The sequence below is a fragment of the Paragemmobacter straminiformis genome, from assembly GCF_014243445.1.
In the GTDB taxonomy this organism is placed as follows: Bacteria; Pseudomonadota; Alphaproteobacteria; order Rhodobacterales; family Rhodobacteraceae; genus Paragemmobacter; species Paragemmobacter straminiformis.
In genome coordinates, this window is record NZ_JACLQD010000005.1 from 1 (window position 1) to 54,738 (window position 54,738).

General features: G+C 63.7%; 64 protein-coding genes and 1 tRNA gene (1 of these 65 only partly in view). 58 read left to right on the forward strand and 7 right to left on the reverse strand.

Translation table 11 applies throughout. From position 1 onward, the window contains the following. From H7F16_RS15515 to H7F16_RS15535, 5 genes are all read right to left on the reverse strand, one after another. On the reverse strand, positions 1–400 hold a 400-nt coding region (locus tag H7F16_RS15515), incomplete at its 3' end, for an electron transfer flavoprotein subunit beta/FixA family protein (protein WP_185798551.1). A 132-nt stretch (positions 401–532) separates the two neighbouring features. Continuing rightward, the gene (locus H7F16_RS15520) at positions 533–1,111 is read right to left on the reverse strand and encodes a cob(I)yrinic acid a,c-diamide adenosyltransferase (RefSeq protein ID WP_185798552.1); all 579 of its coding nucleotides are present in this window, start codon (positions 1,109–1,111) and stop codon (positions 533–535) included. Continuing rightward, positions 1,111–1,314, reverse strand: a complete 204-nt coding sequence (locus H7F16_RS15525) for a twin transmembrane helix small protein (RefSeq protein ID WP_185798553.1) — start codon at positions 1,312–1,314, stop codon at positions 1,111–1,113. Before H7F16_RS15525 ends, H7F16_RS15520 begins: the two co-directional genes overlap by 1 nt. A 94-nt stretch (positions 1,315–1,408) precedes the next feature. Further along, entirely contained in the window at positions 1,409–2,233 is an 825-nt protein-coding gene (locus H7F16_RS15530) for an SDR family oxidoreductase (RefSeq protein WP_185798554.1), read from the reverse strand. A 124-nt stretch (positions 2,234–2,357) separates the two neighbouring features. Next, positions 2,358–2,912, reverse strand: a complete 555-nt coding sequence (locus tag H7F16_RS15535) for an SH3 domain-containing protein (RefSeq protein WP_185798555.1) — start codon at positions 2,910–2,912, stop codon at positions 2,358–2,360. A 135-nt stretch (positions 2,913–3,047) separates the two neighbouring features. On the opposite strand from H7F16_RS15535, the gene H7F16_RS15540 reads away from it, so the two are divergent. After that, positions 3,048–5,351: a DNA topoisomerase IV subunit A gene (locus H7F16_RS15540; protein ID WP_185798556.1), complete on the forward strand. Its 2,304-nt coding sequence runs from the start codon at positions 3,048–3,050 to the stop codon at positions 5,349–5,351. Between the two features lie 204 nt (positions 5,352–5,555). On the opposite strand, the gene H7F16_RS15545 is transcribed toward H7F16_RS15540, so the two are convergent. Next, positions 5,556–6,914, reverse strand: coding sequence for a cytochrome P450 (locus H7F16_RS15545; RefSeq protein WP_185798557.1), 1,359 nt, complete (start codon positions 6,912–6,914; stop codon positions 5,556–5,558). A gap of 136 nt (positions 6,915–7,050) precedes the next feature. Here H7F16_RS15545 and H7F16_RS15550 point away from each other — a divergent pair, with 136 nt between their 5' ends. After that, positions 7,051–7,710 carry a hypothetical protein gene (locus tag H7F16_RS15550; protein WP_185798558.1) on the forward strand — a complete coding sequence of 220 codons (660 nt, stop codon included), beginning with the start codon at positions 7,051–7,053 and terminating at the stop codon, positions 7,708–7,710. A gap of 112 nt (positions 7,711–7,822) precedes the next feature. Next, positions 7,823–8,998, forward strand: a complete 1,176-nt coding sequence (gene tuf, locus H7F16_RS15555) for an elongation factor Tu (protein WP_185798559.1) — start codon at positions 7,823–7,825, stop codon at positions 8,996–8,998. Positions 8,999–9,058: 60 nt separating this feature from the next. Here tuf (H7F16_RS15555) and H7F16_RS15560 read toward each other — a convergent pair whose 3' ends face one another. Further along, on the reverse strand, positions 9,059–9,280 hold the full coding sequence (locus H7F16_RS15560) for a DUF2798 domain-containing protein (protein ID WP_185798560.1): 222 nt from the start codon (positions 9,278–9,280) through the stop codon (positions 9,059–9,061). A 120-nt stretch (positions 9,281–9,400) separates the two neighbouring features. Between H7F16_RS15560 and H7F16_RS15565 the strand changes: the two genes are divergently transcribed. The 55 genes from H7F16_RS15565 to H7F16_RS15835 form a co-directional block, all read left to right on the forward strand. Then, positions 9,401–9,476: transfer RNA gene (locus tag H7F16_RS15565), tRNA-Trp, on the forward strand. A gap of 149 nt (positions 9,477–9,625) precedes the next feature. Next, complete coding sequence (locus H7F16_RS15570; RefSeq protein WP_185798561.1) at positions 9,626–10,786, forward strand: hypothetical protein; 1,161 nt, start codon at positions 9,626–9,628, stop codon at positions 10,784–10,786. A gap of 87 nt (positions 10,787–10,873) precedes the next feature. Continuing rightward, entirely contained in the window at positions 10,874–11,065 is a 192-nt protein-coding gene (gene secE / locus H7F16_RS15575) for a preprotein translocase subunit SecE (protein ID WP_185798562.1), read from the forward strand. Between the two features lie 163 nt (positions 11,066–11,228). Next, positions 11,229–11,762: a transcription termination/antitermination protein NusG gene (gene nusG, locus H7F16_RS15580; protein ID WP_185798563.1), complete on the forward strand. Its 534-nt coding sequence runs from the start codon at positions 11,229–11,231 to the stop codon at positions 11,760–11,762. Between the two features lie 92 nt (positions 11,763–11,854). Beyond that, entirely contained in the window at positions 11,855–12,307 is a 453-nt protein-coding gene (gene rplK / locus H7F16_RS15585) for a 50S ribosomal protein L11 (RefSeq protein WP_185798564.1), read from the forward strand. A gap of 4 nt (positions 12,308–12,311) precedes the next feature. Next, positions 12,312–13,010 (forward strand): 50S ribosomal protein L1, encoded by a 699-nt coding sequence (rplA, locus tag H7F16_RS15590; protein WP_185798565.1) that lies wholly within the window; start codon positions 12,312–12,314, stop codon positions 13,008–13,010. Positions 13,011–13,430: 420 nt separating this feature from the next. After that, positions 13,431–13,946: a 50S ribosomal protein L10 gene (gene rplJ / locus H7F16_RS15595; RefSeq protein ID WP_185798566.1), complete on the forward strand. Its 516-nt coding sequence runs from the start codon at positions 13,431–13,433 to the stop codon at positions 13,944–13,946. Between the two features lie 72 nt (positions 13,947–14,018). Then, positions 14,019–14,396, forward strand: coding sequence for a 50S ribosomal protein L7/L12 (gene rplL, locus H7F16_RS15600; protein ID WP_185798567.1), 378 nt, complete (start codon positions 14,019–14,021; stop codon positions 14,394–14,396). A 248-nt stretch (positions 14,397–14,644) separates the two neighbouring features. Further along, the gene (rpoB, locus tag H7F16_RS15605; RefSeq protein WP_185798568.1) at positions 14,645–18,778 is read left to right on the forward strand and encodes a DNA-directed RNA polymerase subunit beta; all 4,134 of its coding nucleotides are present in this window, start codon (positions 14,645–14,647) and stop codon (positions 18,776–18,778) included. Positions 18,779–18,878: 100 nt separating this feature from the next. Then, complete coding sequence (gene rpoC, locus H7F16_RS15610; protein WP_185798569.1) at positions 18,879–23,114, forward strand: DNA-directed RNA polymerase subunit beta'; 4,236 nt, start codon at positions 18,879–18,881, stop codon at positions 23,112–23,114. Between the two features lie 107 nt (positions 23,115–23,221). Next, on the forward strand, positions 23,222–24,037 hold the full coding sequence (locus tag H7F16_RS15615) for a glycosyltransferase (RefSeq protein ID WP_185798570.1): 816 nt from the start codon (positions 23,222–23,224) through the stop codon (positions 24,035–24,037). A gap of 24 nt (positions 24,038–24,061) precedes the next feature. Continuing rightward, complete coding sequence (locus H7F16_RS15620) at positions 24,062–24,937, forward strand: DMT family transporter (protein WP_185798571.1); 876 nt, start codon at positions 24,062–24,064, stop codon at positions 24,935–24,937. Positions 24,938–24,949: 12 nt separating this feature from the next. Beyond that, on the forward strand, positions 24,950–25,675 hold the full coding sequence (locus tag H7F16_RS15625) for a glycosyltransferase family 2 protein (protein WP_185798572.1): 726 nt from the start codon (positions 24,950–24,952) through the stop codon (positions 25,673–25,675). Between the two features lie 11 nt (positions 25,676–25,686). Then, on the forward strand, positions 25,687–26,004 hold the full coding sequence (locus tag H7F16_RS15630; protein ID WP_338402018.1) for a lipid-A-disaccharide synthase N-terminal domain-containing protein: 318 nt from the start codon (positions 25,687–25,689) through the stop codon (positions 26,002–26,004). Beyond that, positions 25,985–27,415: an ArnT family glycosyltransferase gene (locus H7F16_RS15635; protein WP_185798573.1), complete on the forward strand. Its 1,431-nt coding sequence runs from the start codon at positions 25,985–25,987 to the stop codon at positions 27,413–27,415. The genes H7F16_RS15630 and H7F16_RS15635 overlap by 20 nt, the downstream gene beginning before the upstream one ends. 1 nt (position 27,416) lies before the next feature. After that, positions 27,417–28,094 (forward strand): phosphatase PAP2 family protein, encoded by a 678-nt coding sequence (locus H7F16_RS15640; protein WP_185798574.1) that lies wholly within the window; start codon positions 27,417–27,419, stop codon positions 28,092–28,094. 287 nt (positions 28,095–28,381) lie between these two features. Next, positions 28,382–28,753: a 30S ribosomal protein S12 gene (rpsL, locus tag H7F16_RS15645; protein WP_108434257.1), complete on the forward strand. Its 372-nt coding sequence runs from the start codon at positions 28,382–28,384 to the stop codon at positions 28,751–28,753. An 11-nt stretch (positions 28,754–28,764) separates the two neighbouring features. Further along, positions 28,765–29,235, forward strand: coding sequence for a 30S ribosomal protein S7 (gene rpsG, locus H7F16_RS15650; protein WP_185798575.1), 471 nt, complete (start codon positions 28,765–28,767; stop codon positions 29,233–29,235). Between the two features lie 9 nt (positions 29,236–29,244). Next, complete coding sequence (fusA, locus tag H7F16_RS15655; protein WP_185798576.1) at positions 29,245–31,368, forward strand: elongation factor G; 2,124 nt, start codon at positions 29,245–29,247, stop codon at positions 31,366–31,368. Positions 31,369–31,450: 82 nt separating this feature from the next. Next, positions 31,451–32,626 carry an elongation factor Tu gene (gene tuf / locus H7F16_RS15660; protein WP_185798559.1) on the forward strand — a complete coding sequence of 392 codons (1,176 nt, stop codon included), beginning with the start codon at positions 31,451–31,453 and terminating at the stop codon, positions 32,624–32,626. Positions 32,627–32,728: 102 nt separating this feature from the next. Further along, positions 32,729–33,037, forward strand: coding sequence for a 30S ribosomal protein S10 (rpsJ, locus tag H7F16_RS15665; RefSeq protein ID WP_023666234.1), 309 nt, complete (start codon positions 32,729–32,731; stop codon positions 33,035–33,037). 12 nt (positions 33,038–33,049) lie between these two features. Further along, positions 33,050–33,775: a 50S ribosomal protein L3 gene (gene rplC, locus H7F16_RS15670; protein WP_185798577.1), complete on the forward strand. Its 726-nt coding sequence runs from the start codon at positions 33,050–33,052 to the stop codon at positions 33,773–33,775. Further along, positions 33,772–34,392: a 50S ribosomal protein L4 gene (gene rplD, locus H7F16_RS15675; protein WP_185798578.1), complete on the forward strand. Its 621-nt coding sequence runs from the start codon at positions 33,772–33,774 to the stop codon at positions 34,390–34,392. Before rplC ends, rplD begins: the two co-directional genes overlap by 4 nt. Further along, positions 34,389–34,685 carry a 50S ribosomal protein L23 gene (locus H7F16_RS15680; RefSeq protein WP_185798579.1) on the forward strand — a complete coding sequence of 99 codons (297 nt, stop codon included), beginning with the start codon at positions 34,389–34,391 and terminating at the stop codon, positions 34,683–34,685. The genes rplD and H7F16_RS15680 overlap by 4 nt, the downstream gene beginning before the upstream one ends. A gap of 168 nt (positions 34,686–34,853) precedes the next feature. Further along, complete coding sequence (rplB, locus tag H7F16_RS15685) at positions 34,854–35,690, forward strand: 50S ribosomal protein L2 (protein ID WP_185798580.1); 837 nt, start codon at positions 34,854–34,856, stop codon at positions 35,688–35,690. Between the two features lie 3 nt (positions 35,691–35,693). Continuing rightward, the gene (gene rpsS / locus H7F16_RS15690) at positions 35,694–35,972 is read left to right on the forward strand and encodes a 30S ribosomal protein S19 (RefSeq protein WP_185798581.1); all 279 of its coding nucleotides are present in this window, start codon (positions 35,694–35,696) and stop codon (positions 35,970–35,972) included. A gap of 3 nt (positions 35,973–35,975) precedes the next feature. After that, positions 35,976–36,356 (forward strand): 50S ribosomal protein L22, encoded by a 381-nt coding sequence (gene rplV / locus H7F16_RS15695; protein ID WP_185798582.1) that lies wholly within the window; start codon positions 35,976–35,978, stop codon positions 36,354–36,356. Further along, complete coding sequence (gene rpsC / locus H7F16_RS15700; RefSeq protein WP_185798583.1) at positions 36,356–37,072, forward strand: 30S ribosomal protein S3; 717 nt, start codon at positions 36,356–36,358, stop codon at positions 37,070–37,072. Before rplV ends, rpsC begins: the two co-directional genes overlap by 1 nt. 12 nt (positions 37,073–37,084) lie before the next feature. Continuing rightward, positions 37,085–37,498, forward strand: a complete 414-nt coding sequence (gene rplP / locus H7F16_RS15705) for a 50S ribosomal protein L16 (RefSeq protein ID WP_185798584.1) — start codon at positions 37,085–37,087, stop codon at positions 37,496–37,498. Positions 37,499–37,835: 337 nt separating this feature from the next. Continuing rightward, entirely contained in the window at positions 37,836–38,036 is a 201-nt protein-coding gene (gene rpmC, locus H7F16_RS15710; RefSeq protein WP_185798585.1) for a 50S ribosomal protein L29, read from the forward strand. Positions 38,037–38,048: 12 nt separating this feature from the next. Then, complete coding sequence (gene rpsQ, locus H7F16_RS15715; RefSeq protein WP_108434269.1) at positions 38,049–38,282, forward strand: 30S ribosomal protein S17; 234 nt, start codon at positions 38,049–38,051, stop codon at positions 38,280–38,282. Between the two features lie 80 nt (positions 38,283–38,362). Next, a complete protein-coding gene (gene rplN, locus H7F16_RS15720) occupies positions 38,363–38,731 on the forward strand; it encodes a 50S ribosomal protein L14 (protein WP_023666245.1) in 369 nt (122 codons plus the stop codon). Continuing rightward, positions 38,731–39,036: a 50S ribosomal protein L24 gene (gene rplX / locus H7F16_RS15725; RefSeq protein WP_185798586.1), complete on the forward strand. Its 306-nt coding sequence runs from the start codon at positions 38,731–38,733 to the stop codon at positions 39,034–39,036. Before rplN ends, rplX begins: the two co-directional genes overlap by 1 nt. Beyond that, positions 39,036–39,596 carry a 50S ribosomal protein L5 gene (gene rplE, locus H7F16_RS15730; protein ID WP_185798587.1) on the forward strand — a complete coding sequence of 187 codons (561 nt, stop codon included), beginning with the start codon at positions 39,036–39,038 and terminating at the stop codon, positions 39,594–39,596. Before rplX ends, rplE begins: the two co-directional genes overlap by 1 nt. 17 nt (positions 39,597–39,613) lie before the next feature. Beyond that, positions 39,614–39,919: a 30S ribosomal protein S14 gene (gene rpsN / locus H7F16_RS15735; RefSeq protein ID WP_185798588.1), complete on the forward strand. Its 306-nt coding sequence runs from the start codon at positions 39,614–39,616 to the stop codon at positions 39,917–39,919. Positions 39,920–39,931: 12 nt separating this feature from the next. Next, a complete protein-coding gene (gene rpsH / locus H7F16_RS15740) occupies positions 39,932–40,330 on the forward strand; it encodes a 30S ribosomal protein S8 (protein ID WP_185798589.1) in 399 nt (132 codons plus the stop codon). Positions 40,331–40,343: 13 nt separating this feature from the next. Next, positions 40,344–40,877 (forward strand): 50S ribosomal protein L6, encoded by a 534-nt coding sequence (rplF, locus tag H7F16_RS15745; RefSeq protein WP_185798590.1) that lies wholly within the window; start codon positions 40,344–40,346, stop codon positions 40,875–40,877. An 11-nt stretch (positions 40,878–40,888) separates the two neighbouring features. Beyond that, positions 40,889–41,248: a 50S ribosomal protein L18 gene (gene rplR / locus H7F16_RS15750; protein ID WP_185798591.1), complete on the forward strand. Its 360-nt coding sequence runs from the start codon at positions 40,889–40,891 to the stop codon at positions 41,246–41,248. Positions 41,249–41,367: 119 nt separating this feature from the next. Continuing rightward, entirely contained in the window at positions 41,368–41,943 is a 576-nt protein-coding gene (gene rpsE / locus H7F16_RS15755) for a 30S ribosomal protein S5 (protein WP_185798592.1), read from the forward strand. 2 nt (positions 41,944–41,945) lie between these two features. Next, on the forward strand, positions 41,946–42,140 hold the full coding sequence (gene rpmD, locus H7F16_RS15760; RefSeq protein ID WP_185798593.1) for a 50S ribosomal protein L30: 195 nt from the start codon (positions 41,946–41,948) through the stop codon (positions 42,138–42,140). A gap of 293 nt (positions 42,141–42,433) precedes the next feature. Then, positions 42,434–42,871, forward strand: a complete 438-nt coding sequence (locus H7F16_RS15765) for a GFA family protein (RefSeq protein WP_185798594.1) — start codon at positions 42,434–42,436, stop codon at positions 42,869–42,871. 192 nt (positions 42,872–43,063) lie between these two features. Continuing rightward, positions 43,064–43,540, forward strand: a complete 477-nt coding sequence (gene rplO / locus H7F16_RS15770) for a 50S ribosomal protein L15 (RefSeq protein WP_185798595.1) — start codon at positions 43,064–43,066, stop codon at positions 43,538–43,540. 106 nt (positions 43,541–43,646) lie between these two features. Then, the gene (secY, locus tag H7F16_RS15775; protein WP_185798596.1) at positions 43,647–45,005 is read left to right on the forward strand and encodes a preprotein translocase subunit SecY; all 1,359 of its coding nucleotides are present in this window, start codon (positions 43,647–43,649) and stop codon (positions 45,003–45,005) included. Positions 45,006–45,014: 9 nt separating this feature from the next. Further along, positions 45,015–45,665, forward strand: a complete 651-nt coding sequence (locus H7F16_RS15780) for an adenylate kinase (RefSeq protein WP_185798597.1) — start codon at positions 45,015–45,017, stop codon at positions 45,663–45,665. A 200-nt stretch (positions 45,666–45,865) separates the two neighbouring features. After that, the gene (gene rpsM, locus H7F16_RS15785) at positions 45,866–46,234 is read left to right on the forward strand and encodes a 30S ribosomal protein S13 (RefSeq protein ID WP_185798598.1); all 369 of its coding nucleotides are present in this window, start codon (positions 45,866–45,868) and stop codon (positions 46,232–46,234) included. A gap of 14 nt (positions 46,235–46,248) precedes the next feature. Continuing rightward, a complete protein-coding gene (gene rpsK, locus H7F16_RS15790; protein WP_185798599.1) occupies positions 46,249–46,647 on the forward strand; it encodes a 30S ribosomal protein S11 in 399 nt (132 codons plus the stop codon). Between the two features lie 115 nt (positions 46,648–46,762). Continuing rightward, positions 46,763–47,779 carry a DNA-directed RNA polymerase subunit alpha gene (locus tag H7F16_RS15795; RefSeq protein ID WP_185798600.1) on the forward strand — a complete coding sequence of 339 codons (1,017 nt, stop codon included), beginning with the start codon at positions 46,763–46,765 and terminating at the stop codon, positions 47,777–47,779. A gap of 134 nt (positions 47,780–47,913) precedes the next feature. Next, a complete protein-coding gene (gene rplQ / locus H7F16_RS15800) occupies positions 47,914–48,333 on the forward strand; it encodes a 50S ribosomal protein L17 (protein WP_185798601.1) in 420 nt (139 codons plus the stop codon). 194 nt (positions 48,334–48,527) lie between these two features. Next, positions 48,528–49,121 (forward strand): helix-turn-helix transcriptional regulator, encoded by a 594-nt coding sequence (locus tag H7F16_RS15805; protein WP_241741486.1) that lies wholly within the window; start codon positions 48,528–48,530, stop codon positions 49,119–49,121. 36 nt (positions 49,122–49,157) lie between these two features. After that, positions 49,158–49,745, forward strand: coding sequence for an acyl-homoserine-lactone synthase (locus H7F16_RS15810; RefSeq protein WP_185798603.1), 588 nt, complete (start codon positions 49,158–49,160; stop codon positions 49,743–49,745). A gap of 132 nt (positions 49,746–49,877) precedes the next feature. Beyond that, positions 49,878–51,257, forward strand: coding sequence for a Do family serine endopeptidase (locus H7F16_RS15815; protein WP_185798604.1), 1,380 nt, complete (start codon positions 49,878–49,880; stop codon positions 51,255–51,257). 38 nt (positions 51,258–51,295) lie between these two features. After that, a complete protein-coding gene (locus H7F16_RS15820; protein ID WP_185798605.1) occupies positions 51,296–52,606 on the forward strand; it encodes a replication-associated recombination protein A in 1,311 nt (436 codons plus the stop codon). Positions 52,607–52,869: 263 nt separating this feature from the next. Beyond that, positions 52,870–53,232, forward strand: a complete 363-nt coding sequence (gene crcB / locus H7F16_RS15825; RefSeq protein WP_185798606.1) for a fluoride efflux transporter CrcB — start codon at positions 52,870–52,872, stop codon at positions 53,230–53,232. Beyond that, positions 53,229–54,275: an RluA family pseudouridine synthase gene (locus H7F16_RS15830; RefSeq protein WP_185798607.1), complete on the forward strand. Its 1,047-nt coding sequence runs from the start codon at positions 53,229–53,231 to the stop codon at positions 54,273–54,275. Before crcB ends, H7F16_RS15830 begins: the two co-directional genes overlap by 4 nt. Beyond that, a protein-coding gene (locus H7F16_RS15835) for an ATP12 family protein (RefSeq protein WP_185798608.1) crosses the window boundary here: on the forward strand, positions 54,272–54,738 show its 5' portion. Its footprint extends 241 nt past the window's final position; only the first 467 of its 708 coding nucleotides appear in the window; the start codon lies at positions 54,272–54,274; the stop codon falls past the right edge of the window. The genes H7F16_RS15830 and H7F16_RS15835 overlap by 4 nt, the downstream gene beginning before the upstream one ends.

Consider the following 54,738-nt stretch of genomic DNA (forward strand, 5'->3'; position numbering starts at 1 on the left):
TCTGCCCCGTGGCGTTCATGTCATTGTCGATGGCCTGCTTGCCGCAAAGCACCAGACCCGGACCCTCTTCCTTGACCACGGCCGCCAGCAGCTTGGCCACGGAAAGGGGTTCGATGTCGGTATGCACGTCCGCCGCCGCCTCGATCAGGATGGCACGGTCGGCACCCATCGCCAGCGCGGTCCGCAAGGTCTCCTGCGACTGCTTCACGCCGATCGAGACCACGACAACCTCGGTCGCGATCCCCTTCTCGCGCAGACGAATCGCCTCTTCCACGGCAATCTCGTCAAAGGGGTTCATCGACATCTTCACATTCGCCAGATCGACCCCCGATCCGTCCGCCTTAACACGGACCTTCACGTTGTAGTCGATCACCCGTTTGACAGGCACCAGAACCTTCATGCGGAAATCTCCCTGTTCGGGCCCGCGCGGGGCCTATTCAAGCTCTCGCGGCCTAAGTAATGAATCGCGCGGGCAGACAACAGACCAAATGCGACAGCAAATCGCGGCGCTACGTCGCGTTCTACCGGCCGTTCACCCCTCGCGGGTCAGTCCGGGCACCCAAAGGACATCATCCTTGCCGTCGTTGTTGGCGATCCGGCCTGCGACGAAGAACCAGTCCGACAGCCGGTTGAGGTATTTGACCGCCTCGGGGTTGACCGATTCCATCGTCGCCGTCTCGACCACCAGCCGCTCGGCGCGGCGGCAGACGGTGCGGCACAGGTGCATCTGCGCGGCCAACCGCGACCCGCCCGGCAGGATGAACGACCGCAGCGGCGTCAGCCGCGTGTTCATCGCGTCGATCTCGCGCTCCAGCCGCAGCACCTGCGCCTCTTGCATCCGCAAGGGCGTATAGGGCAACTGCGCGTCAAGATGCATGTCGGGCGTGCAAAGGTCGGCCCCCAGATCGAACAGATCGTTCGACACCCGCGCCAGCGCAAGTTCGATCTCGCCTTCCGCGAATTGCCGCGCCAGACCGACGGTGGCATTGGTTTCGTCCACCGTCCCGTAGGCCGAAACCCGCAGCGAGTGTTTTGCGACCCGCGCGCCGTTGCCCAGCGCGGTTTCGCCCGCGTCACCCGTCTTGGTGTAGATCTTCGACAGAACGACCATCAGCGACCCCCGTGGAAATAGGCAAAAGCCACGATCACCGCCACCGCCACCGCCTGCGCGATGATCCGGTAGCGCATCAGCTTGTTGGCATTCCTGCGGTTGAACTCGCCCCCTTTGGCGAAGCTGCCGATGCCGAACATCAGGATCGCCAGCACGACAAGCGCCGAAACCGAGGCGAGAATGAACAACGGGTCGCCCGACATGGCAGTGATCCTTTCCGTAATCTCTCTGGGCGTGATCTAGGGGGGATCGGGCAAAAAGCGAAAGGGGAAAACGAGAAATCTTTTCCCCGACGCCCTAGCCGTTCCGCGCGATCACAAGGTCAAGCGCCCATGTCGGCAGAATGCGGCGCAACAGCCCCGCGATATGCGTCGGCGTGGTGACGTAATAGCGCGCCCTTGGCCGCGCGCTTTCCACCGCATGCACCAGCTTTTCGGTCACCGCACTTGGCGCAAGCTCAAAGGCATCCGGCCCGCGCCTGTTGTAAAGCCGGTCGCGCAGCCTTTCGTAATCGGCACGGCGGGCCGACGCCTCCCAGTCGATCCATTTCTCGAAATGCGGGATGGCGTTCTGGCGGAATTTCGTCCCGATGGGGCCCGGCTCGATCAGCGCCACCGCGATCCCGGTTCCGGCCAGTTCCATCCGCAGCACATCGGTCAGCCCCTCGAGGCCGAATTTCGTCGCCACATAGGCCCCGCGCCAGGCTGCCCCCACGATGCCCAGAACCGACGAGCATTGCACGATCCGCCCATGCCCCTGCGCCCGCATCACCGGAATGACGCGCCGCGTCAGGTCGTGCCAGCCGAACAGGTTCACCTCGAAAATCTCGCGCAAGGCGCCGCGCGGCAAATCCTCGACGGCACCGGGCACGGCATAGGCCCCGTTGTTGAACAGCGCGTCAAGCGTGCCGCCCGTGCGGTCCAGCACTTCGGCCAATGCGGTCTCGATGCTGGCCTCGTCGGCATAGTCCAGCCGGAAACTCTCGAACCCCTCGCCGCGCAGCCTGTCGCAATCGGCCTCTTGCCGGCAGGTGGCAAAGACGCGCCAGCCCCGCGCCCGCATCCCCAAGGCCGCATCCAGCCCGATGCCCGAGGAACAGCCCGTAATCAGGATCGACCGCATAGCAAACTCTCCCCGCGAAACGCGACAGGCTTTCTTAGGCGCTGGGGCGGCGCTTGGCAAATCCCGGCCCCGTCATTTGGCCCCGTCATTTGGCCCCGTCATTTGGCCCCGTCATCCGGCCCCGTCATCCGGCCGTGGCCAGTCGCGTTTCCGCAGGGGGTGCATCGGTCAAAAGCGACTTGTGGACAAAGCCCGCAACGGTGCCATCGGCGGCGCGCAGGCGCACCCAGCCGTTCGGCTCGGACCACAGCACCCAGACTTCGCCCCCGCGACCGATCTTGCCGGCAAGGGCGCTGCGCTTGTTCGGGCCAGAGCGGACATTGGCGGTATTGGCCGTAACCCAGCGCCGCGCGAGGTTGGCAGGTTCGGCGGGCGCCATCGCGGTCTTGTGGCGGTCAAGCGTCGCCAGCACCAGCGCCGCCAGCCTTTCGTTCGCCGTGACGCGCGCGGGCAAATTTTTTGCGGCAGGCACCGCCCCGCCATGCCCCGCGGCTTCGGTCACCTGCGGGCCGATCCGCACGGGGCGCTTCGGCGCGGGCAAGACGCGGATGCCGCTTTCGCGTCCTTGCGCGGCCATGACCACGGGCGCGACCGCCGAAGTTTTCCGCGCGGGGCCATCGCCCCAGATCACCATGCCGCAATACAGCGCCAGACACAGCGACACCAACAACTTGAACACGACTCTTACCCCGAAACCGGCTACCGCGCGTTGAATAGCACGGCCCCGTGCCATCGCGTCAACGATTCCCGCCCTTGCGGCAGGCGTCCCCATTTCCGGCTGGACCGGACCGCTGCGGCGAATTACACAACATCCATGTCAGAATTGCCCGAAGACCCCAATACTCAGTCCGTTACCCTGTCCGAACCGCTGTCCCGCGCCATCGGCGAGCGGTATCTGACCTATGCGCTGTCCACCATCATGCACCGCGCGCTTCCCGATGCGCGCGACGGGCTGAAACCGGTTCACCGCCGCATCCTCTATGCGATGCGCGAATTGCGGCTGTCCGCGACGGGGGGCTTTCGCAAATCGGCCAAGATTTCCGGCGACGTCATGGGCAACTACCACCCGCATGGCGACGCCGCGATCTATGACGCGATGGCCCGTCTGGCGCAGGACTTCAACGTCCGCTACCCGCTGGTCGACGGGCAGGGCAACTTCGGCAACATCGACGGCGACAATCCGGCCGCCTCGCGCTACACCGAAGCCCGCCTGACCGCGATCGCCGAAACCCTGATGGAGGGTCTGGCCGAGAACGCGGTCGACTTCCGCCCCAATTACGACGGCACGCTGGAAGAACCCGTGGTCATGCCCGCGTCCTTCCCGAACCTGCTGGCCAACGGCTCGTCGGGCATCGCGGTCGGCATGGCCACGAACATCCCGCCGCACAACCTCGACGAACTGGTGTCGGCCTGTCAGGCGATGCTGAAAGACCCCGATCTGTCCGACAGCGCCATCGTCGCCCTCGTTCCCGGCCCCGATTTCCCGACCGGCGGCGTGCTGGTCGAACCGCGCGAGAATATCCTCGAAGCCTATCGCACGGGGCGCGGATCCTTCCGCCTGCGTGCGAAATGGGAGGTCGAGGATCTCGGTCGCGGCATGTGGCAGATCGTCGTCACCGAAATTCCCTATCAGGTCGCGAAATCCAAGCTGATCGAAAAACTGGCCGAGGTGATCCAGACCAAGAAGGTTCCGATCCTCGCCGATGTCCGTGACGAATCCGCCGACGATGTCCGCATCATCCTCGAACCGCGCACCCGCACGGTCGAACCCGAGATGCTGATGCAGATGCTGTTCCGCAACACCGATCTCGAGACCCGTTTCGCGCTCAACATGAACGTGCTGATCGACGGCAAGGTGCCCAAGGTCTGCTCGCTCAAAGAGGTGCTGCGCGCCTTCCTCGACCACCGCCGCGACGTGCTGAAACGCCGCTCCGAACACCGCGTCGAAAAGATCGACCACCGGCTCGAGGTGCTCGAAGGGCTTATCATCGCCTATCTGAACCTTGACCGCGTGATCGACATCATCCGCTACGACGAAGATCCCAAGGCCGCGCTCATGGCCGAAGACTGGGGCAAGCCGCACAAGCGGGCCATGTCGGAAAAAGACTATGTCCCCCCCGCCGCAGCCGAGGGCGAGCTGACCGAACTGCAGGCCGAGTCGATCCTGAACATGCGCCTGCGGTCCTTGCGGCGTCTCGAAGAGATCGAGCTGAACCGCGAACGCGACACGCTGATGAAGGAACGCGCCGATCTGGCCGACCTTCTGGAAAGCGACCGCCGCCAGTGGAAGCGCATCGGCGAGGAACTCGAGGACATCCGCAAGAAATTCGGCAAGGACGCCCCCGGCGGCGCCCGCCGGACCCTCTTTGCCGACATGGGCGATGTCGAGGAAGTCCCCTTCGAGGCGATGATCGACCGCGAGCCGATCACCGTCATATGTTCGAAAATGGGCTGGATCCGCGCCATGAAAGGCCATGTCGCGCTGGATTCCGATGTGAAATTCAAGGACGGCGACGAAGGCCGCTTCCTGTTCCACGCCGAAACCACCGACAAGATCCTGCTTATCGGCTCGAACGGGCGCTTTTACACGCTCCTCGGCGCGAACCTTCCCGGCGGGCGCGGCATGGGCGAACCTGTGCGCCTGATGGTCGACCTGCCCAACGAATGCGAAATCACCGATCTGATGATCTTCCGCTCCGGCGAGAAGCTGCTGGTGGCCTCGACGGCGGGCGACGGTTTCATCGTCCCCTCTGAAGAGGTTCTGGCCCAGACCCGCGCGGGCAAGGCGGTTCTGACCCTGCGCGATGGCGTCAAGACCGCGCTGTGCCGCCGCGTCACGGGCGATACCGTCGCCGTGGTGGGCGACAACCGCAAGGTTCTGATCTTCCCCTTGGCGGAACTGCCCGAAATGGCCAAGGGCAAGGGTGTCCGGCTCCAGAAATACAAGGACGGTGGCCTGTCGGACGCCATCACCTTCACGCTGGCCGATGGCCTGTCATGGAAAGACCCCGCAGGCCGCACCCGCACCGAAACCGTCCTGACCGACTGGCAAGGCCCCCGCGCCGGTTCGGGCAAGATGGCCCCGCGCGGCTTCCCGCGCGACAACCGCTTTACCTGACGGGCGACCCCCAACAACGAAACGCCCCGAAACGAAACGCCCGGAACCAAGGGCATGGCTCCGGGACGCGCACTCGTACGACACATACTCTTTACGGCCGCCGTTGGGCGGTATCGATATTCCTATACAAAAGTGCAACAAGCACAACCTATCCGAAAGTTCCCGCGCGCCAAGTCAAGTGCACGTGGCAAGGATGTGACACAGTCACACGGGCGTCGCCTGCAACCAGACCCCGCCTTCGGGCCGTAGCGTCAGGATCATGACGGGCTTCGGATCGCGACCGCGCACGGGGTCGAAACGGAACCGCGCCAGCAGCGTCGCAAGGATGATTACCGCCTCTTGCAGCGCGAAATTCGCCCCGATGCAGATGCGCGGCCCGTCGCCGAAGGGCAGATAGGCGAAGCGCTCGCCCTTGTAGCCGCCGGCAAAACGGTCGGGGTCGAAGCGGTCGGGGTCGGGCCACAGCTTGTGGTGGCGATGCAGCGCATAGATGGGCAAGATCACCGTATCCCCGCGCCGCACCTCGCGCCCGCACAGCTCGTCTGCCGCCCGCGCCGTGCGCGACAGGAAGGCGGCGGGCGGATACATCCGCAACGCCTCGTCCACCACTTGCCGGATATAGGGCAGGGCGGCCACATCCGCCGCCACCGCCGCCCGATCTCCCAGCACGCCCCGCGCCTCGGCCCGCGCCCGCTCTTGCACGGTTTGGTCAAAGGCGCACAGGTAAAGCGACCATGCCAACGTCAGCGCGGTCGTCTCGTGCCCCGCGACGATAAAGGTCAGCAGGTTGTCGCGCAGCTCGGCCGTCGTCATCCGGCGGCCGCTCTTGGGGTCCGCGCCCTCCATCATCAGGTCCAGCAGGTCCGGAATCTCCGGCCCGCCCTCGGCCTTGCGCCGCTCGATTGCGCCATCGGCCACCCGCTTCATCTCGCGCACACCGCTCTGCGACAGCATCCGCGACGGGCGCGGCAGCCATGTCGGCGCGCCGATCACATCCAGAAACGACACTTTCGCCGTCTGCGAAATGTAGCTCTCGATGGATTTGTGGATCGCGTCACGGTCAAACCCGCCCCCGCCCGAAAAGGTCACATCCGAAATCACCTCGAAGGTCGCGGTCACCATCTCGTCGAACACATCGACCGCGCGGCCCACCGTGCCGCCGATCCGCGCCACCGCCCGCGTCGCCGCCGCCGTCATCACGGGGGCCAGCGCCGCCACGTTGCGATGGCTGAACACGGGCGCCGCCGTCCGCCGCTGCCACAGCCATTCCTGCCCCTCGGCCACGAACATCGACTTGCCGATGCCGGGCTCCAGAATCAGCTTGGTCACATCCGACTTCGGATACTCCTCGACCTTGTCGCGCAGGATCCGCTTCAGCGCCTCGGGGTCCATCACCATATGCCACCGTTTGCCCGTCACCCCCGAGATGATCGGCGCATGGGTGGCGATTTCGGGGATCAGCTCCAGCACGTTCCGCCGCCCTGCCCGCAGGGTTCCGAACACGCCCAAAGGCTCGGTCGCCAAGGGCACGCGCACAGGCAGAATGTCGGGCGAGTCGAGCATGTGAACCTCATTTCCGTTCCCTGTAAGATAGGCGCTGCCCCCCTTTCGGAAAGGCCACGATTGCGCGACGGGGCGGCTGCGGCTATCCAGACCAGCGGGCTCTTGCTCGGCCCCCCACACAGGAACCGGAAAATCCATGCGCGCACTCCGTCTGACGGCCCTCTGCCTTGGCCTTGCCCTGACCGCGGCCTGCCAGAAGAACGACCTCAAGGATCCTCCGGCCCCCTTGGGCAACTTCGCCCTCGGGCTGAACATCGTCGTGGCCGACAACGTGCAGAAAGTGCCGATCTCGCGCAACGCGACCCCCGACGAATGGGAGACCGCGATGAAACAGGCCGTCTCCGACCGTTTCGGGCGCTACTCGGGCAGCAAACTCTACAACATCGGCATTTCCGTCGACGGCTACGCGCTTGCGCCTCCGGGCATTCCCGTCGTCGCCGCGCCGAAATCGGTGCTGGTCATCACGGCCAACATCTGGGACGACGCCGCCCAGACCAAACTGAACGTCGAGGGCAAGCAGATCACCGTTTTCGAAAGCCTCTCGGGCGAGACCGTGATCGGCACGGGCCTGACGCGCAACAAGAAGCAGCAGATGGAAGCCCTGTCCTACAACGCCGTGAAGAAGGTCGAGGAATGGTTGCTCGACAATCCCGAATGGTTCGGCCTTCCGCCCGGCTATCGTCCCTCGGGGCCGCGCACCGCGCCCAAGTTCGACATGGACGCCCCGCCGCTGCCCGCAGCCGACCCCTCGGCCCGCCCGCCGGTGCGGCCGGTCGTTCCCGCTCCGGCGGGCTGAACCGCGCCCCCGCGTCATTGCGCCTTTCGGCTTGATTTTCCCCTTGCGGCGGCATAAGTCGCCGCCCGTGTAGCACAGGGCCACATCGGCCCCCCAAATTCGAGGCCCGACCATGGCAAAGGCAAAGTTTGAACGGACCAAACCGCACGTCAACATCGGCACGATCGGCCACGTTGACCACGGCAAGACGACGCTGACGGCGGCGATCACCAAGTACTTCGGCGAATTCCGCGCTTACGACCAGATCGACGGCGCCCCGGAAGAGCGCGCGCGCGGGATCACGATCTCGACGGCGCACGTTGAATACGAGACCGAGAACCGTCACTACGCGCACGTCGACTGCCCCGGCCACGCCGACTATGTGAAGAACATGATCACGGGCGCCGCCCAGATGGACGGCGCGATCCTCGTCTGCGCCGCGTCCGACGGCCCGATGCCGCAAACGCGCGAGCACATCCTGCTCGGCCGCCAGGTGGGTATCCCCTACATGGTCTGCTACATGAACAAGGTCGACCTTGTTGATGACGCGGAACTGATCGAACTCGTGGAAATGGAACTGCGCGAGCTGTTCTCGTCCTACGAATACCCGGGCGACGATATCCCGATCATCAAGGGCTCGGCCCACCAGGCGATGATCGGCGAGCGCAAGGACATCGGTGAAGACTCGATCCGCGCGCTTCTGGCGGCGGTCGACTCCTACATCCCGACGCCGGCGCGTGCGATCGACCAGCCCTTCCTGATGCCGATCGAAGACGTGTTCTCGATCTCGGGCCGTGGCACGGTTGTGACGGGCCGCATCGAGCGTGGCGTGATCAACGTCGGCGACGAAGTCGAAATCGTCGGCATCCGCGACACGAAGAAATCGACCTGCACGGGCGTCGAGATGTTCCGCAAGCTGCTTGACCGCGGTGAAGCCGGCGACAACGTCGGCGTGCTGCTGCGCGGCATCGACCGCGAAGGCGTCGAGCGCGGCCAGGTGCTGTGCAAGCCGAAGTCGGTGAACCCGCACACGAAGTTCGAAGCCGAAGCCTACATCCTGACCAAGGAAGAAGGCGGCCGCCACACCCCGTTCTTCGCCAACTACCGTCCGCAGTTCTACTTCCGCACGACCGACGTGACCGGGACCGTGCAACTGCCGGAAGGCACCGAGATGGTGATGCCGGGCGACAACCTGAAGTTCAACGTCGAACTGATCGCCCCGATCGCGATGGAAGAGAAGCTCCGCTTCGCCATCCGTGAAGGCGGCCGCACCGTCGGCGCAGGCGTCGTCTCGAAAATCATCGAGTGACCGTCTGATCCGGTCGGACCGAACGGAACGCGCAGGGGGCAACCCCTGCGCGTTTTGCTTTCAGGCCGTCAGCCGCCCGACGATGCGCCGCGCGATCGGCGCTACGACCAGCACGGTCGGAAAGGCCAGCGCCCATGACACCGCCCAGTTTCCCGCCCAAAGCGCGGGAAAATCGGGGCCAAGCCCGAGGGCGCGAAAGGTCGACAATCCCGACACGATGCAGGACATCAGCCCCGACAGGATGAAGCCGAACAGGATTTGCGAATAGCGGGCGGGGATCATGGGGCAGGGGCCTTCCGAAGGAAAATGCAGCCCCCGCAATAGACCGCCATTTTCCCCGCGCCAAGCGCCCATTCGCCCCTTGATTTCCCCCCGCCCATGCCGTAACTCGCCCTCAGGCCTAGGAGTTTAGCTCAGTTGGTAGAGCATCGGTCTCCAAAACCGAGGGTCGTGGGTTCGAGTCCCCCAACTCCTGCCATCTTTCCCCCCGCCGTGTGATTTCGGGGGTGAAAGCGGGCCTTGCCGTCAAAAAGCCATAATTGACCCCGCCACTTGACCCCATGCGCCGCGTTTCGGGCGCAGCGGTCTTTTATCCGACGTCTGTCTTGTGTCTGTGCGAGTGATCCCATGTCCCTTTTCCGCCTTGCCCTGGGCCGGTTTTTCGCAGCCCTTCTGGCCCTTGCCCTTCTTTCCCTGTCGCTCGGCGCTCTGTCTCTGGCCCGCCAGCACCACGCCGCCCGCAGCGCGGCACTTGACGCGCCGCCCCCGGACCTCATCCCCTTGGGCGCGCTTCCCCCCGATACTCCGCCCTTGGCCGAAGTGAACCTGCGCGCCGCCATCGCCGCCGCCGTCGATGTGGCCCTTCCCGTCGGCAACGGCAGGCTTTACCTTCTTGCCGATCCCGCGCGGCCGACCGCCGCGCCGCAGGCCGCCCTTCTGGTGCCCCCCTCCGACCTCGCCGCCGCCGAAAGCCTGATCGCGCAAGCCACCCTCGGCACCGCGCAGGGCGGCGGTCCGGTCATCGCGCTGAACGGCACGCTTTCCACCCCGATCTGGATCCGGCAGGCCGAAGCCGCTGCCGCCGATGCGCATCGCCCCCTTGCCGCCGATATGCCCTTCATCCGCCCCTTCTACGACGGGCGCGCCGCAGGTCTTGCGCCCTCGCCGTTGGACTATGCGGTTCCGGCGGTCTGCTTTTCGCTGTTTCTCGCCTTCATGGCCGTGCAGGTCGCGCAGGCCCTGCGCCTGAACCACGCGCGCCATGTCCTGCGCGGCCTGTCGCAGCTTGACGCGCAGGTCGAGAAGATGGCCGTCGCCTCGGCCGATACCGCGCCCGAGGGGATGCACTGGGCCACCCTCGCCGCCCGCCGGTCGGAATTGCGCCAGCGCCGCCAGCGGCTCGAAGCGCAGCTGCATCGCGGCAGAACCGACAGCCGTGGCCCGTGGCTCTGGGTCGGGCTGATCGTGGCCGGTGGCGCCGCAGGTCTCGTGCCGCAGCGGCTCTTGTCGGAACGCGTGGCCTCCCATCTGCTCGGGGCCGACCTGACCGGCCTTCTGGCCCGCACGGGTCATGCGGCACAGGGCCTTGGCCTCGACAGCCTCGCGGCACTTCCGGGCGACCTTCTGGCCCAGGGCGTGCTTTTGCTGCTCGGCCCGCAATCCATCGGTCTTGCCGGAACGCTGCGCATGCTGCCCGTCACGGTCTGGATCGCGCTCCTCGCCATTCTCGTGCTGGTGCTGCAACGCCGCGCCGAAAACCGCCGCGCCGAACGGGGCCACCTGCGCTGACCCGCGCCCCCGCCCAGCGTGCTTGAATTCCCGCGCCGCAGCAGATATCTGGGGCGCTGATCTATCCCTCCCACCGGACCGGACCCAATGGCAAGCAAGACCACCCCCTTCCAGTTCCTCCAGCAGGTCCGCACCGAAGTCGGCAAGGTCGTCTGGCCCTCGCGCCGCGAAGTCGTGCTGACCACGATCATGGTCTTCATCATGGCCGCGCTGACCGCGACCTTCTTCAGCCTCGTCGACATGGCCATCCGTTTCGGCTTGCGGTTGATCCTCGGCTAAGGGCGAAACCGCCGTTTCTCCTTGAAATCGGGGGGCCGGGCCTGTATTCGCCCCCTGTTCGTGGAACATCCGGCGCGCAGCGATTCGTGTTGCGCGCTGTTTTTTGTTCCGGAAACACCAAGAATTGCAGGGGGCACTTGCCCCGAAACGTAAGGGACGAAGCATGGCCAAGCGCTGGTATTCGGTAAGCGTTCTCTCGAACTTCGAGAAGAAGGTTGCCGAGCAGATCAAGCAAGCCGTGGCGGACGCCGGTCTTCAGGAAGAGATCGACGAAGTGCTCGTGCCCACCGAAGAGGTGCTCGAAGTCCGTCGCGGCAAGAAGGTGACGTCCGAACGCCGCTTCATGCCGGGCTACGTTCTGGTGCGGATGGAAATGACCAACCGCGGCTACCACCTCATCTCCTCGATCAACCGCGTCACGGGCTTCCTTGGCCCGCAGGGCAAGCCGATGCCCATGCGCGACGCCGAGGTGAACTCGATCCTGAACCGCGTGGAAGAGGGCGAGGTTGCACCCCGCAACCTGATCCGCTTCGAGATCGGCGAGAAAGTCAAAGTGACCGATGGCCCGTTCGAGGGCTTCGACGGCATGGTGGAAGAGGTCGACGAAGACCACAGCCGCCTGAAAGTCTCGGTCTCGATCTTCGGCCGCGCAACGCCGGTCGAACTGGAATTCACGCAGGTCACCAAAGGGGCCTGAGTGCATCGCGTGGGAGGCGAGCGCCCTGTTACGGGGTGACGGACCGGACCACTAAACCGCACCATCCGGTGCTGTGAAAAAGGAGATGGCCTATGGCCAAGAAGATTATCGGCAGCCTCAAGCTGCAAGTCAAAGCGGGTCAAGCCAACCCGTCCCCGCCGGTCGGTCCGGCACTGGGCCAGCGCGGCCTGAACATCATGGCGTTCGTCAAGGAATTCAACGCCAAGACCGCCGACATCGCGCCGGGCACGCCCACGCCCGTCATCATCACCTACTATCAGGACAAGTCGTTCAGCCTCGAATTCAAGACGGCTCCGGCTTCCTTCCTGCTCAAGGCCGCCGCGGGCCTGCCCCCCGTGGGCAAGCGCAACCGCGCCAAGGGCTCGTCCAAGCCCGGCCGCGAAGTTGCGGGTTCGGTGACGGTCGCGCAGGTGCGCAAGATCGCTGAAACGAAGATGAAGGACCTCAACGCCAACTCGATCGAGGCTGCGATGCAGATCATCCTCGGTTCGGCGAAGTCCTGCGGCATCGAAGTGAAGGGCTGACACCATGGCAAAGCTCGGCAAGCGCACCAAAGCTGCGCAAGAAGTCTTCGGCACCGCGATGAACGTCTCGGTCGAAGAAGCACTGGCCCTGATCAAAAAGGGCGCCACCGCGAAATTCGACGAGACCGTCGAAATCGCCATGAACCTCGGCGTCGACCCGCGCCACGCAGACCAGATGGTCCGCGGCGTGGTCCAGCTGCCGAACGGCACGGGTAAAACCGTCCGCGTCGCCGTCTTCGCCCGTGGCGCCAAGGCTGATGAAGCCAAGGCCGCAGGGGCTGACATCGTCGGCGCCGAAGACCTGATGGAAACCATCATGTCCGGCAAGATCGAGTTCGACCGTTGCATCGCGACGCCGGACCTGATGCCGCTGGTCGGCCGTCTCGGCAAGATCCTCGGCCCGCGCAACCTGATGCCGAACCCCAAGGTCGGCACCGTGACGATGGACGTGAAAACCGCTGTCGAAGCGGCCAAGGGCGGCGAAGTGCAGTTCAAGGTCGAAAAAGCGGGCGTCATCCACGCCGGCGTCGGCAAGGTCTCGTTCGACACCGAGAAACTGGCGCAGAACATCCGCGCTTTCGTCGATGCCGTCACCCGCGCCCGTCCGTCGGGTGCCAAGGGCGCTTACCTGAAAAAGGTCTCGCTCTCGTCCACGATGGGCCCCGGCGTTTCGGTCGACCTGTCCTCGGCCACGGCCAACTGATCCGGCCCTTCGGGCCAAACGGGGGGCGGTCCGCAAGGGCCGCCCTTCGTCTTTCCGCCGTCCCGTTCCGGCAGGGCTTTACGCCGCCCGATTTTTGCGCTGAACTGTGCCGCACAATCAGGAACGGACAGACCCGCTGCAAAACTTGCAAGCCGGGCTTGGAAACCGCCGCGTTAGCCTCTATAGCCACAATCTGCGCTGTCTGACCGATTCGTCGGTTGGTCCGCGCATTTCGTCCGAGACGGTGGGTGCAGGGCAAATGCCTTCGCTTAATTTCCCTCCTGAGATGAGAGAACGAGACAAATTTCCGGGGGGTTCCCTCGGGCGATATTGGCCTCGGGACATCATTCGGACCCGAACGCCCCCGCTTCTTGGGGGATAAATGAGCCGGGGGGAAACCCCCACACTTGGAGTGAAACTGTGGATAGAGCCCAGAAAGAGAAAGTGGTCGAGGAACTCGGCCAGATCTTCGAAAGCTCTGGCGTTGTGGTGATCGCTCACTACACGGGTATGACGGTTAAACAGATGCAGGACCTGCGCGCCAAAATGCGCGAAGTTGGCGGGTCCGTACGCGTTGCCAAGAACAAGCTCGCCAAGATCGCCCTTGAAGGGAAACCCGGCGTCAAGATGGGTGACCTGCTCACGGGCATGACCGTGCTCGCCTATTCGGAAGACCCTGTCGCAGCCGCGAAGGTCACCGAAGCCTATGCCAAGGGGAACGACAAGTTCGTGATCCTCGGCGGGGCAATGGGCGATACCGTTCTTGACCAGGCTGGTGTGAAAGCCGTGGCCTCCATGCCGTCGCGCGAAGAGCTCATCGCTCAGATCGTGTCGTGCATCGGTGCGCCCGCCTCGAACATCGCCGGTGCGATTGGCGCGCCTGCTTCGAACATCGCAAGCATCCTGTCGACCATCGAGGAAAAGGCTGCAGCGTAAGCTGCGTCCCGCCCTTACCCGCGTGAGAAACCCTCACAGCGTTGGACCCCATCTTTATAACGGAATGAGCAAATGGCTGATCTGAACAAACTCGCCGAAGACATCGTCGGTCTGACCCTCCTGCAGGCGCAGGAACTCAAGACCATCCTGAAAGACAAGTACGGCATCGAGCCGGCTGCCGGTGGCGCCGTCATGATGGCCGCTGGCCCGGCTGCCGCTGCTGCCGCTCCGGCCGAAGAGCAGACCGAATTCGACGTCGTCCTGACCGACGCCGGCGCGAACAAGATCAACGTGATCAAAGAAGTTCGCACCATCACCGGTCTGGGCCTGAAAGAAGCCAAGGACCTCGTGGAAGCTGGCGGCAAGGTCAAAGAGCAAGTCTCGAAAGCCGACGCCGAAGGCTTCAAGAAAACCCTTGAAGCTGCTGGCGCCAAGGTCGAGCTCAAGTGATCGTGTTGGGTGCGTTGACGCGCACCTGAACCGAAAATTCAAGGCTGGGTCCGGTCCAATCCGGGCCCAGCCGAACCTGTCTTGAAAGGGGCACCGACAGGTGCATCTTTCTAGGCGTGGTTCAAGGTTCGGGAGCTTTCCGGTGGGACGGAAAGCATGAATGGAACCTGACACCCCTTTCGCCAAGCGGCGCGACCGTGGCCCCGACGGATGCGCCCCTGCGACACGAGAAAAAGGTGACGACGAGCATGGCGCAAGCTTACGTTGGTCAGAAACGCATCCGCCGCTATTACGGCAAGATCCGTGAAGTCCTCGAGATGCCGAACCTCATCGAGGTTCAGAAGTCCTCCTACGACCTGTTCCTGAAATCGGGCGATGGCCCGAAGCCCGCCGATGGCGAAGGCATTCAGGGCACGTTCCAGTCGGTCTTCCCGATCAAGGACTTCAACGAGACGGCGGTGCTCGAATTCGTGAAATACGAACTCGAGAAGCCCAAGTACGACGTTGACGAATGCCAGAGCCGCGACATGACGTTCGCAGCCCCGCTCAAGGTGACGCTGCGCCTGATCGTGTTCGATGTCGATGAAACCACGGGCGCCCGCTCGGTCAAGGACATCAAGGAACAAGACGTCTACATGGGCGACATGCCCCTGATGACCTCGAACGGCACCTTCATCGTGAACGGCACCGAACGTGTGATCGTGTCGCAGATGCACCGTTCGCCCGGCGTGTTCTTCGACCACGACAAGGGCAAGACCCACTCCTCGGGCAAGCTGCTGTTCGCCTGCCGGATCATTCCCTACCGCGGTTCGTGGCTCGATTTCGAATTCGACGCCAAGGACATCGTTTTCGCGCGCATCGACCGCCGCCGCAAACTGCCGGTGACGACCCTGCTCTATGCCCTCGGCATGGACCAGGAGGCGATCATGGACGCCTATTACGAGACGGTGACCTACAAATACGTGAAGAACAAAGGCTGGGTCACGCGCTTCTTCCCGAACCGTGTCTCGGGCACCCGCCCGACCTACGACCTCGTCGATGCCGCGACCGGTGAAGTGATCCTCAAGGCGGGCGAAAAAGCCACGCCGCGCATGGTCAAGAAATGGCGCGACGAAGGCGCCGTCACCGAACTGCTGGTGCCTTACGACTACATCCTCGGCCGCTACGTCGCCAAGGACATCATCAACGAGGAAACCGGCGAGATCTGGGTCGAAGCCGGCGACGAGCTGACGATGGAATACGACCGCGACGGCACGCCCAAGGGCGGGTCGGTCAAGCTGCTGCTCGATCAGGGCATCACCGAGATTCCGGTCCTCGACATCGACAACGTCAACGTCGGTCCCTACATCCGCAACACGATGGCGGCAGACAAGAACATGGGCCGCGACACCGCGCTCATGGACATCTACCGCGTCATGCGTCCGGGCGAACCGCCGACCGTCGAAGCCGCAAGCCAGCTTTTCGACACGCTGTTCTTCGATAGCGAACGCTACGACCTCTCGGCCGTCGGCCGCGTCAAGATGAACATGCGCCTCGACCTCGGCAAGCCCGACACCCAGCGCACGCTCGACCGCGACGACATCATCGCCTGCATCAAGGCGCTGACCGAGCTGCGCGACGGCAAGGGCGAAATCGACGACATCGACCACCTCGGCAACCGCCGTGTGCGCTCGGTGGGCGAGCTGATGGAAAACCAGTATCGCGTCGGCCTCCTGCGCATGGAGCGCGCGATCAAGGAACGCATGTCGTCCGTCGAAATCGACACGATCATGCCGCAAGACCTGATCAACGCGAAACCGGCCGCCGCCGCGGTGCGTGAATTCTTCGGCTCCTCGCAGCTGTCGCAGTTCATGGACCAGACCAACCCGCTGTCCGAAGTGACGCACAAGCGTCGCCTCTCGGCCCTCGGGCCGGGCGGTCTGACCCGCGAACGCGCCGGCTTCGAAGTGCGCGACGTCCACCCGACCCACTATGGCCGGATGTGCCCCATCGAAACGCCCGAAGGCCAGAACATCGGCCTGATCAACTCGCTGGCGACCTTTGCCCGCGTGAACAAATACGGCTTCATCGAGACCCCCTACCGCAAGGTGATCGACAACAAGGTGACCGACGAGGTCGTCTACATGTCCGCGACCGAGGAAATGCGCCACACCGTGGCGCAGGCCAACGCCGCGCAGGACGCCGATGGCCGCTTCACCGATGACCTGATCTCCAGCCGGAAATCGGGCGAATTCATGCTGAACCCGCCGGATGCGATCGACCTGATCGACGTGTCCCCGAAGCAGCTTGTCTCGGTCGCGGCCTCGCTGATCCCCTTCCTCGAAAACGACGACGCGAACCGCGCCCTCATGGGCTCGAACATGCAACGTCAGGCGGTTCCGCTGCTGCAATCCGACGCGCCTTTCGTCGGGACCGGCATCGAAGCCGTGGTCGCACGTGACTCGGGCGCCGCCATCATGGCGCGCCGTGCCGGCGTGATCGACCAGGTGGACGCCACCCGTATCGTCGTGCGTGCGACGGAAATGCTCGAACCCGGCGAACCGGGCGTCGACATCTACCGCCTGCGCAAGTTCAAGCGGTCGAACCAGTCGTCCTGCATCAACCAGCGCCCGCTGGTCAAAGTGGGCGACACGGTCGGTCGCGGCGAAGTGGTGGCTGACGGTCCCTGCACCGACATGGGCGAACTTGCCCTCGGCCGGAACGTGGTCGTCGCCTTCATGCCGTGGAACGGCTACAACTACGAAGACTCGATCCTGATCTCGGAACGCATCCTGCGCGACGACGTCTTCACCTCGATCCACATCGAGGAATACGAAGTCGCCGCCCGCGATACGAAACTCGGCCCGGAAGAGATCACCCGCGACATCCCGAACGTCGGCGAAGAAGCCCTTCGCAACCTCGACGAAGCGGGCATCGTCTACATCGGCGCCGAAGTGCAGCCGGGCGACATCCTTGTCGGCAAGATCACCCCCAAGGGCGAAAGCCCGATGACGCCGGAAGAAAAACTTCTGCGCGCCATCTTCGGTGAAAAGGCCTCGGACGTCCGCGACACCTCGCTCCGTCTGCCCCCCGGGGCCTACGGCACGATCGTCGAAGTGCGGGTTTTCAACCGCCACGGCGTGGACAAGGACGAACGCGCGCTCCAGATCGAGCGTGAGGAAGTCGAACGCCTCGCCCGCGACCGCGACGACGAACTCGTGATCCTCGAGCGGAACATCTACGCGCGTCTCAAAACGCTGATCATGGGCAAGACCGCCGTCAAGGGGCCGAAAGGCATCCGCGCCGGCTCGACCATCGACGACGAACTGCTGGGCACGCTGTCGCGCGGCCAGTGGTGGCAACTGGCGCTTGGCGAAGAAGCCGAAGCCAAGGACGTCGAAGCCCTGCACGACCAGTTCGAAGCGCAGAAACGCGCGCTCGAACTGCGCTTTGAAGACAAGGTCGAAAAGGTCCGCCGTGGCGACGATCTGCCCCCCGGCGTGATGAAGATGGTCAAGGTGTTCGTCGCGGTGAAGCGCAAGCTGCAACCCGGCGACAAGATGGCCGGTCGTCACGGCAACAAGGGCGTCATCTCCAAGGTCGTCCCGATCGAGGACATGCCCTTCCTTGCCGACGGCACCGCTGTCGACCTCGTTCTGAACCCGCTCGGCGTGCCGTCGCGGATGAACGTGGGCCAGATCCTCGAAACCCACATGGGCTGGGCCGCACGCGGTCTGGGCCTGCGGATCGACGAGGCGCTGAAGGAATATCGCCGCTCGGGCGACATGACCCCGGTGCGCGAAGCGATGCGTCTGGCTTACGGCGACGAAACCTATGACGACGCTTTCGGTGACGTGACCGAAGACCAGTTCCTCGAAATGGCCGGCAACGTCACCCGTGGCGTTCCGATCGCTTCGCCGGTCTTCGACGGCGCCAAAGAGATCGACGTCAACGACGCGCTGACGCGGGCGGGCTTTGACACCTCGGGTCAATCCGAAGTGTTCGATGGCCGCACGGGCGAGAAATTCGCCCGCAAGGTCACCGTGGGCGTGAAATACATGCTCAAGCTGCACCACCTTGTCGACGACAAGCTGCACGCCCGTTCGACGGGTCCGTACAGCCTCGTGACCCAGCAACCGCTGGGCGGCAAGGCGCAGTTCGGTGGCCAGCGTCTCGGCGAGATGGAGGTCTGGGCGCTCGAAGCCTACGGCGCCGCCTACACCCTGCAGGAAATGCTGACGGTGAAGTCGGACGACGTGGCAGGCCGCACCAAGGTCTACGAAAGCATCGTCAAGGGCGAGGACAACTTCGAAGCCGGCGTGCCGGAATCGTTCAACGTCCTTGTCAAGGAAGTGCGGGGCCTCGGCCTCAACATGGAACTCCTGGATGCGGAGGATGAGTGACGCGGTAGGTGCGCCCTAGGGCACACCGCAACGGGTGCGCGCCAGCCGCGCACCCCCACCGCCGACAATCCCCCGCCGCCCCCATTCATAAGGCTATGAAATGAACCAGGAACTCTCGACCAACCCGTTCAACCCGGTTGCGCCGATCAAGACCTTCGACGAGATCAAGATCTCTCTGGCCTCGCCCGAGCGGATCCTCTCGTGGTCCTTCGGCGAGATCAAGAAGCCGGAAACCATCAACTACCGCACGTTCAAGCCGGAACGTGACGGTCTGTTCTGCGCCCGTATCTTCGGGCCGATCAAAGATTACGAATGCCTCTGCGGCAAATACAAGCGCATGAAATATCGCGGCGTCGTCTGCGAAAAATGCGGCGTGGAAGTCACCTTGCAAAAGGTGCGGCGCGAGCGGATGGGCCATATCGAACTGGCCGCCCCCGTTGCCCACATCTGGTTCCTGAAATCGCTGCCCAGCCGGATCGGCCTCATGCTCGACATGACGCTGCGCGATCTGGAACGCATCCTCTACTTCGAAAACTACGTCGTGATCGAACCGGGTCTGACCGACCTGACCTACGGCCAGCTGATGACCGAGGAAGAATTCCTCGACGCGCAGGACCAGTATGGCGCCGACGCCTTCACCGCCAACATCGGCGCCGAGGCGATCCGCGAGATGCTGGCCGCCATCGACCTTGAATCCACCGCAGACCAGCTGCGCGAGGACCTCAAGGAAGCGACGGGCGAGCTGAAGCCGAAGAAGATCATCAAGCGTCTGAAGATCGTCGAGAGCTTCCTTGAATCGGGCAACCGCCCCGAGTGGATGGTGCTGACCGTGCTTCCGGTGATCCCGCCGGAACTGCGCCCGCTCGTCCCGCTCGATGGCGGCCGCTTCGCCACCTCGGACCTGAACGACCTTTACCGTCGCGTCATCAACCGCAACAACCGCCTCAAGCGCCTGATCGAGCTGCGTGCGCCCGACATCATCGTGCGCAACGAAAAGCGCATGTTGCAGGAAGCCGTCGACGCGCTCTTCGACAACGGCCGCCGCGGCCGCGTGATCACGGGCACCAACAAGCGCCCGCTGAAATCGCTCTCCGACATGCTCAAGGGCAAGCAGGGCCGCTTCCGCCAGAACCTTCTCGGCAAGCGGGTCGACTTCTCGGGCCGTTCGGTCATCGTGACGGGTCCGGAACTCAAGCTGCACCAGTGCGGCCTGCCCAAGAAGATGGCGCTCGAACTCTTCAAGCCCTTCATCTACTCGCGGCTTGAGGCGAAGGGTCTGTCCTCGACCGTCAAACAGGCCAAGAAGCTGGTCGAAAAGGAACGCCCCGAGGTTTGGGACATCCTTGACGAAGTGATCCGCGAACACCCCGTCCTGTTGAACCGTGCGCCCACGCTGCACCGTCTGGGGATTCAGGCCTTCGAACCGATCCTGATCGAAGGCAAGGCGATCCAGCTGCACCCGCTCGTCTGCTCGGCCTTCAACGCCGACTTCGACGGTGACCAGATGGCCGTCCACGTGCCGCTTTCGCTGGAAGCCCAGCTCGAAGCGCGCGTTCTGATGATGTCGACGAACAACGTCCTCTCGCCCGCCAACGGCGCGCCCATCATCGTTCCCTCGCAGGACATGGTGCTTGGCCTTTACTACACCACCATGAACCGCAAGGGCATGGTCGGTGAAGGCATGGCCTTTGCCGATATCGACGAAGTCGAACACGCGCTCGCCTCGGGGGCCGTGCATCTGCACGCCTCGATCAAGGCGCGGATCCGCCAGATCGACGAAGAAGGCAACGAGGTGTGGAAGCGTTTCGACACCACGCCGGGCCGTCTGCGCCTTGGCAACCTTCTGCCGCTGAACGCGAAAGCACCTTTCGATCTGGTGAACCGCCTGCTGCGGAAGAAAGACGTGCAAGCCGTCATCGACACCGTCTACCGCTACTGCGGCCAGAAAGAGTCGGTGATCTTCTGTGACCAGATCATGGGTCTCGGCTTCCGCGAAGCCTTCCGCGCCGGCATCTCCTTCGGCAAGGACGACATGCTGATCCCCGATTCCAAATGGACCATCGTGAACGAGGTTCGCGATCAGGTTAAGGAATTCGAACAGCAGTACATGGACGGCCTGATCACCCAGGGCGAAAAGTACAACAAGGTCGTCGACGCCTGGTCCAAATGCTCGGACAAGGTGGCGGGCGAGATGATGGCCGAAATCTCGGCCGTGCGTTACGACGACGCCGGTGCCGAGAAAGAGCCGAACTCGGTCTACATGATGTCGCACTCGGGTGCGCGGGGTTCGCCGGCCCAGATGAAGCAGCTTGGCGGGATGCGCGGCCTGATGGCCAAGCCCTCGGGCGAGATCATCGAAACGCCGATCATCTCGAACTTCAAGGAAGGTCTGACCGTTCTCGAATACTTCAACTCGACCCACGGCGCCCGCAAGGGCCTTGCGGATACCGCGCTGAAGACCGCGAACTCGGGCTACCTGACCCGTCGTCTGGTGGACGTCGCGCAAGACTGCATCGTGCGCTCGCACGATTGCGGAACCGAGCGTGCGATCACCGCCGAAACCGCCGTCAACGACGGTGAAGTGGTGCAAACCCTCGCCGACCGCGTCCTTGGCCGCGTGGCTGCCGATGATGTCATCATCCCCGGCACCGACGAAGTCGTGGTCGCCCGTGGCGAGCTGATCGACGAACGTCGCGCCGACCTGATCGACCAGGCCGGCATCACCGTCATGCGCATCCGTTCGCCGCTGACCTGCGAAGCGGAAGAGGGCGTTTGCGCCATGTGCTACGGGCGTGACCTCGCCCGCGGTACGATGGTGAACGAAGGCGAAGCGGTCGGCATCATCGCCGCCCAGTCCATCGGCGAACCCGGCACGCAGCTGACGATGCGGACCTTCCACATCGGCGGCATCGCGCAGGGCGGGCAGCAGTCCTTCCTCGAAGCCAGCCAAGAAGGCCGGATCGAGTTCCGCAACGCCTCGCTTCTGTCCAACGCCAACGGCGAGCAGATCGTGATGGGCCGTAACATGTCCATCGCCATCGTCGACGAGGGTGGCGCGGACCGTGCGGTTCACAAGGTCACCTATGGCGCCAAGATCCACGTGGCCGACGGTGCGACCGTGAAGCGCGGCGCCAAGCTGTTCGAATGGGACCCCTACACCCTGCCGATCATCGCCGAAAAGGGCGGTGTCGCGCGCTTCGTCGACCTGATCTCGGGCATCTCGGTGCGCGAAGACACCGACGACGCGACCGGCATGACCCAGCGCATCGTCTCCGACTGGCGCTCGGCCCCCAAAGGGAACGAGCTGAAGCCGGAAGTGATCGTGATGGACCCCGCCACGGGCGAACCCGTGCGGGCCGAAAACGGCAACCCGATCAGCTACCAGATGTCGGTTGACGCGATCCTCTCGGTCGAAGACGGCCAAGAGATCAAGCCCGGCGACGTCGTGGCCCGTATCCCGCGCGAAGGCGCACGGACCAAGGACATCACCGGTGGTCTGCCGCGCGTGGCCGAACTCTTCGAGGCCCGCCGTCCGAAAGACCACGCGATCATCGCGGAAATGGACGGCTACGTCCGCTTCGGCAAAGACTACAAGAACAAGCGCCGCATCACGGTCGAACCCGTCGATGAGACGCTGCAAGCCGTCGAATACATGATCCCCAAGGGCAAGCACATTCCGGTTCAGGAAGGCGACTTCGTCCAGAAGGGCGATTACATCATGGACGGCAACCCGGCCCCGCACGACATCCTGCGCATTCTGGGTGTCGAGGCTCTGGCCAACTACATGATCGACGAAGTGCAGGACGTGTATCGCCTGCAAGGCGTGAAGATCAACGACAAGCACATCGAGGTGATCGTTCGCCAGATGCTGCAAAAGCTCGAAGTGCTGGACGGTGGCGACACCACCCTGCTCAAGGGCGAACAGGTCGAGAAGATCGAACTGGATGAAGAAAACCTGCGCGCCCGCAACCGTGGCGGCCGCGAAGCCAAGGCCGAGCCGGTTCTGCTCGGGATCACCAAGGCCTCGCTGCAAACGCGCTCCTTCATCTCGGCGGCCTCGTTCCAGGAAACCACCCGCGTGCTGACCGAGGCTTCGGTTCAGGGCAAGCGCGACAAGCTGGTTGGCCTGAAAGAGAACGTGATCGTCGGTCGTCTGATCCCGGCCGGCACCGGTGGTGCCACCAGCCGCGTGAAGAAGATCGCCGCCGACCGCGACCAGAACGTGATCGACGCGCGCCGCTCCGACGCCGAAACCGCAGCGGCCATTGCCGCGCCGGTTCCGATGACGGCCGACGAAGTCGTCTTTGCGAACTTCAGCGACGACAGCCGCGATTGATCTTGCGGAAATGACATGACAGGGGCCGTCGCAGCGATGCGGCGGCCCCTTCGCTTTTGGCCCCGCCGCTGCTAGGCTTGCCCCTGTCGTGCAAGGGACCAGTGCAAATGACGTTCAAGAACCGCATCGCCGGGTTGATCCGCTTTTCCTACCCCGCGCTTTCCGGCTTCAGCGTCAAGCCCGACGATCCCTCGCGCTTGCAGGCGATGCTTTATGACCGCCCCCGCCTTGAACGCCGCTTCGCCCTGTTCGAGGCGCTCTGCCTCCCCTCGCTGCTGGCGCAAAGCGACCCCGATTTCGAAACCCTCATCCTTGTCGGAACCGATCTGCCCGACTGGGCGCGCGACAGGTTGCTGTCGGGGATCGCGCCGCTTGGCGCGCGCCTCGTCGCACTGCCGCCGATGCACCATTATCCGGCCGTCCAGACCGCATTCGCCAGCCTCGCCGATAGGGGCCACAGCCATCTCACCAGCTTCCGCCTCGACGATGACGACGCGCTCGACCGCGACCATATCGCCCGGCTGCGCCGCATCGCGCAGGGCGTTGCGGCCTTTACCGCAACCCCCTTTGCCGTCACGCAGAATCGCGGCCTTTTCGTCGACCTGACCGGCAAGGAACCGCAGTTCGTCGAAGCCACCGAAAAGATGCCGCTGTCGGTCGGCGTGGCACTTTGCGCGCCCGCCGGCTATGGCGACAACATCTTCCGCCGCAACCACCGCCTCTTGCCGCAGTTCTTCACCACCTTTTCGGACGCCACCGAAATGGCCTACCTGCGCAGCATCCACGGCGGCAACGACAGCACCGCCCACACCACCGGCGTCGTGACCGACCGTTCCCCGGCCGAGGCGTCGGCCCTGCTTGGCGCGCATTTCGCCACGACCCCCGCCATGCTGAACCGTCTGGTTTCGGCCCTCCGCTCCTGATAGCCATCCGCACAGGAGAGACCCATGCCCATATCCGACAACCTGCGCGGCGCGCTTTACATGAACGTCGCCATGGCAGGCTTCACGCTGAACGACGCCTGCATGAAGGCCGCGACGCAAAGCCTGCCGCTCTGGCAATCCATCGCCATGCGCGGGATGCTCACGCTCGGCCCGCTCGTTCTGGTGGCGCTGCATCAGAGCGGTCTGCGCCTGCGCCTGCCGCGCCGCGACTACAAGATGATCGGCCTCCGCTCGGTGGGCGAGGTGGCAAGCACCCTGCTTTTCCTTGCAGCCCTCGTGCATATGCCCATCGCCAGCCTGTCGGCCATCATGCAGTCGCTGCCGCTTGCCGTCACCCTTGCCGCCTGGGCGATCTTTGGTGAAAAGGTGGGCTGGCGCCGCCTGACCGCCATCCTGATCGGCTTTGCAGGCGTGCTCATCATCATCCGCCCCGGACCCGAAGGCTTTGACCACTGGTCGCTGATGGGTCTGGCTTCGGTGGCCTTCGTCGTGGTGCGCGACCTCTCCACGCGCGAGATGTCCGCCGCGGTGCCGTCCAGCACGGTCGCGGTCCTCGCCTCGCTCTCGGTCACGGTGACAGCACTTGTCCTGTCGCTGCTCGAAGGCTGGCAGGCCGTATCGCTGAACGAGGGGCTGACCATCCTCGCCGCCGCCGCCTCGCTTGTCGTCGGGTATAACTTCGTCGTCATGACGATGCGCGTCGGTGATATCGGCTTCGTGGCACCGTTTCGCTACACCTCGCTGCTCTGGGCGATCTTTCTGGGATGGGCCGCTTTCGGAACGCTGCCCGATGCGCTAACGCTGCTGGGTGCCGCTCTGGTTGTCGGATCGGGCATTTTCACCCTTTGGCGCGAGCGCAGGGTAAAGTCGAAACGCTGAAACAGGCAGAATATGACCGACCTTTCGATCGTCATCCCCGCAAAGAACGAGGCGGAAAACCTTCCCGCCCTGATCGACGAGATCGTGGTCGCGCTGTCCGGCGAACCCGATTTCGAGGTGATCGTGGTCGATGACGGATCGACCGACGGCACGGCGCAGGCCCTTCTTGCCGCCCGCGCCCGCTTTCCCATGCTGCGCGTGCTGCGGCACGAAACCTCGGGCGGGCAAAGCGCCGCCGTGCATTCCGGCGTGCGCGCCGCGCGGGGCGCGATCATCGCCACGCTCGACGGCGACGGGCAAAACCCGCCCGCGAACCTTCCGGCGCTGATCGCCCCGCTGCGCGCCGCCGGTGCGGGGCGTATCGGCATCGTCGCAGGCCAGCGCGTCGCGCGGCAGGACACGCTGTCGAAACGGCTGGCCTCGCGCTTCGCCAACGCCCTGCGCGGCGCGATGCTCGACGACGGCACGCGCGACACGGGCTGCGGTCTGAAAGCCTTCCGCCGCGAGGCGTTTCTGGAACTGCCCTTCTTCAACCACATGCACCGCTACCTTCCCGCGCTGTTCAAGCGCGACGGCTGGACCGTGGCGCATGTCGATGTCACCCACCGTGGCCGCGGGGCGGGCCGATCAAATTACAGTAACCTTCAGCGCGCGCTCGTCGGAATTGTTGACCTTTTCGGCGTGATGTGGCTGATCCGGCGTCGCAAGACCGCCACCCCGCGCGACCTCAGCGAATAAGGAACCTTGCCGTGCACACAGTGATGAGCCTTTTCGGCGCGGAAACCGCAGCCGACGCCACATGGCTTGTCATCGGCCTTCTGGGCCAGCTCATGTTCACCGCCCGCTTCGTCGTGCAATGGATCGCATCCGAAAGGGCAGGGGCCTCGGTCATGCCCGTCGCCTTCTGGTATTTCTCGCTGATCGGCGGAACCATCGTGCTGATCTACGGCCTGCACAAACTCGAGCCGGTGATCATCCTCGGCCAGTTGCCGGGCGTGGTGATCTACAGCCGCAACCTCTGGCTCATCCACAAGGGACGGCAGGTCGATGCCCGCACCGATAGCTGACGATTGGCGCCGCCTTGCGCTGCGGCTTGTCATCGCCGTCACCGCGGCGCGGCTGGTCCTTCTGGCCTTCGACCGCACCGATCTTTACGTCGATGAAAGCCAGTACTGGCTCTGGGGCCAGCATTTCGCCTTTGGCTATTACTCGAAACCCCCGCTGATCGCCTGGGTGATCGGCCTGTCCACCTGGATCGGCGGCGACAACGCCTATTTCGTCCGCGCGCCCTTTGCGCTGTTCCACGGGGCGACCGCGCTGATCCTTGCCGCACTCGCCGACCGCATCTACGGGCCGCGGGTCGCCATGCTGACCGCGCTGACCTATGTCACCCTGCCGATGGCCGCCGTGGGCAGCCTGCTCGCCTCGACCGACACGATCATGGCGCCTTTCTTCGCGGGCGCGCTCTACTACTGGCACCGCCTTGCGCAAGAGCGGCGGACGCATCTTGCCGTGCTTGGCGGGCTCTGCCTCGGCCTTGCTTTCCTTGCGAAATATGCCTCGATCTATTTCCTGCTCGGCGCAGGGCTGGCCGTCGTGATCCATCCGTCGCTGCGCATCGGCTGGCGCAACGCGCTCTGGCTGCTTTTGGCCTTTGCGGCCGTCGCCACCCCCAACATCGTCTGGAACGCGCTGAACGGCTTCGCCACCGTCTCGCACACGGTCGACAACGTCAGCTGGATCCGCCAGCCCAGCCCGCTGGGTGCGATCTCTCCGCTCAGCCTCGTGCAATTCCTCGGCGCGCAATTCGCCGTTGCCGGCCCTCTCGTCTTTGCCGCCACGCTGGCCGCGATCTTCCGGCCGCAGACGGCACGGCTTGCCGTGTTCGCCCTGCCGCCGCTGGTCATCGTCAGCGTTCAGGCGTTGCTCGAACAGGCCTATGCCAACTGGGCCGCCTCGGCCTATTTTGCCGGAACCGTCGCCGCCGTGGCCCTCTTGTCGCACCGCCCGCGCCTGATGGGCGCATCGCTTGCGATCAACGGCGCGCTCAGCCTGATTGTGCCCTTGCTGACCATCTTCCCGACCTTCTCGCTCGGCGACCGGCCCATTCTCGTCCGCTACCTCGGTCAGGCCGAGATGAGCCGCCAGATCATCGATCTCGCCATCGACAACGACGGCCTGCCGATCGTCGCAAGCCGCCGCGATGTGCTGGCAGACCTGTTCTTCACAGGGGCCGAAAGCAACCTCGCCTTCTATGCCGTGCCGCCCAAGGGGCGGGCGTTGAACCATTATGAACAGGTCTACCCCCTTCCGGCAGACATCACGGGCAAGGTTCTTTACATCGCGGGCCGCCCGCCGGCCTGTCCCGAAGCGGAAACACCGGCAGAACGCTTGCCCCTCGACGCGGGGCAGGGCACCTATTCCAGGATGGAACTGAAGGCCTTCATCATCGACGCCGCCTGTATTCATGGAAATTGACATGCCCAACCCCCTGCGCGTCGCCCTTCTTGCCATTCTGGCGATGCTGCCCTTCGTGATCTTCCCGCGCCTCGATCTGGCGGTGTCCGACCTGTTCTTCGCCAAGGGCTGGATGGACAGCCCCGCCTCCGAGGGGATCCGCTTCGCCCTCTGGCGCCTGTCCGGCGTGGTCCTGCTGGCCGCCTTCGTCCTCTGGCTTCTCGCTCTGGTCAGGAAACGCGCCATCCTGCGCGGCCCCGCCCGGCTTTGGGGGCTGATCGTGCTGACCTATGCGCTCGGCCCCGGCCTGCTTGTCGATACGCTGCTCAAACGCCACTGGGGCCGCGCCCGCCCCGCCGATGTGGCCGAATTCGGCGGCAGCCTGACCTACTCGCCCCCGTGGTGGCCGTCGGACCAATGCCTGTCCAACTGCTCCTTCGTCTCGGGCGAGGTGTCGGGTGCAACCGCCACCGCCATCGCGCTTTTGCTGGTGCTGGGTCTCTGGCGCGACCGCCTCTCGCCCCTTGCCCTGCGCGTGCTGGCCGTGCTTGCCGCCGCCCTCCCCTTGGTCACGGCGCTGCAACGGCTTTCGACGGGGCGGCATTTCCTGTCGGACACGCTTTTCGCGATGCTTTTCACCCTGCTACTCGCAAGCCTCTTGCACCGCGCCCTGATCCGTCGCAAACCCCTCGGGAATTAGCGCCGCACCGCCCGCCGGGCCCGCCGCCGCCCGTTGACATCCCCCGCGACTCCCCCTATACGCCCGCTACCTCGTCCTGCGACCTTTGGGTTTTGCTGATTGGGTGCCTAAAATTGAGTGGTCATGATCCGGGCCGAAACGCTCCGATCCTCTGGAATTCCACCGCGTCGTCCCCGCGTAGGGGGCGTATGCGGTTTTGGTGTTTTTGCGATAGGCGCAAAGGCACCGTCGAGAAGCAGCGCACCGGATCCGGTGCGAGTATTGACAGCGCAACACGGGGAACGTGAATGCCGACTATCCAACAGCTGATCCGCAAACCGCGGGAGGCGAAAGTACGACGCTCCAAGTCGCAGCACTTGGAATCCTGCCCGCAGAAGCGTGGCGTGTGCACCCGCGTGTACACCACGACGCCGAAGAAACCGAACTCCGCTATGCGTAAGGTCGCCAAGGTGCGCCTGACCAACGGGTTCGAGGTCATCAGCTACATTCCCGGCGAAAAGCACAACCTTCAGGAACACTCCGTGGTTCTGATCCGTGGTGGCCGCGTGAAAGACCTTCCCGGTGTGCGTTACCACATCCTGCGCGGTGTTCTGGATACCCAGGGCGTCAAAGAACGTCGTCAGCGCCGCTCGAAATACGGCGCCAAGCGTCCGAAGTGAGGAATTAAAACATGTCACGTCGTCACGCCGCCGAGAAGCGCGAAATCCTCCCCGATGCCAAGTATGGCGACCGGGTTCTCACCAAGTTCATGAACAACCTGATGCTCGACGGCAAGAAGTCCGTCGCTGAATCGATCGTTTACGGCGCGCTCACCCGCGTTGAGCAGCGCCTCAAGCGCCAGCCGATCGAAGCGTTCCATGAAGCTCTGGAAAACGTGAAGCCCTCCGTCGAAGTGCGTTCGCGCCGCGTCGGTGGTGCGACCTATCAGGTCCCCGTCGAAGTCCGCACCGAGCGCCGCGAAGCGCTCGCCATCCGTTGGCTGATCATCGCTGCCCGCAAGCGCAACGAGAACACCATGGAAGAACGTCTTGCTGCCGAACTGGCCGACGCGGTGAACAACCGCGGCACCGCCGTGAAGAAGCGTGAAGACACCCACAAGATGGCCGACGCGAACAAAGCGTTCAGCCATTACCGCTGGTAAGGGGTCACCATGGCACGCGAATATCCGCTGGAACGTTACCGTAACTTCGGGATCATCGCCCACATCGACGCGGGCAAGACCACGACTTCGGAACGCATCCTCTACTACACCGGCAAGTCCCACAAGATCGGCGAAGTCCATGACGGCGCCGCAACGATGGACTGGATGGAGCAAGAGCAAGAGCGTGGCATCACGATCACCTCGGCTGCGACCACCACCTTCTGGGAACGCACCGTTGATCCGGGCCTCGAGCATGCACGTGCCGACAAGTTCCGTTTCAACATCATCGACACCCCCGGCCACGTCGACTTCACCATCGAAGTCGAGCGTTCGCTGGCCGTGCTCGACGGCGCTGTGGTTCTGCTCGACGGCAACGCCGGCGTCGAACCCCAGACCGAAACCGTGTGGCGTCAGGCTGACCGCTACAAGGTTCCGCGCATCGTGTTCGTCAACAAGATGGACAAGACCGGCGCCGACTTCTTCAACTGCGTCCGCATGATCAAGGACCGGACTGGCGCCAACGCCATGCCGATCGCCCTGCCCATCGGTGCGGAAGACAAGCTCGAAGGCATCATCGACCTCGTGACCATGGAAGAATGGGTCTACCAGGGCGAAGACCTCGGCGCTTCCTGGGTTCGCCAGCCGATCCGGGCTGAGCTGAAAGCCAGCGCGGACGAATGGCGCATGAACCTGATCGAGACCGCTGTCGGTCAGGACGATGCCGCGATGGAAGCCTATCTCGAAGGCACCGAACCCGACGCCGAAACGCTGCGCGCGCTGATCCGCAAGGGCACGCTCGCGATCGACTTCATCCCCGTGATGGCTGGCTCGGCATTCAAGAACAAGGGCGTGCAGCCCCTCCTGAACGCCGTGATCGACTATCTGCCCTCGCCGCTCGACGTTCCGCCCTACATGGGCTTCGCGCCGGGTGACGAGACGGAAACCCGCAACATCGCGCGTTCGGCCGATGACGACCAGCCCTTCTCGGCGCTGGCCTTCAAGATCATGAACGACCCCTTCGTCGGCTCGCTGACCTTTACCCGCATCTACTCGGGCAAACTGGCCAAGGGCGACGGCATGCTGAACGCGACCAAGCAGCGCAAAGAGCGCGTTGGCCGCATGATGATGATGCACGCCATCGAGCGTGAGGAAATCTCGGAAGCCTTCGCCGGCGACATCATCGCGCTCGGCGGTCTGAAGGAAACCACCACCGGTGACACGCTGTGCGATCCGGCGGCGCCCGTCGTTCTCGAAACCATGACCTTCCCGGTCCCGGTCATCGAAATCGCCGTGGAACCCAAGACCAAGGCCGACCAGGAAAAGATGGGCATCGCACTTGCCCGTCTGGCTGCCGAAGACCCGTCCTTCCGCGTCGAGACCGACCTCGAGTCGGGCCAGACCATCATGAAGGGCATGGGCGAACTTCACCTCGACATCCTCGTCGACCGCATGCGTCGCGAGTTCAAGGTCGAGGCGAACATCGGTGCCCCGCAGGTTGCCTACCGCGAGACCATCTCGCGCGAGCACGAAATCGACTACACCCACAAGAAGCAGACCGGCGGTACGGGCCAGTTCGCCCGCGTCAAGCTGGTGATCACCCCGACGGAACCGGGCGAGGGCTACTCGTTCGAATCCAAGGTCGTCGGCGGCTCGGTGCCCAAGGAATACATTCCCGGCGTCGAAAAAGGCATCAAGTCCGTCATGGACTCGGGCCCGCTCGCAGGCTTCCCGGTGATCGACTTCAAGGTGCAGCTGATCGACGGCGCGTTCCATGACGTCGACTCCTCGGTCCTCGCCTTCGAAATCGCCTCGCGCGCCGCAATGCGCGAAGGTCTGAAGAAGGCCGGTGCGAAACTGCTCGAACCGATCATGAAAGTCGAAGTCGTCACGCCGGAAGAATACACCGGCGGCGTCATCGGCGACCTGACCTCGCGTCGGGGCATGGTGACCGGACAGGACAGCCGCGGCAACGCCAACGTCATCTCGGCGATGGTCCCGCTGGCCAACATGTTCGGCTACATCAACACGCTGCGTTCGATGACCTCGGGCCGCGCCGTGTTCTCGATGGAGTTCGACCATTACGACGCCGTTCCGCAGAACATCTCGGACGAAATCCAGAAGAAATACGCGTGATTTGGCGGTGGGCGGTAACGCCCACCCTACCCCTGTAGGGTGCGTGACAGCACGCACCGCAACCGAATGAAGGATAGCCATCATGGCAAAGGCAAAGTTTGAACGGACCAAACCGCACGTCAACATCGGCACGATCGGCCACGTTGACCACGGCAAGACGACGCTGACGGCGGCGATCACCAAGTACTTCGGCGAATTCCGCGCCTACGACCAGATCGACGGCGCCCCGGAAGAGCGCGCGCGCGGGATCACGATCTCGACGGCGCACGTTGAATACGAGACCGAGAACCGTCACTACGCGCACGTCGACTGCCCCGGCCACGCCGACTATGTGAAGAACATGATCACGGGCGCCGCCCAGATGGACGGCGCGATCCTCGTCTGCGCCGCGTCCGACGGCCCGATGCCGCAAACGCGCGAGCACATCCTGCTCGGCCGCCAGGTGGGTATCCCCTACATGGTCTGCTACATGAACAAGGTCGACCTTGTTGATGACGCGGAACTGATCGAACTCGTGGAAATGGAACTGCGCGAGCTGTTCTCGTCCTACGAATACCCGGGCGACGATATCCCGATCATCAAGGGCTCGGCCCACCAGGCGATGATCGGCGAGCGCAAGGACATCGGTGAAGACTCGATCCGCGCGCTTCTGGCGGCGGTCGACTCCTACATCCCGACGCCGGCGCGTGCGATCGACCAGCCCTTCCTGATGCCGATCGAAGACGTGTTCTCGATCTCGGGCCGTGGCACGGTTGTGACGGGCCGCATCGAGCGTGGCGTGATCAACGTCGGCGACGAAGTCGAAATCGTCGGCATCCGCGACACGAAGAAATCGACCTGCACGGGCGTCGAGATGTTCCGCAAGCTGCTTGACCGCGGTGAAGCCGGCGACAACGTCGGCGTGCTGCTGCGCGGCATCGACCGCGAAGGCGTCGAGCGCGGCCAGGTGCTGTGCAAGCCGAAGTCGGTGAACCCGCACACGAAGTTCGAAGCCGAAGCCTACATCCTGACCAAGGAAGAAGGCGGCCGCCACACCCCGTTCTTCGCCAACTACCGTCCGCAGTTCTACTTCCGCACGACCGACGTGACCGGGACCGTGCAACTGCCGGAAGGCACCGAGATGGTGATGCCGGGCGACAACCTGAAGTTCAACGTCGAACTGATCGCCCCGATCGCGATGGAAGAGAAGCTCCGCTTCGCCATCCGTGAAGGCGGCCGCACCGTCGGCGCAGGCGTCGTCTCGAAAATCATCGAGTGACATCTACCCGCGGCGGGGTTAAAGCCCCGCCTCGGATACCAAGTTAACCAGAACCTCTTGGGTGGGCCGATGCCCACCCTACGTTCTAAGAAGGACTGAAAGATGCAAGGTCAGACCATCCGCATCCGGCTGAAAGCCTTCGATTACCGCGTTCTGGATGCCAGCACGCAGGAAATCGTCAACACGGCCAAGCGGACCGGCGCGCAAGTGCGCGGCCCGATCCCGCTGCCGAACAAAATCGAGAAGTTCACGGTTCTCCGTGGTCCGCACATCGACAAGAAGTCGCGCGACCAGTGGGAAATCCGCACGCACAAGCGCCTTCTCGACATCGTCGATCCGACCCCCCAGACCGTGGACGCGCTGATGAAGCTCGACCTCGCCGCTGGCGTGGACGTCGAGATCAAGGTGTAAGGAGCAATGACCATGCGTTCTGGTGTTATCGCCAAGAAGCTGGGCATGACCCGGCTTTTCCTCGAGAACGGCGCACAGGTTCCTGTGACCGTCCTCCAACTCGACAGCCTTCAGGTCGTCGCCCAGCGCACCGCTGACAAGGATGGCTACACCGCCGTCCAGCTCGGCGCGGGCTCGGCCAAGGCCAAGCGGACCACGGCAGCCCAGCGCGGCCACTTCGCCAAGGCCAATGTCGCTCCCAAGCGCAAGATCGCGGAATTCCGCGTCTCGCCCGACAACCTGATCGAAGTGGGCGCGGAAATCACCGCCGACCACTACCTTGCAGGCCAGTTCGTCGACATCGCCGGCACCTCGATCGGTAAAGGCTTTGCCGGCGCCATGAAGCGCCACAACTTCGGCGGTCTTCGCGCCTCGCACGGTGTGTCCGTGTCGCACCGTTCGCACGGTTCGACCGGCCAGTGCCAGGACCCCGGCAAGGTGTTCAAGGGCAAGAAGATGGCGGGTCACCTCGGCTCCGTCCGCACCACGACCCAGAACCTGCAAGTCGTCCGTACCGACGCCGACCGTGGCCTGATCATGGTCAAGGGCGCCGTCCCGGGCTCGCGCGGTGGCTGGGTCACCATCAAGGATGCGGTCAAGAAGGCTCCGTTCGCCGACGCGCCGCGTCCGGCCGCGATCCGCGCCGCAACCGCTGCTGCTCCGGCTGCCGAAGTGGCCGCCGAAGGGGGTGAAGCATGAAACTTGACGTAATCAAGCTCGACGGCGGCAAGGCCGGTTCCATCGATCTCGACGAAGCGCTCTTCGGCCTCGAGCCGCGCGCCGACATCCTGCATCGCGTGGTCCGTTGGCAGCGCGCCAAATCGCAGGCCGGTACGCACTCGACGCTGACGCGCGCCGAAGTGTCCTACTCGACCAAGAAGATCTATCGCCAGAAAGGCACCGGCGGCGCTCGTCACGGTTCCAAGAAGGCCCCGATCTTCCGTCACGGCGGCGTTGTGAAGGGCCCGACCCCGCGGTCGCACGCCCATGATCTGCCGAAGAAGTTCCGCGCGCTTGGCCTTCGCCATGCGCTCTCGGCCAAGGCGAAAGCCGGCGAACTGGTGATCGTGGACAGCCTCGCGCTGGCCGAAGCCAAGACCGCCATCCTCGCCAAAACCGTGCAGGAACGTGGCTGGAAGCGCGTGCTGATCATCGACGGTTCGGACATCGACGCGAACTTCGCGCTCGCTGCCCGCAACATCGAAGGGATCGACGTGCTGCCGACCATCGGTGCGAACGTCTATGACATCCTGAAGCGTGACACGCTCGTGATCACCAAAGCAGGTGTCGAAGCCTTGGAGGCTCGCCTGAAATGAGCGCGAAACCCGAACACTACGACCTGATCAAGAAGCCGATCATCACCGAGAAAGCCACTATGGTCTCGGAAAATGGCGCGGTGGTCTTTCAGGTGGCGATGGATGCATCCAAGCCGATGATCAAGGAAGCCGTGGAAGCGGTTTTCGGCGTCAAGGTCAAAGCGGTCAACACCGTCGTGACCAAGGGCAAGGCCAAGAAGTTCCGCGGTCGCGCAGGCGAACGCTCGGACAAGAAAAAGGCCTATGTCACGCTTGAAGCGGGCAACACTATCGACGTTGCCACGGGCCTCTGATAGAAGCCCAGCGAATCTGGCGGCCCCGGTTTTCCGGGGCCTCCGATTTTTCGGCCATATCCCCGTGCAATTGCAGCCCGACGGATCGCCGAACACCTCCCCGGGGATCTTCGGAGCCCTATAACTTGGGTCGCAAACGACCCCTTTAGCTGACGGAAGACAGAGAGCATGGCACTCAAGTCGTATAAACCGACGACGCCTGGCCAGCGTGGGCTGGTTCTGATCGACCGTTCGGAGCTGTGGAAAGGACGCCCCGTCAAATCCCTTACCGAGGGTTTGACCAAGACGGGTGGCCGGAACAACACCGGACGTATCACGATGTGGCACAAGGGTGGGGGCGCCAAGCGTCTCTATCGCATCGTGGACTTCAAACGCCGCAAATTCGACATCGCGGCGACCGTGGAACGGATCGAATACGACCCCAACCGCACCGCATTCATCGCGCTGGTCAAATATGCCGATGGCGAGCTGTCCTACATCCTCGCGCCGCAGCGTCTGGCTGTGGGCGATCAGGTCATCGCCGGCGCCAAGACCGACGTGAAGCCCGGCAACGCGATGCCCTTCTCGGGCATGCCGATCGGTACCATCGTCCACAACGTCGAACTGAAGCCCGGCAAGGGTGGCCAGCTGGCCCGCGCTGCCGGCACCTACGCACAGTTCGTCGGCCGTGACGGCGGCTACGCCCAGATCCGCCTTTCGTCGGGCGAACTGCGCATGGTCCGTCAGGAATGCATGGCCACCATCGGTGCCGTGTCGAACCCCGACAACTCGAACCAGAACCTCGGCAAGGCCGGTCGTCGTCGCCACATGGGCATCCGCCCGACCGTCCGCGGTGTTGCGATGAACCCGATCGACCACCCGCATGGTGGTGGTGAAGGCCGGACTTCGGGTGGCCGTCACCCGGTCACTCCGTGGGGCAAGGGCACCAAGGGGAACAAGACCCGGTCGAACAAGAAGACGGACAAGTACATTGTCCGCTCGCGTCACGCGAAGAAAGGGCGCTAATCCATGGCACGTTCTATCTGGAAGGGCCCGTTCGTCGACGCTTACGTCCTGAAAAAGGCCGAAAAGTCGCGCGAGTCGGGCAAGAACGAAGTGATCAAGATCTGGTCGCGCCGTTCGACGATCCTGCCGCAGTTCGTCGGCCTCACCTTTGGGGTCTACAACGGCAAGAAGCACATTCCCGTTGCAGTCACCGAAGAAATGATCGGTCAGAAGTTCGGTGAATATTCGCCGACCCGGACCTATTACGGTCACGCTGCCGACAAGAAAGCGAAACGGAAGTAAGCCATGGCAAACGAAAAGAATCCGCGCCGCGTGGCCGATAACGAAGCAATGGCGATCTCGCGCATGCTTCGCACTTCCCCGCAGAAACTCAACCTCGTCGCCGCCCTCATCCGCGGCAAGAAGGTGGACAAGGCTTTGGCCGACCTCACCTTCTCGAAGCGCCGCATCGCGGGCGACGTGAAAAAGTGCCTTCAGTCGGCGATTGCCAACGCTGAAAACAACCACGGTCTCGATGTCGACACGCTTGTCGTCGCAGAAGCCTGGGTCGGCAAGAACCTGGTGATGAAGCGTGGCCGTCCGCGGGCACGTGGCCGCTTCGGCAAGATCATGAAACCGTTCAGCGAAATCACCATCAAGGTGCGTCAAACCGGGGAGACTGCATAATGGGTCAGAAGGTCAACCCGATCGGGATGCGTCTTCAGGTCAACCGGACCTGGGACAGCCGCTGGTTCGCCGAGTCGAAAGATTACGGCAACCTTCTGCTTGAAGACCTCAAGATGCGTGAATTCATCCACGAGGAATGCAAGCAGGCCGGCGTCAGCCGTGTGATCATCGAGCGTCCGCACAAAAAGTGCCGCGTCACGATCCACACCGCGCGTCCGGGCGTCATCATCGGCAAAAAAGGCGCCGACATCGAAACGCTGCGGGCCAAGCTCGCCGCCTTCACCAAGTCGGACCTGCACCTGAACATCGTCGAAATCCGCAAGCCGGAAATGGACGCCCAGCTGGTGGCCGAGTCGATCGCCCAGCAGATGGAACGTCGCGTCTCGTTCCGTCGCGCGATGAAGCGCGGCGTGCAGGGTGCGATGCGCATGGGGGCCCTCGGCATCCGTGTGAACGTCGCCGGTCGTCTGGGTGGTGCGGAAATCGCGCGTACCGAATGGTACCGCGAAGGCCGCGTGCCGCTGCATACGCTGCGCGCCGACATCGACTATGCGCTGTCCGAAGCCGTGACGCCCTATGGCATCATCGGCGTCAAAGTGTGGATCTTCAAAGGCGAAATCCTCGAGCATGATCCGCAGGCACACGATCGCCGTCACGCCGAAGCGCAAGAGGGCGCCGTTCCTCGCGCTCCGCGTCGCGACCGCGAACGCGCGTAAGGGAGAGAAAAGATGCTGCAACCGAAACGGACTAAGTTCCGCAAACAGCACAAGGGCCGTATCCACGGCGAAGCGAAGGGCGGCTTCCTGCTGAACTTCGGCTCCTTTGCGCTGAAAGCCACCGAGCCCGAGCGTGTGACCGCGCGGCAGATCGAAGCGGCCCGCCGCGCGATCACCCGCCACATGAAGCGTCAGGGCCGTGTCTGGATCCGGATTTTCCCGGATGTTCCGGTCTCGTCGAAGCCTACCGAAGTCCGCATGGGTAAAGGTAAAGGCTCGATCGATTACTGGGCAGCCAAGGTGAAACCCGGCCGCATCATGTTCGAGATCGACGGCGTGTCCGAAGTGATCGCACGTGAAGCCCTGCGTCTGGGTGCCATGAAACTTCCGGTCACGACCCGCGTCGTCGCCCGCGAAGACTGGTAAGCCGATGCGCCGTAAAGGCGCATCCTACGGAATGAACCCCTGCCGGAAACGGCGGGGGTTTTTTCTTTCCGGGGGCTTTGCCGGCGCAAGGGATTGTCCCTTGGCCCAAGGTCGCATAGCGCCCGCATCCCGGCCCGCAGGGCGGGCGCACCCTTTTCGCCCCCTTTGTTTTATGGCCGCAAATCATTCCTTGCGTCCCTCCGGCCCCTCCCGTATAGGGACGCATCCTGCGGTTCCGGGGCGACTCGGAATCGTTAGATTGTCATTTGATCCACCGGGTTCAGGGTCACCCTTCCACAAAGGGGCCCTCTGGTGATTGAGAAAAAGGAAAAGGCGTATGCTCGCCAGCGAACTGAAAACCAAGACGCCCGACCAGCTGCGCGATCAGCTTGTCGCGCTCAAGAAGGAAGCGTTCAACCTGCGCTTCCAGCAGGCCACCGGCCAGCTCGAAAACACCGCCCGTATGCGCAACATCCGCAAGGACGTTGCCCGCATCCACACGGTGTTGACCCAAAAAGCCGCTGAAGCCGCGAAGTAAGAGGATCACAAAATGCCCAAGCGTATCCTGCAAGGTGTCGTGACCTCGGACAAGAACGAGCAGACGATCACCGTCCTCGTCGAGCGTCGCTTCAAGCACCCGTTGCTGCAAAAGACGGTTCGTAAGTCCAAGAAGTATCGGGCTCACGACGCCGAGAACAAGTTCAAGGTCGGTGACTCGGTTCGCATCGAAGAATGTGCGCCGATCTCGAAAACGAAACGCTGGACGGTGGTGCTCGAGGCGTAAGCCAAGACCCTCCGTTCGGCTCGAACGAAACCCTGGGACCGTTACGATCATGACGGTTCCCAAAGGTCGGGAGTAATCCAATGATCCAGATGCAGACCAATCTGGATGTGGCTGACAACTCCGGCGCTCGCCGGGTTCAGTGCATCAAGGTTCTGGGCGGTTCGCACCGCCGCTACGCATCCGTGGGCGACATCATCGTGGTGTCGGTCAAGGAAGCGATTCCGAAAGGCCGTGTCAAAAAGGGCGACGTGCGTAAAGCCGTTGTCGTTCGCACCGCCAAGGAAGTCCGCCGTGAAGACGGCACCTCCATCCGTTTCGACCGTAACGCCGCCGTCATCCTGAACAACCAGGGCGAACCGGTCGGCACCCGTATCTTCGGGCCGGTCGTGCGCGAGCTGCGTGCCAAGAACTTCATGAAGATCATCTCGCTGGCTCCGGAGGTGCTCTGATGGCTGCGAAACTCAAAAAAGGTGACACCGTCATCGTGCTGACCGGCCGCGACAAGGGCAAGACGGGCGAAATCGCCTCGGTCAACCCCACCGCGAACAAGGCAGTGGTCGAAGGCGTGAACGTCGCGATCCGTCACACCAAGCAGACCCCTTCCTCGCAGGGCGGCCGCATCCCCAAGGCGATGCCGATCGACCTGTCGAACCTCGCCATCGTCGACAAGAACGGCAAACCGACCCGCGTCGGCTTCCGCGTCGAGGGCGACAAGAAGGTGCGTTACGCCAAATCCACCGGGGAGGCGATCTGATGCTCGATACCGCAACCTACACTCCCCGCGCCAAGGCCGAATACAAGGGTCGCATCCGTGCGGCCATGAAAGAAGAGTTCGGCTACAAGAACGACATGCAGATCCCGCGTCTGGACAAGATCGTCCTGAACATGGGCGTCGGCGAAGCCGTCAAGGACACCAAGAAGGTGAAAGCCGCAGCCGAAGAGCTGTCGCTGATCGCCGGCCAGAAAGCTGTCATCACCCACGCCAAGAAGTCGATCGCCGGCTTCCGCGTCCGTGAAGAGATGCCGCTCGGCTGCAAGGTGACCCTGCGTGGCGACCGTATGTATGAATTCCTCGACCGTCTGATCACGGTGGCGCTGCCCCGCGTCCGCGACTTCCGCGGCGTGAAAGGCTCCTCCTTCGACGGCCGTGGCAACTACGCGATGGGACTCAAGGAACACATCGTGTTCCCGGAAATCAACTTCGACAAGGTCGATGAAGTGCTGGGGATGGATATCATCATCTGCACCAACGCAAAGACCGATGCCGAAGCCAAGGCACTGTTGAAGCATTTCAACATGCCCTTCACGTCCTGATCGCGAGGAATCCAGATATGGCAAAGAAATCCATGGTGAACCGCGAAGTGAAGCGCGCCAAGCTCGTGCAACAGCACGCAGCCAAGCGCGCCGCTCTCAAGGCGGTGATCAATGACCAGTCCAAACCGGTGGAAGACCGCTTCAAGGCGACTCTGAAACTGGCTGAACTGCCCCGCAACTCGTCGGCGACCCGGCTGCACAACCGGTGCCAGCTCACGGGCCGTCCCCATGCTTACTACCGTAAGCTCAAACTCTCGCGGATCATGCTGCGCGAACTGGCCTCCTTCGGCCAGATCCCGGGCATGGTAAAGTCGAGCTGGTAAGGAGGTCGAGAAATGTCGATGAACGATCCTCTCGGCGATATGCTGACCCGCATCCGCAACGCGCAACTGCGCGGCAAGTCCACCGTTTCGACCCCGGCTTCCAAGCTGCGGGCCTGGGTGCTGGACGTTCTGGCGGGCGAAGGCTACATCCGTGGCTACGAGAAGAACACGACCGAGAACGGCCAAGGCGAACTGGTCATCTCGCTCAAGTACTTCGAAGGCACCCCTGTCATCCGTGAAATCAAGCGCGTGTCCAAGCCGGGCCGTCGCGTGTACATGGGCGTCAAGGATATCCCGACCGTGCGTAACGGTCTTGGCGTCTCCATCGTCTCCACGCCCAAGGGCGTGATGTCGGATGCAGCGGCTCGCTCTGCCAATGTTGGCGGCGAAGTCCTCTGCACCGTATTCTAAGGGGGGGATGGAAATGTCTCGTATTGGCAAAAAACCGGTCGAACTGCCCAAGGGCGTTACGGCTACCGTGTCGGGCCAGGCGATCGAAGTGAAGGGGCCGAAAGGTACCCGCAACTTCACCGCCGGTGACGATGTGACCATCACCATCGAAGGCACCACCGTTTCGGTGACGCCGCGCGGCACGTCCAAGCGGGCGCGCCAGCAGTGGGGCATGGTCCGGTCGATGGTCGCGAACCTCGTAGAGGGCGTGACCACGGGCTTCAAGAAAGAGCTGGAAATCCAGGGCGTCGGTTACCGCGCCGCTGTGGCCGGCAACGTCCTGAAACTCTCGCTCGGCTACTCGCACGAAGTGAACTTCGACGTTCCGAAGGGCGTGACCGTCACGTCCCCGAAACAGACCGAAATCATTGTGGAAGGCATCGACCAGCAGCTTGTTGGTCAGGTTGCTGCGAACATCCGCGACTGGAAACGCCCCGAGCCCTACAAAGGCAAAGGCATCCGGTACAAGGGTGAATTCGTCTTCCGCAAGGAAGGCAAGAAGAAGTAAGGGGCGCAATCATGGCGAACAACAAGAGAGAGCTGTTCCTCAAGCGCCGCCTGCGCGTGCGGAACAAGATCAAGGCAATGTCCAACGGGCGCCTGCGCCTGTCGGTCCATCGCTCGTCCAAAAACATCAGCGCCCAGCTGATCGACGATGTCAAAGGGGTCACCGTTGCGGCCGCTTCGACGCTCGAAAAGGATCTGGGCTTTGTTGGCAAGAACAACGTCGAGGCTGCGGCCAAGATCGGCGCTGCGATTGCAGAGCGGGCAAAGAAAGCCGGTATCGAAGAGTGCTACTTCGATCGCGGCGGCTTCATCTTCCACGGCAAGATCAAGGCTTTGGCCGATGCTGCACGTGAAGGTGGCCTGAAGTTCTAAGCAAAAGCGGGCGGCGTCTCCGACAGGATCGCCGCCCCGATGATCCGGGGACGCCTCGTGCCTCCACCAGGATTGGCCGATAACGGCGCTGTGCCGCGCCAAGATGTAAGGAATGCCTTATGGCAGAACGTGATAACCGCCGGGAAGGCCGTGGCAACGACCGCCGCGACAATCGCCCGGAAGAAACGCCCGAATTCGCTGACCGTCTGGTCGCGATCAACCGCGTGTCGAAAACCGTCAAGGGCGGCAAGCGCTTTGGCTTTGCAGCACTCGTCGTCGTCGGCGACCAGCGTGGTCGTGTCGGCTTCGGCAAGGGCAAGGCCAAGGAAGTGCCGGAAGCGATCCGCAAGGCCACCGAACAGGCCAAGCGCAGCCTCGTCCGCGTCCCGCTGAAAGACAGCCGCACCCTGCACCACGATATCGAGGGCCGTCACGGCGCCGGTAAAGTGGTCATGCGCACCGCCGTTGCCGGTACCGGCATCATCGCCGGTGGTCCGATGCGCGCCGTGTTCGAAATGCTTGGCGTGCAGGACGTTGTTGCCAAGTCGATCGGCTCGGCCAACCCCTACAACATGATCCGCGCGACCATCGACGGTCTGAAGCAGGAAGCCTCGCCCCGCCATGTCGCGAACCGTCGCGGCAAGAAAGTGGCCGAGATCCTGAAGAAGCCCGAAGCCGAAGTCGTGGAGGGCTGAACATGACCGCCAAGAAAACCATCGTCGTCAAGCAGGTGGCCTCGGCCGCCCGCCGTCCGGCCATCCAGACCGCGACCCTCAAGGGTCTTGGCCTGAACAAGATGAACCGCACCCGCGAACTCGAAGATACGCCTTCGGTCCGTGGCATGGTCCGCAAGATCCAGCACCTCGTGCAGATCATCGAAGAGCGCGGCTGATATAGGTCGGTGCGCAGCACCCGCGCACCCCAGGCCTGACAAGACGCCCTGTCGCAAGACGGGGCGTTTTTCTTTTGTGCAAACCTGGCCTTGGCGCGCAGCTTTCCCTTGTCTGCGCCCCGCGTCCCGCGCCTGTGCCATCGGGTCATGGCCCGCCGCTGGCGGCACCTTGCGCCATGTCGCACTTGACCCCGTCCATGTCGCCCTTCGAAGCTATCGCCCCCGCCCCGCTTCGTCTAACTTTCGTATAGGCCGTGCCATAAGACGCGGCCACGAACGCAGGAGGAGACACCATGTCCAAATACACCGGGGGCTGCGCCCATGTGCATGTCACCGCTTCCGCCGAGCCGATCGACAATCACGAATGCCACTGCAACGTCTGCAAGTCGGTGACGAAACAGCAGCACACCCATGTCGCCTTTTTCAACTATGGCGATGTGACCGTCGATCACCCCGAAAAGATCAAGCGCGTGCCCTTCAACGCGCAAAACCCCGATGGCCCGCTTGAAATCTGCCTCTGCGCCGAATGCGGGGCCGCGCTGATGCTCGACGACAAGCAAAAGCGCATCCGCGTCGCCGTGCCGAACGTCATGGGCTATGACGATGCCGCATTCCCCAAGGCGACCTATCACGCCTTCTGGGACGAGACGAAAGGCTATGCCAAGCCCGCCGACGGCCGCCCCGTCTATGACAGCCTGCGCCCCGAATTCCGCTGGCCCGCAGGGGCCTGACGCAGCGGCTGCGCGGGCTGACCGCGCAGCCCGTCTGCCGCCCCATCTGCGCCTGTGAAATCGCACCTTGCCGCAATGCCGCTGCGGGGCTATACGCCCCCGGTGGCGCTTTGCGCTACAGAATCAAGCAAGAAACGCCGCGTTGCCCTTCATCCGTCGCAGGATGGGCATTCCGGCTTAGGAGTATGCGACATGAAACTGAATGAACTGCACGACAATCCCGGCGCCGCCAAGAAGCAGAAGCGCGTGGCGCGTGGTCCGGGTTCGGGCAAGGGTAAAACCGCCGGCCGCGGTATCAAGGGTCAGAAATCGCGTTCGGGCGTCGCCATCGGCGGCTACGAAGGCGGCCAGATGCCCCTCTACCGTCGTCTTCCCAAGCGCGGCTTCAACAAGCCGAACCGCATGGAATACGCCGTCGTGAACCTCGGCCTGATCGAGAAATTCATCGGCCTCGGCAAGCTCGACGCGAAATCGGAAATCACCGAAGACGTGCTCGTCGCCGCCGGCCTGACCAACCACAAGCGTGATGGCATCCGCATTCTCGGCAAGGGCACCATCAAAACCGCCGTCAAGCTGAACGTGACCGGCGCTTCCGCCTCGGCCATCGAAGCTGTCGCGGCTGCCGGTGGCACCCTGACCGTGAAGCCGGCGCGCGTCGCCGCTGAATAAGGTGTTGTGAGCGGCCCTTAGACCGCTTACATCACAAGGCGAAGTTTTCCCGCGCCGCCGACCGGAAAACGGTTCGGCGGCGTTTCCTTATGAAAGAGATCTGGGCATGGCATCTGCTGCAGAGCAAATGGCGGCGAACCTGAGTTGGGCCGCCCTTGGCAAGGCCACCGACCTTCGCCAACGCATCTTCTTCACCCTCGGCCTGCTGATGGTCTACCGGCTGGGGACCTATATCCCCGTTCCGGGGATCGACGGCACCGCGCTGCGCGAGTTCATGGACAGCGCGGGGCAGGGCATCGGCGGCATGCTCAACATGTTCACCGGCGGGGCGATCAAGCGCATGGGCATCTTCGCCCTTGGCATCATGCCCTATATCTCGGCCTCGATCATCGTGCAGCTTCTGACCTCGATGATCCCGACGCTCGAACAGCTCAAGAAAGAGGGCGAGCAGGGCCGCAAGAAGATCAACCAGTACACCCGCTACGCGACCGTGTTCCTTGCCACCTTCCAGGCTTGGGGCATCGCCGCCTCGATCGAGGCGGGCAACCTCGCCCACGAGCCGGGCCTGTTCTTCAAGCTGTCCTGCGTGGTCACGCTGGTCGGCGGCACGATGTTCCTGATGTGGCTGGGCGAACAGATCACCGCGCGCGGCATCGGCAACGGCACCTCGCTCATCATCTTCGTCGGCATCGTCGCCGAAATCCCCCATGCCGTGGCGCAATTCCTCGAAAGCGGCCGTGCGGGCGCGGTTTCGACCCCGGTCATCCTCGGCGTTTTCGTCATGGTGGTCGTGGTCATCACCTTCGTCGTGTTCCTCGAACGGGCGCTGCGCAAGATCCACATCCAGTATCCCCGCCGTCAGGTCGGCATGAAGATCTACGACGGCGGTTCCTCGCACCTGCCGATCAAGGTCAACCCCGCCGGCGTGATCCCCGCGATTTTCGCCTCGTCGCTGCTCTTGCTGCCCACCACGATCTCGACCTTCTCGGGCCAGCAAACCGGCCCCGTCATGTCGACGATCCTCGCCTATTTCGGCCCCGGCCAGCCGCTCTACCTGCTGTTCTTCACGGCGATGATCGTGTTCTTCAGCTACTTCTACACCCACAACGTCGCCTTCAAGGTCGATGACGTGGCCGAGAACCTGAAGAACCAGAACGGTTTCATCGCAGGCATCCGCCCCGGCAAGAAGACCGAGGAATATCTGGCCTATGTCGCCAACCGTATCCTCGTGCTGGGCTCGGGCTACCTTGCGCTCATCTGCCTTCTGCCGGAAATCCTGCGCAACGAGCTGTCGATCCCCTTCTACTTCGGAGGCACCTCGGTGCTGATCGTGGTGTCGGTCACGATGGACACGATCAACCAGATCCAGTCGCATCTTCTGGCCCACCAGTATGAAGGCCTGATCGAAAAGTCGCAGTTGCGCGGCAAGAAGCGCACGGCTCCGCGCGCACCCGCACGGCGCTAAGGGGGCGGTATGGTCAATATCATCCTCCTCGGCCCTCCCGGCGCAGGGAAGGGCACTCAGGCCAAACGTCTGGTCGACGGGCGCGGCATGGTCCAGCTTTCCACCGGCGACATGCTGCGCGAGGCCAAGACCAGCGGCACCGAAATGGGCAACCGCGTGGCCGAGGTGATGGCCAAGGGCCAGCTCGTCACCGACGAGATCGTCATCGGCCTGATCGAGGAAAAGATCACCGGCCATGCGGGCGGCGGTTTCATCTTCGACGGCTTTCCCCGCACCTTGCCGCAGGCCGACGCCCTTGGCGCGCTGCTGGCCCGCACCGGCCAGACGCTCGACGCCGTGATCGAGATGCGGGTGGATGACACCGCCCTCGTCTCGCGCATCACGGGCCGCTACACCTGCGGCAGCTGCGGCGCGGTCTATCACGATGCGACCAAGCCCACCGCCAAGGCCGGGGTCTGCGACGTCTGCGGCAGCACCGAAATGGTGCGCCGCGCCGACGACAACGAAGATGCGCTCAAGCAGCGGCTGATGGAATATTACAAGAAAACCTCGCCCCTGATCGGCTACTACTATGCCAAGGGCAAGCTTTCCTCGGTCGACGGTCTGGCCGAGATGGACGCCGTCGGCGCCGCCATCGCATCGGTGCTTGACAAGCGTTGAGAAACCCGCCGTCAGGGCTGCCTTCTGCCCTTGACGGGCAGGGGAAAACCCCATAAGTCACGGCGTCCCGTATGGGAATCGTCCGGCCTATCTGATGCTTGGCATGGGCAGATTGAATCGGCGCCGAACTTCCGGTTTGGCGTCAAGTTGTGAAAAAAGGTTCTGGCATCACGGAACCGCAACGAAAAGGAAGACACGCTTTGGCACGTATTGCTGGCGTCAACATCCCGACCGCGAAACGGGTTCCGATCGCGCTGACCTACATCACCGGCATCGGTCCGCACAATGCAGACACCATCTGCACCGCGCTGAACATCGACCAGTCGCGCCGCGTGAACCAACTCTCCGACGCCGAAGTGCTCGCCATCCGCGAATACATCGACGCGAACTTCACCGTCGAAGGCGACCTTCGCCGTGAAGTCTCGATGAACATCAAGCGTCTGATGGACCTCGGCTGCTACCGTGGCCTGCGCCACCGCAAGAACCTTCCGGTTCGCGGCCAGCGCACGCACACCAATGCGCGCACGCGCAAAGGTCCGGCCAAAGCCATCGCCGGCAAGAAGAAATAAGAGGGGCATAGATCATGGCACGCGATACCAAGAACGCCGCCCGTCTGAAGAAAAAAGAACGCAAGAACATCGCCGCCGGCGTTGTTCACGTGAACTCTTCCTTCAACAACACCAAAATCCTGATCTCCGACGTGCAGGGCAACGCGATCTCGTGGTCGTCCGCCGGCACGATGGGTTTCAAGGGTTCGCGCAAATCGACCCCCTATGCCGCGCAGATGGCCGCCGAAGATGCGGGCCGCAAGGCACAGGAACATGGCGTGAAAACGCTGGAAGTCGAAGTGCAGGGCCCCGGTTCGGGCCGTGAATCGGCGCTGCGCGCCCTTGCTGCCGTCGGTTTCAACATCACCTCGATCCGTGATGTGACCCCGCTCGCGCACAACGGCTGCCGTCCGCCGAAGCGCCGCCGCGTCTAAGGCATTTCTATCTGGTTGGGCCGTGCGATTCCGCGCGGCCCAATTTCCGTTTTTCTGATCCTCGGGCGTCTGCCGCTTATGGACATGGGCAGCAGACTGGTATGGAGGCGACAGCATGATCCACAAGAACTGGCAAGAACTCATCAAGCCGACGCAGTTGGTGGTGCGCCCCGGCGCCGATCCGGCGCGCGTGGCGACCGTGATCGCCGAACCGCTTGAGCGTGGCTTCGGCCTGACGCTCGGCAACGCGCTGCGGCGCGTGCTGATGTCGTCCCTTCAGGGCGGCGCGATCACGAGCGTGCAGATCGACAACGTCCTGCACGAGTTCTCGTCGGTCGCCGGTGTGCGTGAAGACGTCACCGACATCGTGCTGAACCTCAAGGGCGTCGCGCTCAAGATGGAAGTCGAAGGGCCCAAGCGCCTGTCCATCTCGGCCAAGGGTCCGGGCGTGGTCACCGCCGGTGACATCTCGGAATCCAACGGGATCGAGGTTCTGAACAAGGACCACGTGATCTGCCACCTCGACGACGGCGCCGATGTGTTCATGGAACTCACCGTGAACACCGGCAAAGGCTATGTCGCGGCCGACAAGAACAAGCCCGAAGATGCGCCCATCGGCCTTATCGCCATCGACGCCATCTTCTCGCCGGTCAAGAAAGTCAGCTACGAAGTGACCCCGACCCGCGAAGGTCAGGTTCTCGACTACGACAAGCTGACGATGAAAATCGAAACCAACGGCGCGCTGACCCCCGATGATGCCGTGGCCTATGCCGCGCGCATCCTTCAGGACCAGCTGTCGATCTTCGTCAACTTCGACGAGCCGGAATCGGCGCTCAAGGGCGAAGTGGACGCGGGGCTGGAATTCAACCCGCTTCTGCTGAAGAAGGTCGACGAGCTGGAGCTTTCGGTCCGTTCGGCCAACTGCCTGAAGAACGACAACATCGTCTACATCGGCGACCTGATCCAGAAAACCGAAGCCGAGATGCTCCGCACCCCGAACTTCGGCCGCAAGTCGCTCAACGAGATCAAGGAAGTGCTTTCGGGCATGGGTCTGCATCTCGGCATGGAAGTCGAGGATTGGCCGCCGGAAAACATCGAAGATCTGGCCAAGCGTTTCGAAGACCAGTTCTGACTATCGCGGGGCGGCGCAATCCGCCCCGCAGCAAATGCCCGGACTGCCGGGGAACACATGGGCAATCCCGCCCCAACGAAGCCCGGCCCTACGCAGGCTTGGCAACACAAAGCATAAACGTCCAGGAGACTATCATGCGTCACTCGAACGGCTACCGTAAGCTGAACCGCACCCACGAACACCGCAAGGCGATGTTCGCGAACATGTCCGGCTCGCTCATCGAACACGAACAGATCAAGACCACCTTGCCGAAAGCCAAGGAACTGCGTCCGATCGTCGAAAAGCTCATCACCCTCGCCAAGCGCGGCGACCTGCACGCCCGCCGTCAGGCGCAGGCTGCGCTCAAGGAAGACAAGCACGTCGAGCGGCTCTTCGCCATCCTCGGCCCGCGCTACCAGTCGCGTCAGGGCGGTTATGTCCGCATCCTGAAGGCCGGCTTCCGCTATGGCGACATGGCCCCGATGGCCATCATCGAATTCGTCGACCGCGACACCTCGGCCAAAGGCGCAGGCGACCGCGCCCGCATCGAAGCCGCGGAAGCCGCTGACGAATAAGACATTCGGCTCTGGCCTGCCAGACCGTGAAAAGCCCGCTTCGGCGGGCTTTTCTTTTGCCACGGGGCGAGTCATGACTTGCCAGCAGATGTGGAACATGTTCAATCTGGAATTGTGGGGCTGTATTTCCCGCAATCCAGAATAGTAATCAGGGGGCCCTGTTCGGGCAGCATATGGCGGAACGCAAAGCGATCATGCTTCTGTTGGACCAACTCGACCAGCTTGCCCCCCTGGGCTACACGGTCGGCCTTCACATCCGCTTCGCCTCTCCCCTCATCTACAAAAGCTCCTATCCCGCCGCTTGGGTGGACCAATACAATTCCCAGTCCTACTACCTCCGCGACCCCCTCGTTTTCTGGGGCGTCGGGGTCGAGGGCACCACCCGCTGGAGCGCGATCCCCCTGCCAGACCCCTTCAGCGTGATGAAGAAGGCGGCGACGCACGGTCTCCGCTACGGTGCAGTGTCCTCTTATGGCCCGATCACCTCGCGCTCGATCGTGGGCATTGCCCGCGGCGACCGCGAATTCACGGATGGGGAACTGGACCGACTGCGCGAAGCCACGATCCAGCTCCATATCGAGGCAAAGCCACCCTCCGATCTGACACGGGCCCAGATCGAGGCGCTGCGATGCCTTGCCAACGGGGACAGGCACGCGGCGGCGGCAGAAAAACTGGGGATTACCGAAAGTGCGTTCAAGGCGCGGCTCAAATCCGCGCGTATCCGGCTTGAGGCCCGAACCACCTCCGAAGCCATCCGAAAGCTGCGCGAGTATCGCCAGCTCGACTGACAGTGCCGGTCCCTTCAACCCTGAAGGAGACTGACGATGCAAGTGACGACCCTGTCTTTCGACAACCTGCACCAGCACGGTGCGCTTTTCGCCAACCTCTTGCGCGCGCGACACCGCACCTTCATCGACGGTGCGGGATGGGATCTGCCCCAGGCCGACGGGATGGAGTTCGACCAGTATGACACCCCCGCCAGCCGCTGGGTCGCCGTCCATGAACGCGGCGAAATCCTTGCCGGCGTGCGCCTGACGCCCACCACCCACCGCTGCGGCATCTACAGCTACATGATCCGCGACGCGCAGGCGGGATTGCTTCCCTCGATCCCGCGCGACCTGCTGTCCTTCCCCGCGCCCGTCTCGTCCACCGTCTGGGAATCGAGCCGCGTTTTCGTCTCGGATTCGGTCCCCGCGGCCGACCGGATGCGGGTGCAGATGCAACTGATCCACGAAATGGTCATCTCGGCCCGCACCTTGGGTGCTGTGACCCTGCTTGGCATCATTCCCGAACATTCGTGGCGGCTGGCGCGGCGTGTCGGCCTCGATTGCGTCGCGGCGGGGCCGGTGATGGACACGGGCGGGTTGCGGTCGGTCTGCGTGACGATCTCGATGCAGACCAAGCTGCACTGAACCCAAACACCGGCCCGACGCACCGGCCCGACGCACCGGCCCGACGCACCGGCTTGTGAACGCAGCGCCCTTGCGCGGCTTGCCCTTGGGTTCCATACCCAAGGGCGGCTTCCGCATCGCCAAAGGTCCGTCATGCTTCGCACCGTTTTCGCCGTGTCGCTCTGCCTGCTTCCCCTTGCAGCCCCCGCCCAGACCGTGCCCACCTCCGAAGGGCAGATCGCGCAAAGCTTCTCGCCGGTCGTCAAGGCGACTGCCCCGGCGGTGGTGAACATCTACGCCACCCGCGTCGTGCAGGACCGTGCCAGCCCCTTTGCGGGCGATCCATTCTTCGAGCAATTCTTCCAGAACTTCGGCCCCTCGCAGCCCCGCGTGCAGAACTCGCTCGGCTCGGGCGTCGTCCTTTCGGCCGATGGCATCGTGGTGTCGAACTACCATGTCGTCGGTCAAGCCACCGAAATCCGCGTCGTGCTGAACGACCGCCGCGAATATGCCGCCTCGGTCATTCTGGGCGACGAAGCGTCTGACCTTGCCGTCCTCAGGCTGCAAGGGGCCAGCGACCTGCCCTTTGTTCCCCTGCGCAATTCCGACGAGGTCGAGGTGGGCGATCTTGTCCTTGCCATCGGCAACCCCTTCGGCGTCGGGCAAACCGTGTCCTCGGGCATCATCTCGGGACTTGCCCGCTCGACCCTGCAGCTTGGCAACGGGTCGGGCTATTTCATCCAGACCGATGCCGCCATCAACCCCGGCAACTCTGGCGGCGCTCTGGTCGATACCCAAGGCCGCCTCGTCGGCATCAACACCGCCATCCTGTCGCGCGGGGGCGGATCGAACGGCATCGGGTTCGCCATCCCGTCAAACCTTGTCGCCAGCATCGTGGCGCAGGCCGAAGCGGGCTCCACCACCTTCCAGCGCGCCTGGGCGGGCATCACCGGGCAGGCGATGGACGCGAGCCTTGCCGAATCGCTCGGCCTGCCGCGCCCCGATGGCGTGCTGGTCTCGGCGCTCCACCCCGCCAGCCCCTTTGCCGCTGCGGGGCTGCAAACCGGCGATGTCATCCTGTCGCTGGGCGGAGAGCCGACGAACACCCCTCAGGAAATCATGTTCCGCCTGTCCTCTCTCGGCCTCGGGGCCAGCGCCCGCGTCGAATGGCTGCGCGATGGTGCGCCCATGTCGGCCGATGTCACCCTCGCCACGGCGCCCGACACGCCCGACCGCGAGGCGCTGACCGTGACCGAAGACGTCGCTCTCAACGGCCTTAGCGTCGCGCTCATCAACCCTGCGGTCATGGCCGAACTCGAACTGCCCTTCGATGCCACCGGCGTCGTAGTGACCGATGCGCAATCCCTGTCGGCCCGCGCGGGCCTGCAACGGGGCGATATCGTCACCGCCATCAACGGCAATTCCATCGCCACGACCGCCGATGTCGCCGCCGCGGCGCAGGAACCCACCCGCATCTGGGCGGTCGATCTGGTCCGGCAGGGCCGCGCCATCCGCCTGCGCTTCCGCTTCTGACCTTTCCACCCTGCGGCCCTGCGGCTAGTCTGGCCCGCATGGCCGATCTGTTCGACAGCACCCCCAAGGATACGCCCGAAGGCCCGCGCCCTCTGGCCGACCGCCTGCGCCCGCGCCGTCTGTCCGACGTGATCGGGCAGGGGCATGTCCTGTCGCCCGAAGGTCCGCTTGGGGCCATGCTGGCCGCGCACAGCCTGTCGTCGCTTGTCCTCTGGGGGCCGCCCGGCGTGGGCAAGACGACCATCGCCCGCCTGCTTGCCGATGAAACCGACCTCGCCTTCGTGCAGATATCGGCCATCTTCACCGGCGTTCCCGACCTGAAGAAGGTGTTCGAACAGGCCCGCATCCGCCGCCAGAACGGGCAGGGGACGCTTTTGTTCGTCGATGAAATCCACCGTTTCAACAAGGCCCAGCAAGACGGCTTCCTGCCCCATATGGAGGATGGCACCATCCTGCTTGTCGGGGCGACTACCGAAAACCCCAGCTTCGAACTGAACGCGGCACTTCTGTCGCGCGCGCAGGTCATCGTGCTGGAACGGTTGGGTCTGACCGACCTCGAACTCATGGCGCAGCGGGCCGAGAAAGAGATGAACCGCAACCTTCCCCTGACGGGCGAGGCGCGCGAGGCGCTTTTGGAAATGGCCGATGGCGATGGCCGCGCGCTGCTCAACCTCATCGAACAGGTCGCCGCGTGGAAGGTCGACCGCCCGCTTGACCGCGCGGCACTCTCCACCCGCCTGATGCGGCGGGCCACGCGATACGACAAATCCGGCGACGAGCATTACAACCTCATCTCGGCGCTGCACAAATCCATCCGTGGCTCGGACCCCGACGCTGCCCTTTACTGGTTTGCCCGCATGCTCGAAGGCGGCGAGGACCCCCGCTTCCTTGCCCGCCGCCTGACGCGGATGGCGGTCGAGGACATCGGCCTTGCCGACCCGCAGGCGCAGGATGTCTGCCTGCAAGGCTGGCAAACCTATGAACGGCTCGGCTCGCCCGAGGGCGAACTGGCGCTGGCGCAGGCGGTCGTCTACCTCGCCCTCGCGCCGAAATCGAACGCGGTCTACACCGCCTACAAAGCCGCCCGCGTGGCGGCGCGGGAAACGGGAAGCCATGCCCCGCCCAAGCACATCCTGAACGCGCCGACCCGCCTGATGAAAGACATCGGCTATGGCGCAGGCTACGCCTATGACCACGACCAAGAAGACGCCTTCTCGGGACAGGACTACTTCCCCGAGGGCATGAAGCGCCCGGTCTGGTATGCGCCCCCCGAACGCGGGTTCGAGCGCGAGTTGAAAAAACGCATCGAATATTTCGCCAAACTCCGTGCCAAGCGTCAGGGCCAGTGACCCGCCCCGTCTTGCCCGCGGGCCTTCCCGTGGCGGAAGGATCGGTGACAGGGCGCGGCCTTTCCCGCCTCGACCTTCGCGCGAAACCATGAACATTGTCTTAAGCCGGCGTTTGCCGCGTCTGCATCACCTGTGCATCCGCGAATCCCCGTTTTCGCGCCTGTCCCCTCTCGGCCTCAGGCGCAAACTGTCTGCATCGGTTGTGCATTGCTGCAAGGCCAGCAAAGGTTGACAAATCCGCCCCGTGGGCCGACAGACAGGGCATGATCTCGACCCTTCTCCAAGTCGCCCTTGGCGGTGCCATCGGCTCTGTCGCCCGTTACCTGACCGTGCTTGGCGCGGCGCGGGTCGTGCCCGGCTGGCCCATTGGAACACTGGTCGTGAACCTTGCCGGATGTTTCGTCATGGGGGTGCTTTTCGCCCTTGTCGGCCCGCGCAACCACCCGCTGCTGATGACCGGAATCCTTGGCGGTTTCACCACATTCAGCGCCTTCTCCCTCGACGCCCTCAAGCTGTGGGAGGGCGGGGCCCCCGCCCAAGCCGCGCTTTACGTCGCCCTGTCGGTGGCGCTTTCCCTTCTCGCCTGCGCCCTCGGCGCGGCCCTTGCCCGCGGAGCCCTGACATGAGCGGCGTGAAACTTCTGACCGTCTCCGAAGACGAAGGCGAACAGCGCCTCGACCGCTGGTTCAAGCGGCGTTTCCCCCAGATCACCCAGGGGGCGGTCGAAAAGATGTGCCGCACGGGGCAGGTCCGGGTTGATGGCGCACGGGCCAAAGGCTCTGACCGGATCATCCCCGGCCAGACCATCCGCGTCCCGCCGCTGCCCGACAGCGAAGCCCCCTCGCGCCCCAAGCCCGATGGTGTAAGTGCCGCTGACACAAAGATGATTCAGGACTGCGTCATCTTCAAGGACGAGCATATGATCGTCCTGAACAAGCCGCCGGGCCTGCCTTCGCAGGGGGGCTCGGGTCAGGGCGACCGCCACGTCGACGGCCTGACCGAGGCGCTGAAGTTCGGCTACAAGGACCGCCCCAAGCTGGTCCACCGCCTCGACAAGGACACCTCCGGCGTCCTCATGCTCGCCCGCACCGACCGCGTAGCCCGGGCCCTGTCCGAGGCGCTGCGCCATCGCAACACCCGCAAGATCTATTGGGCCGTCGTGGCAGGGGTGCCGAACCCGCGCAAAGGGTCGATCAAATACGGTCTGATGAAAGCCCCGGGCCACGGCAAGCGGGGCGAGGGCGAAAAGATGATCTGCGTCCATCCTGCAAAGATGGACGAATTTCCCGATGCAAAACGAGCACATACCGATTTCTTCACGCTCTGGTTCCTTGGCACCCGCCTGTCGTGGATGGCGCTTGAACCTGTGACGGGCCGCACCCACCAGCTCCGCGCGCATATGGCCGAAATCGGCCATCCCATCCTTGGCGATGGCAAATACGGCGGCGGCGAGCAAGAGAACCTCGGCGATGGCTGGGGGGCCTCGATCGGGGGGGATCTCAGCCGCAAGCTGCACCTTCACGCCCGCATGTTGACCGTCGAACACCCGATCACCAAAAAGCTGATGACCTTCACGGCCCCGCTTCCCGACCACATGGCCCGCACGTGGAAGACCTTGGACTGGAAGGAAAATGACGTCCCCGCCGACCCGTTCGAGGTGTTCAAGTGAGCGCATGGAAGGCCAAGCGTTTCTGGAAGGAAGCCGCTGTCGAATCCGTCGGGCCGGGCTACACCGTCCGTCTTGACGGACGCCCCGTAAAGACCCCTGCCAAGACGCCGCTCGTCGTGCCGACCCTCGCCCTGGCCGAGGCCATCGCCGCCGAATGGGATGCCCAGCAGGGTGCTGTCCGCCCCGAGACGATGCCCTTCACCCGCGCGGCGAATTCGGCGCTCGACAAGGTCACGCCGCAGTTCGACGCCGTGGTCGACATGCTTGCGGCCTACGGTGGCACCGACCTTTTGTGCTACCGCGCCACGGGCCCCGAGGCACTGGTCGCGCGGCAGGCGGCGGCATGGGACCCGCTGCTTGACTGGTCGGCCACGGCCCTTGGTGCCCCCCTGCGCGCCGTTGCCGGTGTGATGCACATCGCGCAAGCCCCCGCCTCGCTTGACGCGCTGCGCCAGCCGGTCGC

What these genes read in the sequence shown, in the direction of transcription:
- H7F16_RS15520 (WP_185798552.1), bottom strand. Translation starts at nt 1,111, where the DNA reads ATGGTCGTTCTGTCGAAGATCTACACCAAGACGGGTGACGCGGGCGAA.
- H7F16_RS15525 (WP_185798553.1), bottom strand. Translation starts at nt 1,314, where the DNA reads ATGTCGGGCGACCCGTTGTTCATTCTCGCCTCGGTTTCGGCGCTTGTC.
- H7F16_RS15530 (WP_185798554.1), bottom strand. Translation starts at nt 2,233, where the DNA reads ATGCGGTCGATCCTGATTACGGGCTGTTCCTCGGGCATCGGGCTGGAT.
- H7F16_RS15540 (WP_185798556.1), top strand. Translation starts at nt 3,048, where the DNA reads ATGTCAGAATTGCCCGAAGACCCCAATACTCAGTCCGTTACCCTGTCC.
- H7F16_RS15545 (WP_185798557.1), bottom strand. Translation starts at nt 6,914, where the DNA reads ATGCTCGACTCGCCCGACATTCTGCCTGTGCGCGTGCCCTTGGCGACC.
- H7F16_RS15550 (WP_185798558.1), top strand. Translation starts at nt 7,051, where the DNA reads ATGCGCGCACTCCGTCTGACGGCCCTCTGCCTTGGCCTTGCCCTGACC.
- tuf (WP_185798559.1), top strand. Translation starts at nt 7,823, where the DNA reads ATGGCAAAGGCAAAGTTTGAACGGACCAAACCGCACGTCAACATCGGC.
- H7F16_RS15560 (WP_185798560.1), bottom strand. Translation starts at nt 9,280, where the DNA reads ATGATCCCCGCCCGCTATTCGCAAATCCTGTTCGGCTTCATCCTGTCG.
- H7F16_RS15570 (WP_185798561.1), top strand. Translation starts at nt 9,626, where the DNA reads ATGTCCCTTTTCCGCCTTGCCCTGGGCCGGTTTTTCGCAGCCCTTCTG.
- secE (WP_185798562.1), top strand. Translation starts at nt 10,874, where the DNA reads ATGGCAAGCAAGACCACCCCCTTCCAGTTCCTCCAGCAGGTCCGCACC.
- nusG (WP_185798563.1), top strand. Translation starts at nt 11,229, where the DNA reads ATGGCCAAGCGCTGGTATTCGGTAAGCGTTCTCTCGAACTTCGAGAAG.
- rplK (WP_185798564.1), top strand. Translation starts at nt 11,855, where the DNA reads ATGGCCAAGAAGATTATCGGCAGCCTCAAGCTGCAAGTCAAAGCGGGT.
- rplA (WP_185798565.1), top strand. Translation starts at nt 12,312, where the DNA reads ATGGCAAAGCTCGGCAAGCGCACCAAAGCTGCGCAAGAAGTCTTCGGC.
- rplL (WP_185798567.1), top strand. Translation starts at nt 14,019, where the DNA reads ATGGCTGATCTGAACAAACTCGCCGAAGACATCGTCGGTCTGACCCTC.
- rpoB (WP_185798568.1), top strand. Translation starts at nt 14,645, where the DNA reads ATGGCGCAAGCTTACGTTGGTCAGAAACGCATCCGCCGCTATTACGGC.
- rpoC (WP_185798569.1), top strand. Translation starts at nt 18,879, where the DNA reads ATGAACCAGGAACTCTCGACCAACCCGTTCAACCCGGTTGCGCCGATC.
- H7F16_RS15615 (WP_185798570.1), top strand. Translation starts at nt 23,222, where the DNA reads ATGACGTTCAAGAACCGCATCGCCGGGTTGATCCGCTTTTCCTACCCC.
- H7F16_RS15620 (WP_185798571.1), top strand. Translation starts at nt 24,062, where the DNA reads ATGCCCATATCCGACAACCTGCGCGGCGCGCTTTACATGAACGTCGCC.
- H7F16_RS15625 (WP_185798572.1), top strand. Translation starts at nt 24,950, where the DNA reads ATGACCGACCTTTCGATCGTCATCCCCGCAAAGAACGAGGCGGAAAAC.
- H7F16_RS15635 (WP_185798573.1), top strand. Translation starts at nt 25,985, where the DNA reads ATGCCCGCACCGATAGCTGACGATTGGCGCCGCCTTGCGCTGCGGCTT.
- H7F16_RS15640 (WP_185798574.1), top strand. Translation starts at nt 27,417, where the DNA reads ATGCCCAACCCCCTGCGCGTCGCCCTTCTTGCCATTCTGGCGATGCTG.
- rpsL (WP_108434257.1), top strand. Translation starts at nt 28,382, where the DNA reads ATGCCGACTATCCAACAGCTGATCCGCAAACCGCGGGAGGCGAAAGTA.
- rpsG (WP_185798575.1), top strand. Translation starts at nt 28,765, where the DNA reads ATGTCACGTCGTCACGCCGCCGAGAAGCGCGAAATCCTCCCCGATGCC.
- fusA (WP_185798576.1), top strand. Translation starts at nt 29,245, where the DNA reads ATGGCACGCGAATATCCGCTGGAACGTTACCGTAACTTCGGGATCATC.
- tuf (WP_185798559.1), top strand. Translation starts at nt 31,451, where the DNA reads ATGGCAAAGGCAAAGTTTGAACGGACCAAACCGCACGTCAACATCGGC.
- rpsJ (WP_023666234.1), top strand. Translation starts at nt 32,729, where the DNA reads ATGCAAGGTCAGACCATCCGCATCCGGCTGAAAGCCTTCGATTACCGC.
- rplC (WP_185798577.1), top strand. Translation starts at nt 33,050, where the DNA reads ATGCGTTCTGGTGTTATCGCCAAGAAGCTGGGCATGACCCGGCTTTTC.
- rplD (WP_185798578.1), top strand. Translation starts at nt 33,772, where the DNA reads ATGAAACTTGACGTAATCAAGCTCGACGGCGGCAAGGCCGGTTCCATC.
- H7F16_RS15680 (WP_185798579.1), top strand. Translation starts at nt 34,389, where the DNA reads ATGAGCGCGAAACCCGAACACTACGACCTGATCAAGAAGCCGATCATC.
- rplB (WP_185798580.1), top strand. Translation starts at nt 34,854, where the DNA reads ATGGCACTCAAGTCGTATAAACCGACGACGCCTGGCCAGCGTGGGCTG.
- rpsS (WP_185798581.1), top strand. Translation starts at nt 35,694, where the DNA reads ATGGCACGTTCTATCTGGAAGGGCCCGTTCGTCGACGCTTACGTCCTG.
- rplV (WP_185798582.1), top strand. Translation starts at nt 35,976, where the DNA reads ATGGCAAACGAAAAGAATCCGCGCCGCGTGGCCGATAACGAAGCAATG.
- rpsC (WP_185798583.1), top strand. Translation starts at nt 36,356, where the DNA reads ATGGGTCAGAAGGTCAACCCGATCGGGATGCGTCTTCAGGTCAACCGG.
- rplP (WP_185798584.1), top strand. Translation starts at nt 37,085, where the DNA reads ATGCTGCAACCGAAACGGACTAAGTTCCGCAAACAGCACAAGGGCCGT.
- rpmC (WP_185798585.1), top strand. Translation starts at nt 37,836, where the DNA reads ATGCTCGCCAGCGAACTGAAAACCAAGACGCCCGACCAGCTGCGCGAT.
- rpsQ (WP_108434269.1), top strand. Translation starts at nt 38,049, where the DNA reads ATGCCCAAGCGTATCCTGCAAGGTGTCGTGACCTCGGACAAGAACGAG.
- rplN (WP_023666245.1), top strand. Translation starts at nt 38,363, where the DNA reads ATGATCCAGATGCAGACCAATCTGGATGTGGCTGACAACTCCGGCGCT.
- rplX (WP_185798586.1), top strand. Translation starts at nt 38,731, where the DNA reads ATGGCTGCGAAACTCAAAAAAGGTGACACCGTCATCGTGCTGACCGGC.
- rplE (WP_185798587.1), top strand. Translation starts at nt 39,036, where the DNA reads ATGCTCGATACCGCAACCTACACTCCCCGCGCCAAGGCCGAATACAAG.
- rpsN (WP_185798588.1), top strand. Translation starts at nt 39,614, where the DNA reads ATGGCAAAGAAATCCATGGTGAACCGCGAAGTGAAGCGCGCCAAGCTC.
- rpsH (WP_185798589.1), top strand. Translation starts at nt 39,932, where the DNA reads ATGTCGATGAACGATCCTCTCGGCGATATGCTGACCCGCATCCGCAAC.
- rplF (WP_185798590.1), top strand. Translation starts at nt 40,344, where the DNA reads ATGTCTCGTATTGGCAAAAAACCGGTCGAACTGCCCAAGGGCGTTACG.
- rplR (WP_185798591.1), top strand. Translation starts at nt 40,889, where the DNA reads ATGGCGAACAACAAGAGAGAGCTGTTCCTCAAGCGCCGCCTGCGCGTG.
- rpsE (WP_185798592.1), top strand. Translation starts at nt 41,368, where the DNA reads ATGGCAGAACGTGATAACCGCCGGGAAGGCCGTGGCAACGACCGCCGC.
- rpmD (WP_185798593.1), top strand. Translation starts at nt 41,946, where the DNA reads ATGACCGCCAAGAAAACCATCGTCGTCAAGCAGGTGGCCTCGGCCGCC.
- H7F16_RS15765 (WP_185798594.1), top strand. Translation starts at nt 42,434, where the DNA reads ATGTCCAAATACACCGGGGGCTGCGCCCATGTGCATGTCACCGCTTCC.
- rplO (WP_185798595.1), top strand. Translation starts at nt 43,064, where the DNA reads ATGAAACTGAATGAACTGCACGACAATCCCGGCGCCGCCAAGAAGCAG.
- secY (WP_185798596.1), top strand. Translation starts at nt 43,647, where the DNA reads ATGGCATCTGCTGCAGAGCAAATGGCGGCGAACCTGAGTTGGGCCGCC.
- H7F16_RS15780 (WP_185798597.1), top strand. Translation starts at nt 45,015, where the DNA reads ATGGTCAATATCATCCTCCTCGGCCCTCCCGGCGCAGGGAAGGGCACT.
- rpsK (WP_185798599.1), top strand. Translation starts at nt 46,249, where the DNA reads ATGGCACGCGATACCAAGAACGCCGCCCGTCTGAAGAAAAAAGAACGC.
- H7F16_RS15795 (WP_185798600.1), top strand. Translation starts at nt 46,763, where the DNA reads ATGATCCACAAGAACTGGCAAGAACTCATCAAGCCGACGCAGTTGGTG.
- rplQ (WP_185798601.1), top strand. Translation starts at nt 47,914, where the DNA reads ATGCGTCACTCGAACGGCTACCGTAAGCTGAACCGCACCCACGAACAC.
- H7F16_RS15805 (WP_241741486.1), top strand. Translation starts at nt 48,528, where the DNA reads ATGCTTCTGTTGGACCAACTCGACCAGCTTGCCCCCCTGGGCTACACG.
- H7F16_RS15810 (WP_185798603.1), top strand. Translation starts at nt 49,158, where the DNA reads ATGCAAGTGACGACCCTGTCTTTCGACAACCTGCACCAGCACGGTGCG.
- H7F16_RS15815 (WP_185798604.1), top strand. Translation starts at nt 49,878, where the DNA reads ATGCTTCGCACCGTTTTCGCCGTGTCGCTCTGCCTGCTTCCCCTTGCA.
- H7F16_RS15820 (WP_185798605.1), top strand. Translation starts at nt 51,296, where the DNA reads ATGGCCGATCTGTTCGACAGCACCCCCAAGGATACGCCCGAAGGCCCG.
- crcB (WP_185798606.1), top strand. Translation starts at nt 52,870, where the DNA reads ATGATCTCGACCCTTCTCCAAGTCGCCCTTGGCGGTGCCATCGGCTCT.
- H7F16_RS15830 (WP_185798607.1), top strand. Translation starts at nt 53,229, where the DNA reads ATGAGCGGCGTGAAACTTCTGACCGTCTCCGAAGACGAAGGCGAACAG.